Here is a 56237-nt window from a genome sequence, read left to right on the forward strand (position 1 = left end):
GTTCCAGCTTTGTTTCGGAAATTATGTAGTAAAATCAAATGGCTGGGGAACCTGGATTCGAACCAAGACTAACGGAGTCAGAGTCCGTTGTTCTACCCTTAAACTATTCCCCAGCAAGGATTGCAAATCATGCTCTTATCGAGCGTTTGCAATTGCGACAGAAGCGTGAAGCTCGTTCGCGACGGCTTCCATCTAGCGAACTCAAACCCCGAACGCAACCCCTTTCTTTGAAAAAAGAATAGCAAATTTCGCCATCCCCAATTTGTCGCGCCGCAATCGCCGCAAACAACCGCCAAGCATGGTCTTTTGCCAGAAGGCGGGTTGTTTGCGCGACGCCGGAATAAAAAGGCCCGGCCAGCGGAGGAGCGGGCCGGGCAAAGGGCAGGCTGGCCGAGAGGGGACCCGGCTTGTGAAGGTGGCGCCTGCCAGATGTTCCGTGGGCAGTTCGGCGAAGGGGTTTCGTGCGAACTGCTTGAGATTCAAAAGGCTGCTGAGGCCGTGGCCTCAGCAGATGTGGCGTGTCGCCTCGATACGGCGCTGCGCATCAGCCAGCGAGCGCAGAACACGTGTCGGATTTTCGCGGCCGCGATAGTGGGTCGCCGTATAGACGTCACCACGATGCAGGCCGATGTCACGCAGGAGATAATCGTCAAGCTCGGAAATTCGCATCAGCTGCCGTCGATTGCGGGACATCATCCAGCGACGCAGAGCCGACATAAACACAGCTTTCACCGTTTGCGCGAACGTGGAGGTCTCTGCGCGCGTTGCCGGTAAATAGGTCGTCGTTGTCTTGCTTATCGCTGTCATGTCCGCTCTCCTTTAAATCAGCGGTGCTAAGGGGTTCTCATCGTCAGGGTCATGCGCTTTCGCAGCTCCTTTCCTTTACGACGGCTGCTTTATCCAACAATCAAATTGATTGTTCCAACGAATGTTTCTAATGTCATTCTTCAAAAATAGTGATGGATAGCGCCCATGAGCACGCCTCTGGATCTCGATCAGTTACAAACCTTCATCGCGATAGCCGATACGGGCAGTTTCACACGCGCTGCCGATGCGATTTTCAAGACGCAATCGGCGGTTTCCATGCAGATGCGGCGGCTTGAGGAACGGATCGGAAAGCCGCTCTTCGAGCGGGACGGGCGCTCCAATCGCCTGACCGAGGATGGCGACCGGCTGCTTCTCTATGCGCGGCGGATGATGCAGCTGAATGGGGAGACCATTGCGGCCTTTGACGATACGCAACTGGAGGGCCATGTGCGTATCGGGACGCCTGATGATTATGCCGACCGCTTCCTGCCGGAAATCATGGCGCGTTTTGCGCGCTCCAATCCGCGTGTTGAGCTTTCCGTCGTCTGCGAGCCGACCGTCAATCTGGACGAAATGATTCGTCGCGGCACGCTGGATATTGCGCTGGTCACCCAGTGCGACGACAAGCGCCGCTCGGAAGTGGTGCGCACCGAGCCGCTTCTCTGGGTCACGTCGGCCAATCATGCTGTGCATGAGGAAGCCGTGCTGCCGCTTGCGGTGGGGCGACCGACTTGCATCTGGCGTCATGCGGCAATCGAAGTGCTGGAAGCGGCGAAACGCGATTATCGCATCATCATCACGAGCTGGTCGGCGACGGTTTCTGCCGCTGCGGTTCTCTCCGGGCTTGCCGTTTCGGTGCTGCCGGAATGTGCGTTGCGCCCTGGCATGCGGGTGCTGGGTGAGGCCGATGGTTTCGGGCGGTTGCCGGAATTTGGCATTGGCATCATGCGCGGCCACAACAAGCAGAATGCGGTGGTGGATGCGCTGGCGCAGCACATCATCGAAAGTCTTGACAATATTTCATCGCCCCAGCCGGGAGGCATTGTTGGCGCGATGAGTTCGCCGGAAATCTCGCCTTTTCCGGCGGTCCGCACGCGCAGGGTGCGGGCCAATGAGTTGTTGCCGGGCTGGTGAGGCCCGTTGATAAGCATGAGATGATTTTCTACGCGACTTCTTGACCAGCCGTATCGGCTGATGGCCTATGATGGGATGAGCATGGGTTCCGATTCGAGTTTTACCGGCGCATCGTCGAATGTCGCCGAGTATAGCGTTTCCGAGATTTCCGGCGCTTTGAAGCGCACGGTCGAGGATGTGTTCGGCCATGTGCGCGTGCGGGGAGAAATCTCCGGTTATCGCGGACCGCATTCGTCCGGTCATGCCTATTTCGCCTTGAAGGACGACCGCTCGCGGCTGGAAGCCGTGATCTGGCGCGGTTCCATGGGCCGCCTGCGTTTTCGTCCCGAAGAAGGCATGGAGGTTATCGCCACCGGCAAGCTGACCACCTATCCGGGATCGTCAAAATATCAGATCGTCATCGAGCAGATGGAACCGGCGGGCGCCGGTGCGCTGATGGCGCTTCTGGAAGAACGCAAGCGCCGCCTTGCGGCGGAAGGCCTGTTCGATCCGGCGGTCAAGCAGCTCCTGCCCTTCATGCCGCGTGTGATCGGCGTGGTGACATCGCCGACAGGCGCCGTCATCCGCGATATTATTCACCGCATTTCAGATCGCTACCCGCTGCATGTCATCGTCTGGCCGGTGCGCGTGCAGGGCGAGACGAGCGGTCTGGAAGTGGCCACTGCCGTGGACGGCTTCAATGCCTTGCCGGAAGATGGCGCGATTCCGCGTCCCGATGTGCTGATCGTGGCGCGTGGCGGCGGTAGTCTGGAAGATCTCTGGGGCTTCAATGACGAAGTTGTCGTGCGCGCCGTGGCGGCGTCGCATATTCCGGTGATTTCTGCGGTCGGCCACGAAACCGACTGGACGCTGATCGATCTTGCCGCTGATGTGCGCGCACCGACCCCGACAGGCGCTGCCGAAATGGCCGTGCCGGTCAGGGCCGATTTGCAGGCAACGCTTGCCGGACAATCGGCGCGGTTGGCCTCGGCCATGTCGCGCTTCATCGACCTCAAGCGGCAGGCGCATCGCGCGGCTGCGCGCGCTCTGCCTTCCGCCGATCAGTTGCTGGCCTTGCCCCGCCGGCGTTTTGACGAATCCGCCTCGCGCCTGACGCGGGCGCTGTTCGTCAACACGCAGAAGAAGAGGGTGCATTTCGAAGGGCGCGCCCGTCAATTGTCGCCGCGCCTGTTGCAGCGCCGTTTCGTGGAACAGCAACGCACCATGTCGCTGCTCGGTCAGCGACTGCCGCGTGCGCTGGAAGCCTTTTTGCGGGAACGCCGCACGGCGCTCTCGCATCGTGGCGACCGGCTGGTCCCGGAACCGATCTTGCGGCGCACCCGCCTTGCCACATCGACCGTCGAGCAACTGGATCGCAGGCGCGATCAGGCGGTGCGCCTTTTGATCGAGCGCGCCAAACGGCGCGGACAGGAACTGGAACGCCTGATGCGCACCCTGTCTTACGAAAGTGTGCTGGACCGTGGCTTTGCCATCGTGTTCGATGCGGACGGTCATCCGGTCAAGCAGGCGGCAGGCGTGGCGGCGGGCGATGCGCTGTCGGTTCGTTTCCGTGACGGTGAAGTGGCGGTGGTTGCTGATGGCGGTGCAGAGGACGAATCGGCAGCCAAACCGGGCGCACCGAAAAAGCCTGCATCGGCTCGCTCCGGCGGGCAGGGATCGCTATTTTAGCAACACTCGCAATGTCTTGAACGCCGAATTGGGAAGCCGAGTGCAAGCTCCGCTGTTCTCTTAAGGCTGGCTTAAGCTTGGCCTTTTCTTTCTCGCACATCCGAAATGATGAGCACAATTCGGGCAGGGCGAACCGCGTTTCTGCCGTGATGCGTGTCAAACGAAGAGTTCAAGGATGTCGCGTAAAAACTCCCAGGACGCCGCATTTTCCGGCTTGAAGGCGGCGGTGTTCAACCGCCGAAGCTTTCTGATTGGTGCAAGCGCTGTTGCGCTGTCAGGCTGTGTTTCGACTGCCCAGCCGCCGCTGCCGGCAAAGCCGGTCAATAAGCCCGTTGCGCCGTCGCAGCCCGTGCCGCTCATGTATCAGGCCATGCCGGAAGAGCAGTTTCCACTGCCTGCCGTCGATATCAGTAAGGTCGATCAGAAATTCTGGCGGCAGGAAGTTGATTATCCGACGAGCGAGACTAAGGGCACCGTCATCGTCGATACGCCGAACAAATATCTCTATCACGTGCTCGGCAATGGGCGGGCGATGCGCTATGGCATCGGCGTCGGTCGTGACGGCTTTGCCTGGGCGGGCCGTGCCGTCATCGCTTACAAGCGCCAGTGGCCGCGCTGGACGCCGCCGGATGAGATGGTTGCCCGCCAGCCAGCACTCCAGCCCTACAGCATTGCCAATGGCGGTATGCCCCCCGGCCTCAAGAACCCGCTGGGCGCGCGCGCCATGTATATCCATAAGGATGGCCGCGATACACTATATCGTATCCACGGGTCGCCCGAAGCATGGAGCATCGGCAAGGCCGTCTCTTCCGGCTGTATCCGTATGCTCAATCAGGATGTAATCGACCTTTATAACAATGTGCGCGATGGCAGCACGATTGTCGTGATCCCCGATCCGACAAAGGGTCAGCAGGTCACGAGCTAACCTCGGAGCACATCCCGAAAATGAAAAGGGCGCGAAAAACGCGCCCTTTTTCATGTGTGGTTTTCTGCCGGACTGAAGCTCAATAAGCATATTCCAGGAAGATCGGCTCGACGGAACCGGCCCAGATGCTGTTATAGGCTTTCAGCATACGCTCGGCATCGGTAATGCCAGCGGCGACGATTTCTTCCAGTGGCGCCAGGAAGTGGGTTTCGTCAAAACCGTCCGAGTTGAGCTTGTTGCGGTTCTTCAGGCCAAGACGCGAAATCTTCAGCGTTTCGCGGGCGATGCCTTCCAGCGGCTTGCCACGGAATGTTGCGGTGAGCGCCTTGGTGGGCACTTCGTTGCGCAGCGCCAGAACCTCTTCATAGGTCCAGTCCTTGGTCAGCATTTCCGCTGCCGTCAGCGCTTCTTCGTCATAGAGCAGGCCGACCCAATAGGCGGGCAGGGCGCAGATACGTCGCCATGGGCCGCCGTCCGCACCGCGCATTTCGAGGAAGCGCTTGAGGCGAACTTCCGGGAACAGCGTCGAGAGATGGTTGGTCCAGTCGCCCATATTCGGCACCGGATCGCTGACTTCACCCTTCAACGCGCCGTTCATGAACTGGCGGAACGTGACATGGGTGCAATCGTGATAACGGCCATCGCGCAGGATGAAATACATCGGAATATCGAGCGCCCAGTCGACATAATCGGCAAAGCCGAAATTTTCCGAGAAGACAAAGGGTAGCACACCGGCGCGCTGGTTGTCGGTATCACGCCAGATGTTCGAGCGCCATGACAGGAGACCGTTCGGTTTGCCCTCGGTGAAGGGCGAACTGGAAAACAGCGCCGTGGCGACCGATTGCAGTTTCATCGAAACCTGCATCTTGCGGCGCATGTCGCGTTCGGAGCTGAAATCGAGATTAACCTGAATGGTTGAGGTCCGGTACATCATGTCCAGACCTTCCTTGCCAACCTTCGGCATGTAGTTGGTCATGATCTTGTAGCGCGACTTCGGCATGACCGGCGTTTCGGCCAGCGTCCATTTCGGGCTGCCGCCGACGCCGAGAAAACGAATGCCCAGAGGCTCGGCGATTTCACGCACCTGGCTCAGATGCGCGTTCATTTCGCGGCAGGTCTGGTGAATGGTCGTAAGCGGTGCGCCGGAAAGCTCGAACTGGCCGCCCGGCTCCAGCGAAATTGCGCCCTGTCCGGTCGGCTCGACAAGGCCGATAATGTTGCCTTCGTCCATGATCGGCTCCCAGCCGAGCATGGCCTGCATGCCTTCCAGAATGGCCTTGATGCCGCGCGGTCCCGCATAGGGAACAGGGCTGTTGTCAGCGGTATAGAAAGGGAATTTTTCGTGCTCGGTGCCGATGCGCCAGGCATCCTTGGGTTTGTTGCCCCCGGCAAGATAGATCGCGAGTTCTTCAACGCCCGTCAGTGCCGTTTCGTCAGTCGTATCGCGCGCCATACAGTCTATCCCTGGTCGTATTTCAGCTTGTCAGCGTGATTGGACAAATTTGTCAAATCACGCAAGTCAATTTCATTGAACGATCGATTTAGAGAACATCATGCCGCATTTCTCCAGTCGCCGAGAACGGCCTGTACCAGAGCCATGGCGGCAACGGCTGCGGTATCCGCCCGCAAAATGCGAGGGCCGAGCGGAATGGCCGTCACGAAGGGCAGACGGTGCAGCACTTGCCGCTCTTCTTCCGAAAATCCGCCTTCCGGGCCGATCAGAAGCCCCGTTGGTCCGGTCTTCAAACCTTGCAGAATGCTCAACGGATCGTCCGATTCGTGACCCTCATCACAAAAGATCAGACGGCGCGACGGGGCCCACTGGTCGATAAAGCGGTCGAAGTGCACCGCGTCGCGGCATTCGGGTATGGCAAGCACACCGCATTGCTCGGCAGCCTCAATGGCATTGGCCTTTATCTTGTCGGTGCTGAGTTTCGGCACTTGCGTGTGCTGGGTGACGACCGGCTGCAAGACGCCAGCGCCCATTTCAACGGCCTTCTGCACCATATAATCAAGGCGGCCCTGTTTCAGCGGCGCGAAACAATAGACGAGATCGCTTGGCGCTGGCTGCGGGCGGGTCTCCTCAACAGGTACGAGCAGAACACGCTTCTTGCCTTCCGGCTTTAGCCAGGCCTTCCATTCACCGTCGCGCCCGTTGAAGACGAGAACTTCATCGCCTTCTTTCAGGCGCAGCACGTGAATGAGATAATGGGCAGCCTGCGGCGCAGCCTCCACCGGCGTTTCCGGGGCGAGGTCGTCCTCGATGTAAAGTCGTTGCATTCTGTAATTTGCGCGCATGATCGCATCGATGGCAGAGGGCAAGCCTGCCGGTCAAGCGCTTTGTGTGGCAGTTCTGCCAGCCTGCCGATTGAAAACCGCTCTCACATAACAAATGGCTTACACAAACAATTGATGGGAAATGGCTGGCGGTTGAATCTAATTAGATTGTATCCATATAGGTATGAAGCTATCTATTTGAATGGAATTGAAGTGATGAAACAAGCTTGGGTCGAATTCGCGCCGCTTCTTGCAAGCACCGCCAGAGGATGGCGGAAAGCCTTTGATGCGGCCATGGCGGAGCATGGACTTTCCGATGCGAAAGCTGTTCCTCTGATGACCCTCTTGCGGCATGGCGATCTGATCCCCCAGGGGGTGCTGGCCGAACGGGTCGGCATCGAGGGGGCGACGATCGTTCGTGTCGTCGATGAGCTGGAGAAGGATGGCCTGATCCTGCGCGTCGCCGACGATGCCGACCGTCGCGTCAAACTCATCCAGTTGACCGAAGACGGCCGCGCCCTTGCCACCAAAGTGGAAAAGTCTGCGGCCCGTCTTCGGACGCAGTTCTTAAGCGATTTCGACGCCGAACAGGTCGATGTCGCCATGGAAGTGTTGCGCAGGCTGAACGAGAAATTCCTGAACATCTGAACCAACCACACTGCCTTCGAAAAACAATGACCAAGCTTGCCGAAACAACCCCGAAATTCTGGGACGTCGTCTTTTCCCTAAAGACGTTCGCCGCCGGTATGCTTGCCTTGTGGATTGCGCTGATGGCCAATCTGCCAAATCCATACTGGTCGATTGCCGCCGTTTATATCGTCGCGCATCCGCTTTCGGGGGCCACCACATCCAAGGGCATCTATCGTCTGATCGGCACGATCATCGGCGGTGCGGTGACGATTCTTTTCGTGCCACATCTGATCAATTCGCCGGAAATCCTGACCGTCGCCATCGGCGTGTGGATGGGCGTCTGTCTGGCGATCAGCCTGCTTGACGGCACGCCGCGCAGCTATCTCTTCATGCTCGCCGGTTATACGGTGGCGATTGCAAGTTTTGCCGTGGTTACCGTTCCTGAAACCACCTTTGATTATGCGCTTGGCCGCGTCGAGGAAATTGCCATTGGCATTGTCTGCGCGGCGCTGGTCAATCGCCTCGTCTTTCCGCGCCACAGCGGGCCGGTTCTGGTCGGTCGCATCGACAACTGGCTGCGTGAGGGGTCACGGCTTGCCGTCGCCACCATGCGCGGCGAGGGCGCCAGCCCGCAATTTCTGCGCGACCGTCAGCGTCTGGCATCCGACGCGCTGGAACTGCGCAACCTGACCACCCATGTGGCCTATGACACCTCGTCCATTCGTGGCGTTGGAACCATGCTGCATGTGCTGCAACAGCGCATGGTGGCCGTGCTGCCGATCATATCCAGCCTGCACGATGTCATCGTGCTGAAGCCGGGTGAAGGCGAAAAGCCTTGGCATCCGGCTGTCCAGCAGCTTCTTGATGAAGCTTGCAACTGGCTCGAAAGCGGCGAAAATCTCAGCGAAGAGCGCCGCGCCGTTCTGTTGAAGCTGATCGACGAGATCGAGCGTCACGGCAAGGACGCCTCCAGCTGGGGTGAGCTTCTGCCGTTCAACGTGGCTGCGCGTGTCCGCGATCTGGTCCAGATCTGGAGCGATTGCATAACGCTGCGTCAGGATATCGTATCCGGTGCGAAGCGCGGCCATGCGCTGCGCTGGCGCCGTTACGACGCCCATCTAAAAGGGCGTCCCGCGCACCGCGATTATGGCATGGCGTTTCTGTCGGGCTTCTCGGCCTTTCTCGCAACCAGTGTTGCAACGGCCTTCTGGATCGCCACCGGCTGGTCACAGGGCAGTGCAGCCGCAATGATGGCAGGCATCTTCTGCTGTATCTTTGCGACGATGGACGACCCCGTGCCGGTGATGCGAAAGTTCAACTGGCTGTTGATGATCGTGATCGCAGCCGCTTTCATCTTCGAATTCGCGCTGCTGCCGCTGGTGGACGGTTTCTTCCCGCTGGCTTTGGTGCTGGGTCTGTTTCTGGTGCCTGCCGGTGTGCTTCTGGCAATTCCGTCGCAGTTTCTGCTGGGCATGGTGCTCTGTGTGAACCTGCCCAACATGCTCATGCTGCAAAGCCACGCCACGTCGGATTTCGTCACTTTTGCCAATGCCAATCTGGCAACGGTTGTCGGTATCGTCATTGCTGCGGTGATCACGTCTATCGTGCGCTCGGTCGGTGCCGAATGGAGCGTGCGGCGTCTGGTCGAGGCTGGCTGGCGCGATATTGTGGCGGCAACCGAACGCGGACCAAGCCGTCATCGCCGCCAGCATATGAACCGCCTGTTGCTGCGCATGATTGACCGCATCGGCATGATGACGCCGCGTCTGGCGCTGATCCCATCGGCGGATGTCGCCAAGGTCGATCTGCTGCGCGACCTGCGCAACGGGATGAATACCATCGACCTGCAACAATATCGCGCCAAGTTGCCCGAGCCCTGCCGCGAGGCGGTGGATGCGGTGCTGGACGGTGTCGGCGCGCATTATCGGGCTTTGTCCAAAGGCGGGCCGAACGGCCTGTCGCGTCAGGGCATCGACGAACAATTGCTCACCGCCATCGACAAGGCGATAGCGGTGATCATCGAAAGCGGCTCGCCAGCCGTTGCCCGCCGTCCGCGGCTCGCACTGGTGGCGCTGCGTTTCAACCTGTTTCCCAAGGCGCCGCCTTTTGCTTTGCCACCGCGCCCGCAATTGGAGCTGCCGCAAGCCGCCTGACCAACAGCAGCTTGAAGACTGAATGTGAACGATCATGAGACCTGAACTCGATATATACGGGATTTATATCCCGACCCTGGGCGTGCTGGCGCTTGGCGCCTATGTCCTCAATACGATCATGCAACGCCTTTTGGCGCGCGTGCGTTTCTACCGTTTTGTGTGGCACCGGCCCTTGTTCGATGCCGCCATGTATTTCTGCATTCTTGGCGCTGCCGCCATTATCTTGAACGGAATAGACTGATGAAAAAGCTCTTCGCACATACTGGCCGGGTTTTTCTCACCCTCGTCATGGTCACAATGGCGGGGCTGCTGGGCTGGCATCTCTGGGATTATTACATGAATGCGCCGTGGACACGCGATGGCAAGATCCTTGCCGATGTGGTGCGCGTTGCACCGGACGTGTCGGGTCTGGTGAGCGAAGTTCTCGTTCGCGACAACCAGACCGTCAAAAAAGGCGATGTGATTTTCCGCATCGATCAGGCGCGTTACAAGCTGGCGCTGCAAACGGCGGAGGCCAAGGTCGACAGCAGCAAGGCTGCGCTCGACATGGCCAATCGCGATCTCGTCCGTTATCGCCAGCTCAACGACACGACTGTGACCCGCCAGAAGCTGGAACAGGTTGAAACGACAGCCATGCAGGCCGAGGCGGCTTACCGTCAGGCCGGTCTGGACCGTGATCTGGCCGCGCTCAATCTGGATCGGTCTTCGGTCAAGGCGACGGTCAATGGCGTCATCACCAACTTTTCGCTGCAGCCGGGCGACTATGTCACCGCAGGTTCTGCCGTAACGGCGCTGGTGGATACGGATTCCTATTATGTCTCGGGCTATTTCGAAGAAAACAAGCTTGAGCGTATCAAGCTCGGCGATCCGGTGGTGGTCGATATCATGGGCAGCCACGTGCAGCTCAAGGGCAAGGTCGAAGGCATTGCCGGTGGCATCGAGGATCGCGAGCGCACCGCAACGACAAGCCTGCTTGCCAATGTCACGCCGACTTTCAACTGGGTGCGTCTTGCGCAGCGTGTGCCGGTGCGCGTCAAGCTTGAGGACGTGCCGGATGGCGTGCACCTCGTGGCGGGCCGGACCGTCAGCGTGTCGGTCGTCGAATAATCGACGTCCAATCGATCAAAGGCCCGGCTGTTGTCCGGGCCTTTTTCGTGTTAGCCAATGGCAAAGAATTTTCGAGGCTTGGTTATGCGGGTATTGGTCGTCCAGAATTATGATGGTGCGGGGCTCGGACAGATTGAGCCCGTCCTGAAAGAAGCCGGTTATGCGATTGATTTGCGCCTTCCCTACAATGGCGATGCGCTGCCCGCTGATGATACCGACCACAAGGCGCTTATTGTGCTGGGCGGCGAGCAGAATGCGCTGGCCGATGCCGAATTTGCCTATTTCCCGCATCTGCTCGATCTCATTCGTGGCTTTGGTGACAGGGACAAGGCGGTGCTTGGCATCTGCCTCGGCAGCCAGCTTGTGGCGCGCGCCTATGGCGGCGACAATATCCTCGACCGTCCGATGGAGTTCGGCTGGCAGGAAGTGCGCCTGACCGAAGAGGGCCTGAACGATCCGGTCTTATCGACGGCAGGCAGAGCGTTTCCGATCTTCCATTGGCACCGCGATACGTTCACGCTGCCAAAAGGTGCCGTGCATATGGCGCAAAGCGACATGACGCAGAATCAGGCCTACCGGATCGGACGGGCGGTCTATGGAACCCAGTTCCATTTCGAAGCCGATACCGCGCTCGTCAAACAGTGGAATGCCCAACTCGCCCACGAAATCGAAGATTTTGCGCCGGGCTGGGACAAGGCGTTTGCGCAACTTGCCGAGAGCGTTGGCCGCTCCTCAGACAGAGCGGGCGCGGCACTCGCCAAAGCCTGGATCGACCAGATTTAAACCCAACATTAACCTTGCGGATAGACTTCGCGTTGCTGCTTTGCCACATGCTGTGAGCAATGCGTTGTTTTGTGAAAAAAGCGCGGTGAACGACGCCGCCGTTCAGTTGCAGGTAACTTTTATCGGGTGTAACTGAACGCCGTCTCCCGGGCAATGATCGGTCGGGCAGGGCTTCACGCCATGCTCGCAACGGCGGCTCGTTTTATCGAATTTCATCCGGCAACCGTCGAAAGAGTTCCCGAATATGACCGCCAAGCATGCCGCCCTTCTTACCGTCCTGATGGTCTCCGCGATCGTGTTCATGGCTGTCGGCATCTTCACCGTCGATGCCGGTAACACCATGGTTTCGAGCGATGGTTACGGAATTTCCAGCGCTCATTAATTCGCTTCGATGAAGCGCTTTTCCGCGCCATCGATTGCGATTGCCGAGAGCAGGCCGCTCTTCCAGGCATAGGTGTCGAGATTGACGCGGTTGGGCTGAACATCGACCGCGCCTTGCGGCGTATGCCCATGGATGATCACCTTTGCGAGGGGACCGGTCCATTTCAAAAACAAAGTGCGTATCCAGATGAGGTCGTCCGGGTCCTGCTCTTCAAGCGGGACAACGGGGTTGACGCCTGCGTGGCAGAAAAAGAAGTCCCCGAACGACAGCCAGCGCGGCATCGAGCGTATGAAATCGACATGCGCTTGCGGTACGGCTTTCACCAGAGCCTCGTGTCCGCGCCGGGCTTTGTCCGGATCGGAAAAATCGAGTTCCACGCCATAGGAGCGCCCGGTCTCCACGCCGCCATGCAGAGCGAAGATGCCTGCCGTGTCGCCGGTGGCGAGATAATTGAGAAAGCCTTCGTCGTGATTGCCGAGAAGAGACAGGATGCGCGGATCGTGCGCAGCCGCCTCGATGAGAAAATCGAGCACTTCCTTGGATTGCGGTCCCCGGTCGATGTAATCGCCGAGATGGATGATGCGCCAGTCATGGACGGGGCGATGGTCGAGATCGGCGCGGATTAATCCGTGCATATCCTGCAACAGATCGAAGCGCCCATGCACGTCGCCAATGGCATAAAGGCGAATGTTCTGCGGGCCGCATGCATCCTTGAAAACCACACCAGTCATTCGCCGTCGTCCTTCACTTCCTTCACCGCATTGGTGCCCGCCCGCTGGCGGAAGCGCAGCTGCGACACGCGCTCGCGTTCTTCGTTCAGTTCGCGGTCATGGGTGGCCTGCTCGACGAAGCGGATATGCTTCTGCACCGCTTCACGGGCGGCCTGCGGGTTGCCAGCCATCACCGCGTCATAGATAGCGCGATGCTGCGAAAGGAACATGTCGGCGACGCCCGGATAGCTGTAGATGAGGCTGCGGTTGTAAAACACGCCATCCTTCAACAGCTGGTAGCAGGAGCGCAAAGTGTGCAACAGCACGATGTTGTGCGCGGCTTCGCCGACCGCATTGTGCAGCTCGACATCAAGCCGCGCTTCGGTGTCGAAATCGCTCGCGCCATGGGCCGTCTCCATCGCATGCATGATTTCCGTCAAAAGCGCCTTGTCGGCGGGTGTGGCACGCAACGCCGCATATTCGGCGGCGATGCTTTCGATCTCGCGGCGATATTCGAGATAGTCTGCGGTCGCCTTGCGGTGGTCGGCAAAAAGCTTGACTACGGGCGCGCTGAAGACCTGCCCGATCACATCGGCGACAAATGTTCCGCCACCATGGCGGGAGGTCAAAAGGCCAGCCGTTTCAAGGCGCTTCAAGGCATCGCGCAGGATGGGCCGGGAAATGTCGAACTGGCGTGCCAGTTCGCGTTCGCCTGGCAGACGGTCGCCGCCGCGCAGAACGCCCTCCAGAATGAGCGTCTCGATCTGGTATACGACGTCGTCCGCTGTGCGGCTCGCCTGTATGCGGGAAAAAATCGTTTCGGCCATGCCGTTCAAGCCCTCTGCGTATCGGCGGCAAGGTAGCCGCAAGGGACGGACCCGGCAACGGAATATAGAGCTTTTCCAGCAAAAGTGCGAAGCGGTTTGCGTCTGGAAATGCGTAAAAATAAATACTTAGAGCGGTTCCGACGATTCCGTCAAAACAGGAACCGCTCTATTGAAAATAAAGCCCGACTGGTGATCCAGCCGGGCTTTATGATGCTGGAAAAAAGGGGTTTTAAGCCTTTTTGCGCTTGCGCGTCGCAACCAGCACAAACAGACCGGCGACAACGCCATACATCGCCCATTTGAACGGCAACGCATCAGCCGTTTCGCTGCGGATCGGCAGCACGGTCACAGTGCCGGGGCGGCTTTCGACGCCGGATTTACCTTCGGCCTTGGCCTGTTCGATCTGTTGCGGGGACACGACCCATTCCGCACCGCGGGACTTGTCGTAGAACATGAAGCCGCAGCCGACGACAACGGCAACGATGATAGCGAGAATGAAGCGGATCGGAGTGTTCATTATCTTTCCTCAAAAGTCGGAACGATACGGCCAGCATGATGGGAGTTCATGCCGCACCGTATTTATATGCACGCTTTCTAATGCGCAGCGTTTCATAGTCGGCAAAAGACTTGATGTCTATTTTTGAGATGCGCCCTGTGGAGAACTGCCGCTCTCCCAATAGGGAACGGGCCCGTAAAGGTCGGCAAGATAGTCGATGAACAGGCGCACCTTGGCAGGCAGGAACTGTTTCGACGGATAGACCGCGTGAATGGCCACGTTGCGCGATGCGGTATAGTCGGGCAGCACCTGCACAAGCTTGCCCGCGGCCAGTTCAGGGCCGATATCCCAGGTGGAGCGCTGGGCAATGCCGAGACCGGCCAGCACGGCCTCGCGCACCATTTCGCTGGAATTGGTCTGGAGTGGTCCGACCGGGCGAATGACAATCGGGCCTTTCGGCCCTTCCAGCCGCCAAGGATCATTGTTGTGCGGCGCAAGGCAGATATGGGCCTGCAAATCTTCGATGGTCTCAGGCGTGCCGCGTTCCGCGATATAACCGGGCGATGCGACAAGCAATCGGCGGACCGGCGCCAGCCTGCGGGCCACAAGGGTCGAATCCGACAATTCACCGATGCGGATGGCGAGATCATAACCGTCGCCGACAATATCGACCATTTCGTCGGTCAATTGCATATTGACGGTCAGGTCGGCATTGGCGCGCATGAAAGGCACCAGATAGGGGGCGATATGCATGCGCCCGAAGGTCGTGGGAGCCGAGATTTTCAGCGTGCCGCGCGCATCCGCCGAGCGGCGCGCGACGAAAGCTTCCGCTTCCTCGATATTGGAAAGAATGGCCAGCACGCGCTCATGATAGCCCTGACCAGCCTCGGTCAGCGCGATTTGCCGCGTGGTGCGTTGCAGGAGCCGGGTGCCGAGGCGCTCTTCCAGACGACCGAGACGCTTGGAAACCACGGCAGGCGACAGGCCGAGATCGCGAGCCGCCGCCGACATGCTGCCGGTTGCGACCACGCGGGCAAAGATTTCCATATCGGCCAGACTGCTGCTCATCATGATCGTCTGATCCCCCGAATTGCCCTGCGCTTCAATTGCATCTAGCCCAGCGTTGCAAGGCTCCGCAAGCAATTATGCCACAGCGTGAAAACTGTTATGCGAAAGGTGCAAGTGGTAAAAATGATTTACCACTTGACGAATGCGGCGCAGGGTGCACTGTGCATGTTAGAGCTATTCCAGAAAAGATCGGGTCTGTCCATCTCGGTTGGCGTGGCGTTAAAACAGCGCGTTACGACCGTTCCGGTTCTCAAGCGAGGATGAAAACCGGGGCGGCATTTGAAGGCTGGCGGCACCTTGACGAAGAGGGTCTGCCCAGCGGCGGAGGAGCAAATGAGCGGATTGATTATGCCGGAGCCGGATGCGTCCGTCATGCAGCGGCGCGGGCAGATCGTGGATGATCTGCGCGATATCGTACCGGGCGAGGGCGTGGTCGATACGGTCAATGCGATGCGTGTGTTCGAGAGCGACGGCCTGACGGCGCATCGTTCGCTGCCGCTGGTGGTTGTGCTGCCGGAAACGGTCGATCAGGTCTCACAAGTTCTGCGTTATTGCCACGAGAATGGCATTCGCGTCGTGCCGCGCGGTGCGGGCACATCGCTGTCGGGCGGTTCCATGCCCTTGCAGGATGCGGTGCTGCTCGGCATGTCGCGCTTCAACCGCATTCTCGAAATCGATTATCCCAACCGTGTCGCCGTGGTGCAGCCGGGCGTGACCAATCTCGGCATTACCAAAGCCGTTGAGCATGAGGGCTTTTATTATGCGCCCGATCCGTCGTCGCAGATTGCCTGCTCGATTGGCGGCAACGTGGCGGAAAACGCCGGTGGCGTGCATTGCCTGAAATATGGCCTGACAGCGAATAATGTTCTGGGCATCGAGATGGTGCTGATCACCGGCGAGGTGTTGCGCCTCGGCGGCAAGCATCTCGACAGCGAGGGCTATGATCTTTTGGGTCTGATGACCGGCTCGGAAGGACTGCTGGGCGTGGTGACGGAAATCACCGTGCGTATCCTGCAAAAGCCGGAAACGGCGCGCGCCGTCATGGTCGGCTTTCCATCCAGCGAGCAGGCCGGCCAGTGTGTGGCCGATATTATCGGCGCAGGCATAATTCCCGGCGGCATGGAAATGATGGACCGACCCGCCATCAAGGCGGCGGAGGATTTTGTGCGCGTTGGCTATCCGCTCGACGTGGAAGCGCTGTTGATCGTCGAACTCGACGGCCCGCCGGTCGAGGTCGATCACCTGATCGGACGGGTTGAGGCGCTCGCACTGCGCAATGGTTCCACGACCTGCATTCTGTCGCAGTCGGAAGAGCAGCGTCTGGCTTTCTGGGCCGGGCGCAAGGCAGCTTTCCCGGCGGTGGGGCGCATTTCGCCCGACTATCTATGCATGGATGGAACCATTCCGCGCAAGGAACTGCCGCGTGTCCTGTCGGGCATGCGCGACTTGTCCGAGAAATACGGATTGCGGGTGGCCAATGTGTTCCACGCAGGCGACGGCAATCTGCATCCGCTGATCCTCTATGATGCGAATATCCCCGGTGAACTGGAAGCAGCCGAAAATTTCGGCGCAGATATTTTGCGGCTCTGCGTGAAAGTTGGCGGTGTTCTCACCGGCGAACATGGCGTCGGCATTGAAAAACGCGATCTGATGCCGGAAATGTTCAATGACATCGATCTCGACCAGCAGATGCGCGTCAAATGTGCTTTCGACGCCAAGCATCTGCTCAATCCGGGCAAGGTGTTTCCGCAATTGCGCCGCTGCGCCGAGCTTGGTCGCATGCATGTGCATCGCGGCGAGCTGGCCTTCCCGGATGTTCCCCGATTCTGAGTTGTGGTTTTGATCATGAGCGATGCAAATATTCTAAAGCCGCAGGATGAGGCGGGCGTTCTGGATGCGGTGCAGGACGCGCTGGCCAGCTCCACCCCGCTGGAAATTATCGGCCATGGCTCCAAGCGCGGCATTGGACACAGGGTCGATGCGGGCCGCGTGCTCGACGTGTCGCAGCTTACGGGCGTGACCCTGTACGAGCCGGACGAACTGGTGCTCTCGGCAAAGGCCGGAACGCCGATGGTCGAGATTGAAAAGCTTCTGGCCGACAACAATCAGTGCTTCCATTTTGAACCGATGGATTACGGTCCTTTGCTGTCGGGCGAGCGCGGTCGCGGCACGATCGGCGGCGCGCTGGCTGCCAATCTGTCTGGTCCGCGCCGTCTCAAGGCGGGTGCTGCGCGCGATCATGTGCTTGGCGTGCGCGTTGTGTCGGGACGGGGCGAATTGTTCAAGTCCGGCGGTCGCGTGGTCAAGAATGTGACGGGTTATGATCTGTCCAAGGGCATGGCCAATTCCTGGGGCACGCTGGGCGTCGCCACCGAGGTGACGTTCAAGGTTCTGCCGAAGCCGGAAACGGCGGCCACGCTTGTCGTGCGCGGGCTGACCGACGAACAGGCGGCGCGTGTCATGGCCATGGCTATGGGATCGCGCGAGGAGGTCGCTTCGGCAGCACATTTGCCGCCGACGGTTGCCAATCGCTTCCTTGATGGAAAGCTCGGCTGGGAAGCGGCGACCGTGTTGCGGCTTGAGGGCTTTGCGCCTTCGGTCGAGCATCGCAGCCGCCAATTGCAGGCATTGCTCCGCCAGTCCGGCATGGTGGAAGCGCTCGACGGGGCGCAATCGCAGCAGCTCTGGCGCGAAGTGCGCGATGTCCTGCCTTATGCCAATGCGGGCGACAATCGTGCTGTATGGCGTGTTTCGATGACGCCGATGCAGGGCTGGCAGATGGTGGACGAGTTCCGTCGTCATGCAGGCGTCGATGCCTATTATGACTGGCAAGGCGGCTTGATCTGGATGCGGATGGAGGCCGACCCGGAAGCGCAGATCTTGCGCAAGCTGATCGCCAGACATGGCGGCGGGCATGCGACGCTGGTGCGCGCGCCGGAGGCGATCCGCGCCGGTGTTGACGTTTTCGAACCGCAGCCAACAGCACTTGCGGCCTTGTCGCAGCGGTTGAAGCAGCAATTCGATCCGGAAAATATTCTCAATCCGGGCCGCATGCATTCTCATCAGGTTGGAGCGTGACACGATGCAAACCCATTTCAGCCCCGACCAGCTGCTCGACGCGAGCGTTCAGGAATCGGAAAAAATCCTGCGCAAATGCGTGCATTGCGGCTTCTGCACGGCCACATGCCCGACCTATGTGACGCTGGGCAATGAACTCGACAGCCCACGAGGGCGCATTTATCTGATCAAGGACATGCTGGAAAACGGGCGTCCTGCGGATGAGGAAGTCGTGCGCCATGTCGACCGCTGCCTGTCGTGCCTTTCCTGCATGACGACCTGTCCTTCAGGCGTCAATTATATGCATCTGGTCGATCATGCCCGCGCGCATATCGAGAAAACCTTCAAGCGCCCGTTCATGAACCGCTTTCTGCGTGGTGTTCTGGCGCAGGTTCTGCCTTATCCGGGCCGGTTCCGCGCAGCGCTGAAACTGGCAAAGCTCGGCAAGCCGTTTGCGCCGCTTTTGCGCAAGAGCGACGCCCTGAAACCCATGGCGGCGATGCTTGATCTCGCGCCGCAAAGCCTGCCAGCGGCGGTTCCCGTCGAAACCATCAGCGCCGCCAAGGGCGAAAAGCGCGGTCGGGTGGCAATTCTCAACGGCTGTGCGCAGCCTGTGCTCAATCCGGGTATCAATGCCGCCACCTTGCGACTTCTCAACCGCTTCGGCATCGAAGTGGTGACACCGAAGGGCGAAGGGTGCTGCGGTTCGCTGGTTCACCATATGGGCCGCGAGGAGCAGGCGCTGGAACAGGCGCGGCACAATGTCGATGTCTGGATGCGCGAGATCGAGGCGGGCGGTCTCGACGCGATCATCGTCACGGCGTCCGGCTGCGGCACGACGATCAAGGATTATGGGTACATGTTGCGGCTCGATCCGGCCTATCAGGACAAGGCTGCGCGGGTTTCGGCGCTGGCAAAGGATATCACCGAATATCTGACCGTCATCGACCTGCCGGAACCCGATGCGCCGCAGCCACTGACGGTCGCCTATCACTCGGCCTGCTCGATGCAGCATGGGCAGAAAATTGTGCGGCAGCCTAAAGACCTGCTCTCAAAAGCGGGCTTTACGGTGAAGGAACCGCTGGAAGGGCATCTGTGCTGCGGATCGGCTGGCACCTACAACATCATGCAGCCGGAGATTGCCGCCAAGCTGCGCGACCGCAAGGTGAAGAATATCGAGGCAACGGGTGCGGCTCTGATCGCAACCGGCAATATCGGCTGCATGACCCAGATCGCCACCGGCAGCAAGTTGCCGATTGTCCACACGGTGGAGCTGATCGACTGGGCCTATGGCGGGCCGAAGCCGGTCGCTCTCTCAGGCTCCCGTCTTCACTGACGCGGCATAGTGCAACGGAAAGCCCTTGAAGCTTTTCGTTTCTTTCAGAACGAAGGTCGTCTGCATTTCCTTGATACGCGGCAGGCGGCGGAGTGTGGACATGGCGAAATCGGCATAGGTGTCGAGATCGCGTGAGACCACCTGCAGCAGAAAGTCGGCATCGCCAGCGATGCTGTAGCAGGTGATCACGTCGTCGAGGTCCATCAGCTCGGCGGCGAACTGTTCCGCCTCCAACTCGCTGTGACTGTCGATCTTGATCCGCACGAAGGCCATGACGCCAAGACCGATTGCCTTGCGATTGAGATTGGCGCGATAGCCGTCGATCACGCCATCGTCTTCCAGCTTGCGCATCTTGCGCCAACTGGGGGAGGTGGACATGCCGACCTGATCGGCCAGCGCCTGATTGGTCAGGCGACCGTCTTCCTGCAAAGCTTCGAGAATGCGAATATCGGACGGTTCCAGCATGCTCATAAAATCTACCTGAATTATAGTAAGTTTGGGTAGAAGCTACCTTATCATGATCATAATCAGGTAAGAAAGGCAGGATCGCCCCGGAGATGCGGTGTATTTCTCAGACAGAAACACCAAAATTCTGGAGCCATCATGCAGGAAGATCTGCGTCTCGCCGTTATCGTCAACCCTGATCTGGCGCAGGGCCTTTTAGCAAATACGGTCGCGGCCATCTCAATCGGACTTGGTGCGCAGCTGCCGCAAGTTGCGGCGCGGCAACTGGTTGATCGCTCAGGCGTCGCCATCGACATCAGCTCCGACCGTCCTGTGCCGATCCTGCAAGCGGACGCGGAAACGATCCGGTCGATCCTGTTGAAAGCGGCTGCACATGAAGACAGGGAAGCGGTTGTGGCCTTTCCAGCCTTCGCGCGGGCAATGCATGTCTATGCGGAATATGAAACCACGTTTCCGAACCGCGATCTTGCCGCCGAGGTCATTGATGGGGTGGGGATCGCCGGTCCCGCCAAATGGGTCCGCTCACTGACCGGTAGTCTGAAATTATTGCGATAGAAAAAGCCGGGCAGGTGCCCGGCTTTTTGTTCGAATGCTTTGGATCAGCCCGCAGAGAACGTGGCCGGGTTCGGGCCGATACGGCCATCGGTCTTGTCCAGCTTGGTGATGGCATCGTGATCGGTGCCATTGAGGCTGAAATCGAAGACCTCGAAATTTTCCTTGATGCGCGCGGGCGTGACCGACTTCGGAATGACGATATTGCCGGTCTCGATATGCCAGCGCAGGATAACCTGCGCGACAGACTTGCCGTGTTTCGCGGCAATCGCCTTCAGCTTTTCGTCCTCCAGAATCTTGCCCTGCCCAAGCGGGCTCCAGGCTTCCGTGGCGATGTTGTGCTTGCCATGGAACAGGCGCAGCTCGTCCTGCTGGAACTGCGGATGCAGCTCGATCTGGTTGAGAACCGGCGTGACGCCGCTTTCCTTGAGAATGCGTTCAAGATCGGCGGTGCGGAAGTTCGACACGCCAATGGACTTCACGAGGCCCTCTTCCTTCAGCTTGATGAAGGCGCGCCATGTTTCCATGAACAGGTCTTTGGAAGGCATCGGCCAATGGATCAGATAGAGATCCACATAATCGGTGCCGAGCTTTTTCAGGCTGGTCGCAAACGCTTTCAGCGTCGACTCATAGCCCTGCTCGCTGTTCCAGAGTTTGGTCGTCAGGAAGATGTCGCCGCGTGCAATGCCCGAAGTGTTGATGGCTTTGCCAACGCCTTCTTCATTGCCATAGATCGCGGCAGTGTCGATGTGCCGGTAGCCCGCTTTCAGTGCTTCGCTGACCGCTGTAACCGCTTCATCATTGCCCACCTGCCAGACACCGTAACCGAGCTGCGGAATATGGTTGCCGTCATTCAGTTTTACGGTCGGTACGGTCATGAACTATCCTTTCCCTCCATCAAAATACGGCACCGGCTCATATCCGGTACAACCGCATTTCTGGCCGCCCTCTGGCGGCTCCGTCCATATTTTCTCAAATCATCACTGGCAGCATATGGGTGTTCGCGGGAAAAGCAAAAGCCTTTTCAGGTCGTTTTGCGACTTGTTGCAGGCTCTTTTCCTCAAATAATCCAACGTTTCAGAATTATGAATGGAAAAAGCCGCCCTGCGGACAGGGCGGCTTTGTTCAACTGTAAAACTGTTCCGCAACGGGTCAGCGAACCACGACGCGGGCGCCGATGGGAACCCGTTCGTAGAGATCGGTCACATCCTCGTTGCGCATGCGGATGCAGCCGGAAGACATGGCCTTGCCGATGGTCCATGGCTGGTTGGTGCCGTGAATACGGTAAAGCGTGGAACCGAGATAAAGGGCGCGTGCGCCAAGCGGATTGTTGACACCGCCATCCATGCGCGCAGGCAGGATGCGGCCCTTCTTGCGCTCGCGGGCGATCATTTCCTTCGGCGGCGTCCAGCTTGGCCATTCGGCCTTGCGGCTGATGCGCTGCGAACCTTTCCAGCTAAAGCCCTGCTTGCCGACGCCGACGCCATAACGCATCGCCGTGCCGCCGGATTCGACCAGATAGAGAAAGCGCTTGCCTGTATCGATGACGATGGTGCCGGGCTTTTCCTTGCCGGAATAGGAAACGCTCTGCGGCAGATAGGCCGGGTCGATCTGGCGCTTGGCCGGTGCCGTGGCCGGGTTTTGCGCCGGGCGCTGGTACGAAACCTGACGATAGCTCGATTTCTGCTTCTGGCGTTGCTTGACCGTTGTGCGGCGCACGGGCTGCTGGACGGTGCCGTCTGGCATCTGGCGCACGCGAGCAGGCTGGCCGTGCAGCTGCGCTACCCAAGGCGCGGACAGATCGGGACTGACTGCGACCGGCGGCAGGGTTGCATAACGTTCACTGGCGAAGGCCATGCCGGTGCTGACGACGGAAACGGCAATCGCCGCGAGCGATCCGATCAAAAGAAGATGACGTGGTTTCATGGTCCAGATCCGTCCCTCTTTGCGCCATCATCCGGGTTTCTTCACCTGTCTGGGTTCATTGGCGCGGTTGCCTGGCTGCACCTCCTGACATGCCCTGTCAGGAGAACAACGTTCAATTTCATGACGGGATTGTGCGCCCCAATGGAATCGTAAAGGTAAATTTCGGTCGCGTGTTCTGCCTGCCTGAAGCTCTAAGTAGAGTTGTGGTTAGCGTCGGGTTGCGTCACATGTTTAATGATCGATGAAGCTTTGCGCATGTCCCCGAAAAGTGGGAAACAGTTTTCGGATAGTGTCGTGAGCTAAGAAAATGGAGGCGGGAAAATGAGTGATGTTGCCGAGGTCAAGACAGGTTTGATCGTCAGCGAGGATGGCAAGACCCGCTGCTTCTGGCCGGGCGTCTTGCCGGATTATCTCGCCTATCATGATAATGAATGGGGCGTGCCGGTCTCCGACGATTTCCGGTTGTTCGAGAAGATATGCCTTGAAGGTTTCCAGTCGGGGCTGTCGTGGCTGACGATTTTGCGCAAGCGCGAAAATTTCCGCACGGCATTCGACGGCTTCGATTTCCACCGCGTTGCACAATATGACGAAAAAGACGTGGAACGCCTGCTCGCCGACAAGGGTATCGTGCGCCATCGCGGCAAGATCGAATCGACCATCAACAATGCAAACCGCGCCATTGAACTGGTCGCGGAAAAGGGCTCGCTAGCGGCCTATTTCTGGTCGTTCGAGCCGGGTGCGGCGGACCGCCCCGCCGTGGTCGATTATCCGACGCTGGTGGCCAATCCGAAAACCGATACATCCATCCGCATCTCCAAGGATTTGAAAAAGCGCGGCTGGTCCTTCGTCGGGCCGACAACGGTTTATGCCTTCATGCAGGCCATGGGTCTGGTCAACGACCACATCGAAGGCTGCCACTGCCGTGCCCAAATAGAAAAACTGCGGCAGGCATTCAAGCGGCCCCAATAAGCTACGCGCCAAGAAACAGGGATTGCTAAGGAGCAGTCTTTCTGCCAGAAAAACGCGCTTGTTCGGAGATTGGCTATGGATTTGACATCGCTCATTGCTTTCGCGGGTATTCTGGTCGTTGCTGCGGGCACGCCGGGGCCGAATGTCGGCGCATTGGTTGCGCGTGTCATCAGCCGTGGGCATAAGGGCGTCTTTCCATTCATGTTTGGCCTCTGGCTCGGCGATGCCGTGTGGCTGTCGCTTGCCGTCTGGGGCCTGTCCGCTCTCGCCAACAGCTTCCACACCGCGTTTCTGGTGCTGAAATATGCGGGCGTGGCCTATCTGATCTATCTGTCGTGGAAAATGTGGACCGCCCCGGTCAATGAAGAAGCGGATGAAAACGCCATTCCGCGCGAGGGTGAAGGGCGCAAGCTTTTTCTCAGTGCACTTGCCGTCACGCTCGGCAATCCGAAGATCATGGTCTTTTACATCGCCATTCTGCCGACGGTCGTGAATATCAACCACGTTTCGCTTGTCGGCTGGGCAGAACTGCTGGCTGTCATGTTTGTCGTGCTGGCGGCAGTAGACACCGCATGGGTGGTGCTGGCCGCGCAGGCCCGGCGCGTTTTGCGCAGCCCGCGCATGATGCGCATTGCCAATAGAACCAGCGCTGGCGTGATGGCGGGCGCTGCCGTCGCCATTGCCGCACGCTGAACACGCTTCCCGCACTTGCCGCAACGGACTTGATCGGTTAGGAAACCGGCAACGGGTTTGCTGCCGGTTTTTCCGGCATGTATTGTATATATTTAGCGATCAGGCAGGAAAAATGGCCGATAAAGCGGACAAGATGAAGGCGCGGCTGCCGCGCGGGTTTGTCGATCGGGTTCCGGACGACTTGCGCGCCGCCGAAAAGATGATGGCGACGATCCGCGAAGTCTATGACCTCTATGGCTTTGAGCCGGTGGAAACGCCGCTGGTGGAATATACCGACGCGCTCGGAAAGTTCCTACCGGATCAGGACCGTCCGAATGAAGGTGTGTTTTCCTTTCAGGATGACGATGAGCAGTGGCTGTCGCTGCGCTACGATCTGACCGCGCCGCTGGCGCGCTATGTCGCCGAAAATTTCGAGCAGCTGCCGAAGCCTTATCGCAGCTATCGCAATGGCTGGGTGTTCCGCAATGAGAAGCCGGGCCCGGGCCGCTTCCGTCAGTTCATGCAGTTCGACGCCGACACGGTTGGCGCGCCGAACGTCTCTGCCGATGCCGAAATGTGCATGATGATGGCCGACACACTGGAGCGCCTTGGCATTCGTCGTGGCGACTATGCGATCCGCGTCAACAACCGCAAGGTTCTGGACGGTGTGCTGGATGCCATCGGCCTTGAAGGCGAGGGCAATGCTGCCAAGCGCCTGAACGTGCTGCGCGCCATAGACAAGCTCGACAAGTTCGGCCCGGAGGGCGTGCGCCTTCTGCTCGGCAAGGGTCGCCTCGACGAAAGCGGCGATTTTACCAAGGGTGCTGAACTTAGCCCTGCTGCAATTGAAAAGGTGCTGGCCTTTACCGCCGCCGGTGGTACGACCGGAGCCGATACGATTGCCAATCTGCGCGCCGTCGTTGCAGGCAATGCCAAGGGCGAAGAAGGTGTCACCGAACTCTCCGACATGCAGGCGCTGTTCTCGGCAGGCGGCTATGATGGCCGCGTGAAGATCGACCCGTCCGTGGTGCGCGGTCTTGAATATTACACCGGCCCGGTTTTCGAAGCCGAACTTCTGTTCGACGTGACCAATGAAGACGGCCAGAAGGTCGTGTTCGGTTCGGTTGGCGGCGGTGGTCGTTATGACGGCCTCGTGTCGCGTTTCCGTGGCGAGCCGGTTCCGGCGACGGGCTTCTCCATCGGCGTTTCGCGCCTGATGACGGCGCTGAAAAACCTCGGCAAGCTGGATGTGTCGGATGTCGTCGGCCCGGTCGTCGTGCTGGTGATGGACAAGGACACGGAAAGCCTCGGTCGTTATCAGAAGATGGTCTCCGATCTGCGGCAGCAGGGCATCCGCGCTGAAATGTATGTCGGCGGTTCCGGCATGAAGGCGCAGATGAAATATGCCGACCGTCGCGATGCGCCATGCGTGATCATTCAGGGCTCGCAGGAGCGCGAAGCCGGTGAAGTGCAGATCAAGGATCTGGTCGAGGGCAAGCGCCTTTCCGCCGAGATTGAGGACAATGTGACCTGGCGCGAGAGCCGTCCGGCGCAGATCACCGTCAAGGAAGACGGACTGGTCGAAGCGGTTCGGGAAATTCTCAGCAGTCAGGCGCAGGACCGCGCTCAAGCCGCAAAGTGATCGGAATCATGGTTGCAACGCGCACATCGCCGGTTTTCAACGCGCTTCGCACTGAGCTTGATGCGCGCGATGCCGATCTGGTGGAAATACCGCTGATCCAGCCTGCCGATCCATTTCTGGATATGGCGGGCGAGGATCTGCGCCGTCGCATTTTCCTCACCGAAAACGAGAATGGCGACAGCCTGTGCCTGCGGCCGGAATTCACCATTCCGGTCTGCCGCAACCATATTGCGCTCAATGCCGCAACGCCGAAGCGTTACGCTTATCTCGGCGAAGTGTTTCGCCAGCGCCGTGACGGCGCGGCTGAGTTTCTTCAGGCAGGCATCGAGGATCTGGGTGCTGCCGATGAAGCGGCTTCGGATGCGCGCTCGATTGCCGATGCGCTGTCCTGTGTGCGTTCCGTTGTCCCTCAAGCCAAGCTCGAAATCGTGCTGGGTGACCAGTCGGTTTTCGCAGGCATGCTGAAAGCGCTTGGTTTGCCGCAGGGCTGGCGCAAGAAGCTGCTGCGTTCCTTCGGTGATGCGCATTCCATGCAACTGGCTCTGGCCGAACTGACGGGCGACAAGCTGCGCGATTCGCTGCCGGAAACGCTGGCCGTTCTCGTTGCAGAAGGTGACGAAACCGGCCTTGCGCGCACGCTGGAAGCAGAAATGCTGGAAGCTGGCATTTCGCCGGGCGCTGGCCGTTCGCCTGCGGAAATCGCCCGCCGCCTGATCGAAAAGGAAGATCTGGCCGCCACGCGGTTCCCCGCTTCGGCGCTCGATCTGCTCAAGCAGTTTCTGGAAACCCATGTCACGCTCGATTCCGCGGCGGTGACATTGCGGGCCTTCGCATCCGAAAATGCGCTCGATCTTGGCGCTGTGCTTCAGAAATTCGAAGCCCGTGCCGAAGCGATTGCCGCGGCTGGCATCAAGACCAGCGATATCGTCTATGACGCGTCGTTCGGGCGTCCGCTCGATTATTATACCGGCCTCGTTTACGAAATCCGCGCCGCGGCCGTAGAAAAGGATGCGGTTCTGGCGGGCGGCGGTCGTTACGACCGGCTTTTGACCATGCTCGGCGCTTCCGAAAACATTCCCGGCGTCGGCTTCTCGATCTGGCTGGACCGGCTGCAAGTGCTGGCGGGAGCAACGAAATGAGCGTCACATTGGCATTGCCGTCCAAGGGGCGGCTGAAGGAACAGACGCTCGCCGTTCTCGAAAAGGCCGGTTACAAGGTGATCCTGCCGGATGACGACCGTAATTATCGTGCGCGCGTCGAAGGCGAAGACGATCTCGATATCCTGTTCCTGTCGGCTTCCGAGATTGCCCGCGAGCTGGGTTATGGCAGCGTTGATATGGGCGTGACAGGCGAAGACCTCGTGCGCGAAACACTGGCCCATGCCGATGAGCGCGTGGCCATCGAGGCGGAACTGGGTTTCGGTCACGCCGATGTTGTTGTCGCCGTGCCCGAAGTCTGGCGCGATGTGACCAGCATGGCCGACCTTGATGACGTGGCTGCCGATTTTCGCCAGCGTCATGGTCGCCGTTTGCGCATCGCCACTAAATATTGGCGTCTGACGCAGCAGTTCTTCTCGCAAAAGCATGGCATTCAGGTCTATCGCATCGTGGAAAGCCTCGGCGCGACCGAAGGCGCTCCGGCGGCAGGGTCCGCCGACATGATTGTCGATATTACGTCCACCGGCTCCACCTTGCGCGCCAATCGTCTCAAGGTGTTGGAAGATGGCATCATCCTGCGCTCGCAGGCCTGCCTCGTCTCGGCGCGCCGCAGCCATGGCAATGCCCGTGTCGCGGAAATTGCCGAGCGTATCCGCAAGGGTCTCGTGGCCTGACGCTTTCGTTATGCTATGACGTTCAATGAAAAGCCGGTCTGAGTTCAGACCGGCTTTTGTGTTTTGGATTAGCGTTTCGGTCTGCTGCCAACGAGGCCATAAAAGGCGATATAGACATAGCAGATGATCGGCATCAGGAAGGCGTAATGAAGGCCGACCGTATCCGCCAGCGCGCCCTGGATCAGCGGAATGATCGCGCCGCCGACAATGGCGAGATTGAGAATTGCTGAACCCTGGCTGGTATGTTTGCCAAGTCCATGCAGCGCCAGGCTGAAGATGGTCGGGAACATGATCGAGTTGAACAGGCCAATGGCCAGAACCGCCCACATGGAGACATTGCCGATTGTCGCGACCGTGAGGAGCAGCAACAGAATGGCCACGACGGCATTAAAGGCCAGCGCCTTGCCGTCATCGATATAGCGCATGGCTGCCGAACCGATGAAGCGGCCAACCATGGCGCCACCCCAGAAATAGGCGACGTGATGCGCAGCTTCGGTTTCGGACAGTCCGACCACGCTCGGGTCACTCAGGAAATTGACGAGGAAGCTGCCGACGCTGACTTCCGCGCCCACATAGACGAAAATGCCGATGGCGCCCAGCACCAGATGCCGGTACTGCCAGGCAGAACCTTCGTCCGCGACCGCGCTTTCTTCCGCTTCCACATCCGGCAGTTTCAGGATGGCGAAGACGATGGCGAGGACGACGAAGGCCAGTGCCAGCAGGAGATAGGGAAATTTGACTGCATCCGCTTCGGACGCGACGGTAGCGTCGGTGGTTGCAGCAGACAGGATCAGCAATGCGCCGAAAAGCGGTGCAATCGTAGTGCCGAGCGAGTTGAACGCCTGTGTCAGCGTCAGGCGGCTGGCGGCTGTTTCCGGCTTGCCGAGGATCGTCACATAGGGGTTTGCCGATACTTGCAGGATCGTCACGCCGGAAGCCAGCACGAAAAGCGCACCGAGAAACAGCCCATAGACCCGGTATGACGCCGCCGGGATGAACAGCGCGCAGCCAATCGCAGCGACCACAAGGCCGACGACGATGGCGCGTTTATAGGAGATGCGTTTGACCAATGCTCCGGCGGGCAGGGATACGATGAAGTATGCGCCGAAGAAGCAGAACTGGATCAGCATCGACTGGGTATAGTTGAGCTGGAAGACGTTCTTCAGATGCGGGATCAGAATGTCGTTGAGGCTGGTGATGAAGCCCCACATGAAGAACAGAACGGTCAGGCTGGTCAGCGCGAAACCGAAATTTCCAACAGGGGTTGAGCCAGTGGGAGACTGACTGCGGGTTGCGGTGGAAACAGACATTTTTCTCTACAATCTATGCTTGGGGAGGAATTTGGGCATGCAATGGATCGTTTGCGGAGCGGTGGTCATTAAATGCTGAAATGGGAGGCTTAATTATCGGGGTGCTCTGCCCGCACAAACTATATCGGAAGAAGATTCTGAAAAGGTTGTTTCGATAAAAATTGCGTGTTCGCGCTGGCGGTGCGAAAGCGGTCGAGAGCAGAACAAAAAAGCCGCGCCCGATGTTTCATGCGGACGCGGCTTTATTCATTTCATGCGCACCGCCCAATAGTATCGAAGGCGGTGCGTTGTGATTCAGGCTTTGATCAGCCGCGCTTGGCGTCGATCGACAGCGAGCCTGCGCCATGCAGAGCGAGCAGGAAGAGACCGCCAGCGATGGCAAGGTTCTTCTGCGCCATCAGGGCGTTCATGCCTTGAGAAAAGTCCATGTGCGCAACGAGCGTTGCACCAATGGTGAACAGGCCGACGATGGCGGCTGCGATACGGGTCTGGAAGCCAACGAGAATGGCGATGCCGCCCACGAACTCAACGAGGCCGACGACCACAGCCGTAACCGTTGGAAGCGGGAGGCCGATGCTGGAGAAATAACCAGCCGTGCCGGAAATAGCCGTCAGCTTGCCGAAACCGGCAATGATGAAGAGGATCGAAAGAAACACGCGGGCGATGAGTGTTACAGCGCCGTTGGACTGTGGGGTAATCGAGGACATGGGGGAGCTATCTCCTGTTGAACTAAGCCACCAATTATCGACTAACTACTGTCAAGAAAAGACGTATAATTCTCGACAGTTCGTTCACTGCATGTAGACGATCATTTGCCCCTGATTATTCAGGCGCAATCATGCGCTCCGCCCGGACGAGCCGGTCGTAGTCTTCGGCGCTCACAAGCCCACTCGCCAGCGCTTCCTCGCGCAGGGTCGTGCCGTTCTTGTGTGCGGTTTTGGCGATCTTCGCTGCACCGTCATAGCCGATGGCGGGCGCCAGCGCGGTCACCAGCATCAGCGACCGGTCCAGCAATTCCTTGATGCGGGTTTCATTGGCTTCGATGCCGTCCACGCAATGATCGGCGAAAGAGACCATCGCATCGCTGAGCAGGCGGATCGATTGCAGGACGTTATAGGCGATGACCGGCTTGAAGACGTTCAGTTCGAAATGGCCCTGGCTCGCGGCGACAGTCACGGCGGTCTGGTTGCCAAAGACCTGCGTTGCCACCATGGTCATGGCCTCCGCCTGTGTCGGGTTCACCTTGCCGGGCATGATGGACGAGCCCGGCTCGTTTTCCGGCAAGGACAATTCGCCAAGGCCGGAGCGCGGGCCGGAACCCAGGAAGCGGATATCATTGGCGATCTTGAACAGATCAGCCGCCAGCGCGTTCAGGCTGCCATGGAAGTTGAGAACCGCGCCATGGCTCGCCAGCGCTTCAAACTTGTTCGGCGCGGTCTTGAAGGAGAGGCCGGTGATTTCGCTGACCGCATCGGCAAAACCGGTGTCGAAGCCAATCGGCGCATTGAGACCGGTGCCCACCGCCGTACCGCCCTGCGCAAGCAGGAAAACATCGGCCAGCGATTGCTCGATACGATGACGCGCATATTCAAGCGCTGCGCGATAGCCGGAAAATTCCTGCCCAAGCGTGACGGGCGTTGCATCCTGCGTATGGGTGCGTCCGATTTTGATGATGTCCCGGAAGGCGTCTTCCTTGACCTTGAGCGCCTTGGTCAGATGCTCCAGCGCCGGGTAAAGGCGATTGACGGCTTCAACCGCCGTGGCGATGTGGATCGCTGTCGGGAAGCTGTCATTGGACGACTGGCTCATATTGACGTGGTCGTTCGGATGAACCGGCTTCTTGGAACCTTTTTCGCCGCCAAGCAGTTCGATGGCGCGATTGGAGATCACTTCATTGGCGTTCATGTTCGACTGCGTGCCGGAACCGGTCTGCCAGACGACGAGCGGAAAATGATCGTCAAGCTTGCCTTCAATCACTTCGGAAGCTGCAACCGCGATGACCTGACCGAGAACCGGATCAAGCTTGCCGAGCGCAATATTGGTTTCCGCTGCGGCGCGTTTCACAACGCCCAGAGCATGGACGAGCGGCAGGGGCATGCGCTCGCCGCCGATCTTGAAATTCTGCAAGGAGCGCTGCGTCTGCGCGCCCCAATAGCGGTCGGCGGGAACATCGATCGGTCCGAAAGTATCTGTTTCGGTACGCGTGGCGGTCATTTCATGTCTCCGGCTAGCTTTCAGCCCGCAACCGGGCGTCATGGCAATGAATATAGCACTACCGAGGGATTGGTAGCTCCGTATTTTCCTTACGTCGCTATTTGACAAAATATGATTATAAAATTCAACTTTATTTGAGCGGAAAATTTCCGCGTTCTTCAGTTGTCTTCATTATCGTCGTCGCCGCCCTCGGTTTCGGAGATCCACGCGGTCGGTTCGATCTTGCGCTGGGTCTTGCTGTCGGTGAAGGTCCACCAGCCGGTGTCGGTCTCGTCCCACTGCCCCCCGCCAGCGTTCAATTGCGCCAGCGAACGATATTGCGCGATGGATTCATTCCGCTGGTCGTCTTCGTCGGTCCAGACGACCGTAATCTTGCGACCATCCTTGGGGGCAGTGTCGATAGGCAATTCTTTGCGCATGAGATTTTCCGTCCTCTTTCCGTTGCGATAACGATAGGGCAAAATCGGCGGGAGGCAAGTTGAAGCGCGTCGGGCAAAAGCACGAACGGGCCTGCATTCGCAAATACGCACAAAAATGTGGTCGCCGGAAATCTGTGAAAGAAGCGTCTGAAAGTGGAAAGGCAGGCCGAAGCCTGCCTTTCCTGTCGCCTGAGACAGGACTTCCGGGGTGCGGGGGCAAACTGGAAGTCCATCTCATTTCAACCGGATTGACCACGAATGGTTGCCTCAAGTCAATGAGAACTTGCTAAAATAGAATTTTATCTTGGGCAAAGGGGGCGAAGGGTAAATTTTTTATAAATCACAGATGGTTACGCTGCGTAACAGAAAGGCGCCCAGTGGTCGCGATCCCGCATCGGAGCGGGTGCATAATTGGGCGTTGCATCAGTCCTTTAGGCATAAAAAAACCTCCGGTCGAAACCGGAGGTTCTCTTTAAAGTAGTGCTTTATGGACTTGCTTGAAGTCCATGCCGCCACCCGCGCCGCTTTGCGGCGCAGGCTTATCCACTCATGGGCGTGCTTTATGGATTTCTTAGAAATCCATGCCGCCCATGCCGCCCATGCCGCCAGGCATGCCAGCCGGAGCTGCATCCTTCTTCGGCAGTTCAGCGATCATGGCTTCCGTGGTGATCAGCAGGCCAGCAACCGAAGCTGCATTCTGCAGGGCCGTACGGACAACCTTGACCGGGTCAACGATGCCGAGAGCGATCAGATCGCCATATTCGCCGTTGGCCGTGTTGTAGCCAAAGGTGTCGGAGCCGTTTTCGAGGATCTTGCCGACGATGACCGAAGCTTCTTCACCAGCGTTGGTCGTGATCTGACGGGCCGGAGCCTGGATCGCACGACGAACGATGTTGATGCCAGCTTCCTGGTCAGCATTGATGCCCTTGGCCTTGATCTGAACCGAAGCGCGGAGCAGAGCGGTGCCGCCGCCAGCAACGATACCTTCTTCAACCGCAGCGCGGGTTGCGTTCAGGGCGTCGTCAACGCGGTCCTTCTTTTCCTTCACTTCAACTTCCGTTGCACCGCCGACGCGGATCACGGCAACGCCGCCAGCGAGCTTGGCAAGGCGTTCCTGAAGCTTTTCACGGTCGTAGTCCGAAGAGGTTTCGTCGATCTGCTGCTTGATCTGGCCAACGCGCGCGTCGATTTCGGCCTTCTGGCCTGCACCGTCAACGATCGTGGTGTTTTCCTTGGAGATCGACACCTTCTTGGCGCGGCCGAGCATGTCGAGCGTAACGCTTTCGAGCTTGATGCCGAGATCTTCGGAGATAACCTGACCACCGGTGAGGATCGCGATGTCTTCGAGCATGGCCTTGCGGCGATCGCCGAAGCCAGGAGCCTTGACGGCAGCAATCTTCAGGCCGCCACGCAGCTTGTTGACGACGAGGGTAGCAAGAGCTTCGCCTTCAACGTCTTCAGCGATGATGAGGAGCGGCTTGGAGGTCTGAACGACAGCTTCGAGAACCGGCAGAAGAGCCTGGAGGTTCGAGAGCTTCTTTTCGTGCAGAAGGATGTAGGCGTCTTCGAGGTCAGCAACCATCTTTTCAGGGTTGGTGACGAAGTACGGCGACAGGTAGCCGCGGTCGAACTGCATGCCTTCAACGACTTCGAGTTCGGTTTCGGCAGTCTTGGCTTCTTCAACCGTGATGACGCCTTCGTTGCCGACTTTCTGCATCGCTTCAGCGATCATCTTGCCGATTTCGGCTTCGCCGTTAGCGGAGATCGTGCCAACCTGTGCAACTTCTTCCGAGGTGTTGATCTTCTTGGCCTTGCCGAGAAGGTTTGCAACAACTTCCGAAACTGCGAGGTCGATACCGCGCTTCAGGTCCATCGGGTTCATGCCAGCGGCAACAGCCTTGGCGCCTTCCTGAACGATGGCCTGACCGAGAACGGTCGCGGTGGTGGTGCCGTCACCGGCAGTGTCGTTGGTCTTGGAAGCCACTTCGCGCAGCATCTGTGCGCCCATGTTTTCGAACTTGTCTTCCAGTTCGACTTCCTTGGCGACCGAAACGCCGTCCTTGGTGATGCGCGGAGCGCCGAAGGACTTGTCGATCACGACGTTGCGGCCTTTCGGGCCGAGCGTGACCTTAACAGCGTCAGCGAGGATATCGACGCCGCGCAGCATCTTTTCGCGCGCAGTGCGACCGAATTTTACGTCTTTTGCAGCCATTTTACTCTCCTGGGAATATCCCGGTCAGGTATGGTGAATTGGTTTTGAGGCAGGAGCGAAACCGCTCTGTCTCTTTGTTTTTAAGCATTATCCTACGCAAAACCGCTTAGCACTTTTGCTGGAAATGCTCCGGGCTAAATGAATTAGCCGACGATACCCAAAATGTCGGATTCCTTCATGATCAGCAGGTCTTCGCCCCCAATCTTGACTTCCGTGCCCGACCACTTGCCGAACAGAACGCGGTCGCCAGCCTTGACGTCCAGCGGAACGAGCTTGCCAGCTTCGTCACGAGCGCCGGCGCCAGCAGCGACGACTTCGCCTTCCTGCGGCTTTTCCTTAGCGGAATCAGGGATAATGATCCCGCCAGCGGTCTTTGCTTCCGATTCAACGCGACGAACGACGACGCGGTCATGAAGCGGGCGGAACTTGATATCAGCCATGGTATAACCCTTGGTGTTATAGACGTTGAACCCTGTTATGCGGATCAAGCCGATCCGCGCTGTTAGCACTCTCTCTTCCAGAGTGCTAACGTGCCTTTGAGATAGAGGCCGTATCTTTTCTTGTCAAGATTGCCTGAAAAATTTGACAGGCGAATGATGGTTAATTTGCACCGTTCGCGAAGGGATCGGGCGGCCCAACATGCGGAGGGCCGGGTGGCCCGCTCCGCATATGGTGGTTCGGTTTGCAGGATCAACCCGCGATGCGCAGGTTTGACAGCTCATCGCCGATCTGACGGAAGGTTTCGGCCAGTTCGCCGCCCGTGGTGTTCCAGAACAGTTTCGCTGGCTTGCCGCCGTCGAGGCGAACACGGGAATCGGACGAGCAGGTTTTTAGAAGCTCCATCTGGGCTTTTTCGTCCGTTTTGCTGCTGTTCAGGTCCACCGCGACGGTCATAATGATGATGTTGGCATTTTTCGCGTTGTTGCAAAGCGTAGCAAAGCGGGCATTCATCGCTTTGGTGTAGACGCCGTTATCTTGCGAAACGGAGACGCCGCTTTCCTGAAACAGCCGGGTCTGGCTGTAGCCCTTCGTGGTGCGGCTCGTATAGCCATGCGCCGAATAGTAGGACAGATTGCTGGCCTTATCCCTGTTCGATCCTGCTAGCGAATTATAGGTGTAGTAGGTATTAGCGCCGTCGGTGAGCACGATGACGACCTTGTCGTTGCCGCGGTCGGTCGACGGGCGACCCTCCGTAAAGGGTGCACCCTGGACGAGCGTGCGCCAGCCCCAAGCCATGCCTTCGGGCACATTCGTACCGCCATTCGGTTGCATGGCCTTGATGGCCGTCTTGATCGTGGCCTTACCCGCATCGTTGGTGATATCAGTCAGGCGCGTGATGGCTGTAGTAGTACAGCTGTAATTCGGGCCACCGCCATCAGAACGCTTCGACAGCACGTTGTTCAGATAATATTTCTTGAGGTCCTTCTGGCGGGCCGCGCCGCTCAATTTCAAATCGTCCGTCCACCAGCTGTTCAGCGTAAGATTCGTCGGGTTGTTTTTCGAATCGACATCGTAATACTCCGCCGGACCAAACATCGGCACAAACAGAGTTTCCGGTTTGCTCTCGGTTGGGGGCGTCACGTCCAGCGCCAATGCTCCGGGACGCGCCTCGACACATCCCGCCCATGGAATCCAGGAGGCGGACGAACGCTTTGCAAGATCGGCATAGAGCGCGGCGCGGGAAAATGCCTTGTTGTTGTCCGTGCCCCAGCCGCTGCCCGATTTGAAGTAAAGGCCGCTGCCTTTCGGGTTTTCGATGATGCTGCGCGTATTATCGATCTCAACAGGCAGGGTGAAGTTTTCGAGGTTGACCGGGGAGGTCCCGCTTGGGTCCATCCATGTTTCTTTAAGATAGTTCGGCCCGACATTGACCGATCCGGCAAAAGGTACGAGCGAAAACTGTATCGGCTTTTCAACACGCGTAATCAGCGCCGATTGTGCAGCCATGGTGTCGACAAGCTGCGTTGCGGCATCTTTAAGCAACTGCAGACGTTGCTTGTTCGAACCTGCGCCGGTGTCATTCATCGAGCCTGAATTATCGAGCACAAGCGCCACTTCGACGGTGTTCTTCAACCGGACGAAGGAACTCATCGCATATTGCTTGTTGTCCCAATCGTCAGCCGAATTGGTCAGCTGGGCTGCGATGGAACCAAACAGCGATGGATATCGGAAGCTTGCGGTGGCCTCGATCTGCTGGTCATCGTTCGATGTTCGAGGAAAGTTGATGGCAAAGGCGACGCGGTCTGCGGCAAGGGCGGTCAGGTTCACATTGAAGACCTTGCCGCCATAGGCCTGCATGTCGGCCTCGCTCGCGCCGGTCGAAAAGCGCTTGCCGACCGCCAGCGCCGCAGCGTCAAGCGCGGCCTGCACGTTGTTGCGGGTGCGCATGAGATTGGTCGCATCGATCGCGACCATACCGACAAGGAGCAGCGGCACCAGCAATATGGCGGTGATCATCGCGAAATTGCCACGTTCATCCCCGCGAAACCGGTTTGCTCTTTCGGCAAGGCGTCCGAAATTGGCCTTGCGTGCAAAGCCGGTCACACAGGCAGCGCATAGCCGCCTTGCTGGTCCGCTCCAGTTATTCAAATCCACGCCCGCCCGAAAGGTTGTGTTGCTTTTGGTTGAACCGAAAGGTTGTGCGCTGTTCCTAGCAGCATCTTTCTAACAGTCGGTCACGAAGCGCGGTAAATGATCGGTGAATCTGCCAGTAAGCTTATTAAGTCTTTCCTGATGGGGTGTTTAGACGCGGCGCTTTCTCGGCTTATTGGCGGTAAAGCTCGTGACAGTTTTGATCGGCTGCGTTAGATGGAGCCCATGCAGCGCAGATAAGCGGGCATTGCTCGCCTCAGAAATGGAATATCAAGAGGAAGACTATGAAGCAGCTTGAAAGCCTCGATGACCTGGCCGGCCAGTATGACGTGTTCTTCTGCGACGTCTGGGGCGTGGTGCATAATGGCGTTGCTGCACATCCGGCTGCTGTCGATGCGCTGAAGCGCGCCCGCGCCAGAGGCGTCACGGTCATTCTCGTCACCAATTCTCCGCGCCCGCATCCGGGTGTCGAAGCGCAGCTGGAAATGCTGGGCGTGCCTGCGGATACCTATGACCGTGTCGTCACCTCCGGCGACGTGACCCGCGATCTGATCGCCGAAGGTCCGCGCAAAGTTCTGCATATCGGTCGTGAGAACGAATTGTCGATCTATGACGGGCTGGATGTGGAGCTGGTGGAAGAATTCGAGGCCGATGGTGTCGTTTGCACCGGTCTTGCCGATGACGATGTGGAAACGCCTGCCGATTACGCCGATCTGCTGCAGCGTCTGCGTTCGCGCAATCTGCCTTTCATCTGCGCCAATCCCGACATCATGGTTGAGCGCGGTCCGCGTCTTGTCTGGTGTGCGGGCGCTCTTGCGCGCGATTACGGCCAGCTGGGCGGGCGCACGTTGATCGCCGGCAAGCCGCATCGCCCGATCTACGAGGCGGCGCTCCATGCGGCGGAAGAAATTCGCGGCGGCGTCGTCGACAAAAGCCGTATTCTCGGCATTGGCGACGGTGTGCTGACCGATGTGAAGGGCGCTGCCGGTTTCGGTCTCGATGTGCTCTATATTTCGGGCGGCGTACACGCCGCCGATTATGCGGATAACGGGGCTGTCGATCTTGAGAAGATGGAAGCGTTTCTGGAGAAACACGGCCATCGCCCGGTCGCCTCGCTTTATGCACTCGTCTGATCAGCAAGCCCCGATATAAGCCAGTCAAGACTCAGGCACACCATGACGAACTCTGATTTCCAACGCCTTTCGGGAACCGACACCCTGCCGGAGCGCCTGCGCAATTGCGTGGTGGCCATCGGCAATTTCGATGGCGTTCATCGCGGACATCAGGCCGTGCTCGAGCGGGCGCTGGAAATCGCGGCCAAGGAAAATCTGCCTGCGGTCGTGCTGACATTCGAGCCGCATCCGCGCAGCTTCTTCAAGCCGGACGAGCCGATCGACCGCCTCACCGATGCGCGTGAAAAGGCATCAATCCTGCGGCATATGGGCTTCCATGCGGTGGTGGAACAGCCTTTTACCGCTGAATTCTCCAGCCAGTCGGCGGAGGATTTCGTGCAGCATATACTGGTCGAAAAGCTTCATGCCAGCCGTGTCGTGACTGGCTATGATTTCCATTTCGGAAAAGGTCGGCGCGGCACGCCGGAATTTCTCCTGCAGGCAGGCGAGGGCGCTGGTTTCCACGTCACGCTGGTCGATGCATTTACCGATGAGGGCGACAATCTCGTTTCGTCCACGCGGGTTCGCAATCTGCTTTGCGACGGCGATGTTGCCGGAGCGGCAGGTTTGCTCGGCTATCGCTATGCCGTTTGTGGCGAAGTCATCCACGGCAAGAAGCTTGGACGCACGCTGGGCTTCCCCACGGCCAATATGCAGGTCAGCGCCCAGACCAGCTTGAAACATGGCATCTATGCCGTCCGCTTCCGCAGGCAGGATGGCAGTCTGCATGACGGCGTCGCCAGTTTTGGTCGCCGCCCGACGGTGGATAGCGACGGTAAACCGCTTCTTGAAACATTCCTGTTCGACTTCTCCGGCGATCTCTACGGCGAAGACGCCTGCGTTTCGTTCTTCGGCTTTTTGCGGGGTGAAGTGAAGTTCGACGGGCTGGACGCGCTGATCGTGCAGATGAAGCGCGATGAAGAAGAGGCCCGCGCCTTGCTGGCCGGCGCGCGCCCGCTTTCAGAGCTGGATCGCGCTCTTTCTTTCAGGTGAATTGTAAAGAGCTATTTTTCCACCTAAGATTTAAGTTAAATTTTACGTATTTCGGTCAGAGAGTGTTAAACACCTTGCGCACTTTCGAGGTGCTGTTTGTCGGAGATTTGTTTTGCGTATTCTCTCACTGGCCCTCGTTGCAGGCACTCTCATTCCCTTCGGTTCCATCGCTTATGCCGCCGATGTGCAGCAGACCGATATCTATGCCGCGGAGACGGTTCAGCCGACCCGCAAGCATTTCTGGTCTGGTGACTGGTATCTCAAGGTCGGCGCCGCCGGGCTGGTTGCGCCCAAGTTTGAAGGCTCGAACAAATATCGCTTTTCCGCGCAGCCGCTGATTTCGCTCGGCCGTCAGGGCGAGTCGACGCGGTTTTCCTCGCGCAACGACAATGTCTCTTTCGCACTGATCGACAACAACCGCATCCGCGCCGGTCTGGCAGGCAAGCTGCTGTTCGAACGCGACGACGACATTCACGGACTGAAAGACACCAAGTTCGGCGGTGAAGTGGGCGGCTTTGCCGAAGTCTATCCGACCGACTGGATGCGCGTGCGCGGCGAGGTGCGCCAGGGCATTCGCGCCCATAAGGGCGTGGTTGCCGACATTTCCGCTGACGCCTTTTATGATGTCACGCCAGTCATCCGCGTTTCTGCGGGTCCGCGCGCGACCTTCGCGTCGAAGGACTATTTCAAGACCTATTACGGCGTCGATGCCGAGGAATCTGCTGCTTCCGGCCTGTCGGAATATAATCCCGGCGGGGGTTTCAAATCGGCCGGTTTCGGCGGCGCCATCAACTGGAAGGCGACCGACAAGATCGATACCAGCCTGTTCGGTGAGTATACCCGCCTGCAGGGCCCGGCGAAGGATTCGAGCATCGTCAAGGAGCGCGGCTCGCGCGACCAGTTCATGGTTGGCGTGTCGGCGACCTATCGCTTCGACTTCTCGCTTGACTAAGACCATTCGGCAGCCAATGCCGATGCTACTGTGAAGATATTCAGGGGCAGAGATGCAGTTTTATTGCGTCTTTGTTCCCCTGGCCTCTTTATTCCTGCAAAGCTCATTGCTAAAAGCGTGCCCATGATGACGGATTTTCGGCTTATCATGACGGCCATACGAATTATTGGCCCGGCCTCCCGCTTTGCCTGAATGGCTGTTTTGCCAGGCAATAACTGGTGCGGAGGTCCGGGAACGACCGGCTGTGCTCTTACAGTCCCCCTGTTATCGTTGATCCACATGCCCGCCATTTCTGGCCGAGGCTCCACAGGCGAATACCCATCATGACCGAGACGACCAAGATCGATTACTCAAAAACCCTCAATCTGCCGCAGACAGAATTTCCGATGCGCGCGGGCCTGCCGCAGCGCGAACCGCCGTTCGTCGAGCGCTGGGAGGGGATGAACCTTTACAAGAAGCTGCGCGAGCAGGCGAAAGACCGCCCGCTCTATGTGCTGCACGATGGCCCGCCCTATGCCAACGGCAATATCCATATCGGCCATGCGCTGAACAAGATCCTTAAGGACGTCATCACCCGCTCGTTCCAGATGCGCGGCTTCAACTCGAACTATGTTCCGGGCTGGGATTGCCACGGCTTGCCGATCGAGTGGAAGATCGAGGAAAAATATCGCGCCGAAGGCAAGAACAAGGACGAAGTACCGATCAACGAATTCCGCAGGGAATGCCGGGAATTCGCCGCCAACTGGATCAAGGTCCAGACGGATGAGTTCAAGCGCCTTGCTATCCTCGGAGATTTCGAAAACCCCTATACCACGATGAACTTCCATGCTGAATCGCGTATCGCTGGCGAGCTTCTCAAGTTCGCGGCTTCCGGTCAGCTTTATCGCGGTTCCAAGCCGGTGATGTGGTCGGTTGTCGAACGCACCGCGCTCGCCGAGGCCGAAGTCGAATATCATGATGTCGAGTCGGATATGATCTGGGTCAAGTTCCCGGTCGCTGGTCAGAACGAACTTTCTGGCAGCGATGTGGTGATCTGGACGACCACCCCATGGACCATCCCCGGCAACCGCGCCGTGTCCTATTCGTCGCGTATCGCATACGGGCTTTATGAAGTCACGGAAGCCGAGAATGATTTTGGCCCGCGTCCTGGCGAAAAGCTCATCTTCGCCGACAAGCTGGCCGAAGAAAGCTTCGCCAAGGCAAAGCTTCAGTTCAAGCGCCTGCGCAGTGTTTCGTCCGATGAGCTTGGCAAGGTCGTGCTCGATCATCCGCTGAAGGGCTTTGGCGGCGGCTATGAGTTCGCAGTTCCGATGCTCGACGGTGACCATGTGACCGACGATGCGGGCACGGGCTTCGTCCACACCGCGCCAAGCCATGGCCGCGAAGACTTTGAAGCCTGGATGAACAATGTTCGCGAGCTGGAAGCGCGCGGTATCGATCCGAGCATCCCGTTCCCGGTCGATGATGGCGGCTACTATACCAAGGACGCACCGGGCTTTGGCCCGGACCGTGAAGGCGGCCCCGCGCGCGTCATCGACGACAACGGCAAGAAGGGCGACGCCAACAAGTCGGTGATGGATCAGCTCATTGCTCGTGACAAGCTCTTCGCCCGTGGTCGCCTGAAGCACTCCTATCCGCATTCCTGGCGTTCTAAGAAGCAGGTCATCTTCCGCAACACGCCGCAATGGTTCGTCTATATGGACAAGAACCTTGGCGACGGCACCACACTGCGTTCGCGCGCGCTGAAGGCCATCGACGATACGCGTTTCGTCCCGGCTGCCGGTCAGACGCGCCTGCGTTCGATGATCGAAGGTCGCCCGGACTGGGTGCTTTCGCGTCAGCGCGCTTGGGGCGTGCCGATCTGCGTTTTCGTGGATGAGGAAGGCAACATCCTTCAGGATGATGCGGTCAACAAGCGTGTTCTCGATGCATTTGAAGCGGAAGGTGCCGATGCATGGTTTGCCGAAGGCGCACGCGAGCGTTTCCTCGGCAACCGCGCCGATGAGCCTTGGGTGCAGGTGCGCGACATTCTGGACGTTTGGTTCGATTCCGGTTCGACCCACACCTTCACGCTGGAAGACCGCCCGGACATGAAGTGGCCCGCAGACGTCTATCTCGAAGGCTCGGACCAGCATCGCGGCTGGTTCCATTCGTCGCTTCTCGAAAGCTGCGGCACGCGCGGTCGCGCGCCATATAATGCCGTCGTGACCCATGGCTTCACCATGGACGAGCACGGCAAGAAGATGTCGAAGTCGCTCGGCAATACGGTTACGCCGCAGGACGTCATCAAGGAATCCGGTGCGGATATCCTGCGTCTCTGGGTCATGACGACCGATTATTGGGAAGATCAGCGTCTCGGCAAGAGCATCATCCAGACCAATATCGACGCCTATCGCAAGCTGCGCAACACCATCCGGTGGATGCTGGGCACGCTGGCGCATGATAAAGGCGAAAACGTCGCTTATGCCGATCTGCCGGAACTTGAACGCCTGATGCTGCATCGTCTGACCGAACTGGATGAAGTCGTCCGCTCCGGCTATGATGCGTTCGATTTCAAACGCATTGCGCGCTCGCTGATCGATTTCATGAATGTCGAGCTTTCGGCCTTCTATTTCGATATCCGCAAGGACGCGCTTTACTGCGATGCGCCGTCTAGCGTGCGCCGCAAGGCCGCATTGCAGACCGTGCGCGAAATCTTCGACCGCCTGACGACCTGGCTGGCGCCCATGCTGCCTTTCACCATGGAAGAAGCATGGCTCGACCGTTATCCGCAGTCGGTTTCGGTTCATGCCGAGCAGTTCCGCCCGACGCTGGCCGAATGGCGCGACGACGTGCTGGCTGAAAAGTGGCGCAAGGTGCGCGCGGTTCGCCGCGTCGTGACCGGCGCTCTCGAACTGGAACGCGCCGACAAGCGCATCGGTTCGTCGCTGGAAGCTTCGCCGGTGGTCCATATCTCCGACAAGAGCCTGAGCGATTCGCTCGATGGTCTCGATTTTGCGGAGATCTGCATCACCAGCGGCATCTCGTTCAGCGATGCAGCGGCACCGGAAGGCGCTTTCATGCTTGGCGATGTGAAGGGCGTGGCCGTTGTGCCAGCGCGTGCCGAAGGCGAAAAATGCGCGCGGTCGTGGCGCTACACCACCGATGTGGGTTCCGACCCGGAATTCCCGGAAGTGTCGGCGCGCGATGCCGAGGCACTGCGCGAATTGAAGGCGCTCGGCAAGCTCGACGCCTGATTGCAGAGATCGCAATCCGCTCCGGTTTCATCCGGGGCGGATTGTTTGTTTGCGTGACAGGGGTTGCAGCCTTGCGCGTGAACATGGTGAAATAGCGGTTAATGCCGGATTGCCGCATGGGTTGCTCTCATGTACAAGGCAGTCCTCGGAAAATTTACGATCTGCCTTGGAGTTGCCGGTTTTTTGAGGCAAGGCACGCTGGAGCAAGCCTCGCGAACAAAGAATCGACAGGCGTAAAAGAAGTGGCGCTAATGAAGATTGACGGACGAGTTCTGATACTTATGACGGCTGTAGCGGGTCTTTCGCTGTCAGGCTGCATGTCATCGCCAACCTACGGAACGGACAAGACGTCGGGCGCACAGCTCCTTGACGACGTTTCCATTATGGCGAGCTTCGGTCAGGGCAAGAACAAGAAAGAACGCATCGACTACAAGCCGCGTCCCGATCTTGTACGTCCGGCTCCGGGCGACAAGGGTCAGCTTCCTGCGCCGCAGGACAATGTTGCAAGTGCGGGTGGTGCAAACTGGCCAGAATCGCCGGAACAGCGCCGTAAGCGCCTGCGCGATGAAATCACGGCCAACCGTGACAATCCAAACTTCGTCTCTCCGATCGAAGCTGACGGCCCGGTTGCAAGCAATTTGCAGACGGCGCTGCCGGGCGGCAACAGCCGCCGCGAAGAATATGATTCCCGTTTACCGAACGCCGATCCCAAGAAGATCGCCGCGCTGAAGGCAGAGCGTGCGGCGCAGACGCAGGGGTCGGCTACCAACCGCAAATATCTGAGCGAGCCGCCGCTTGCCTATCGCCAACCGGCGTCCACCGCCGCTACCGGCGAACTGGGTCAGGATGAGGCGCAAAAGGAACGCGAGCGCAAGAAGGCCGCTGGCAAATCCAAGGGCTGGCGCGATTATCTTCCCTGGAACTAATTCCGGAATTATTCTGTAACAGTTTGAGCAGCCATGGCGCGAATATCCGCCGTGGCTGTTTTGTTTAGGACATAATAGAGACATACTCTTTCAAGATGAATAAAGGTATTGTTTCGTAATAAATTTATTTTTTTAATATTGTTCGAGATGACATCTATTTGATTTCAATCAAAGACATCATCGCTGGCATAAGGCACCGTGCCACTTTCAGTTATAGGATACAGTTCAATGGCCAACGCAAACACGATCTGGGACAGCCGCAATGGTTATGGCGTTGTCTCCCGAAGCTTTCACTGGTTGATGGCCCTCTTGTTTCTCTGGCAGTTCATGTCGGCCATTCTGCGCGTCTTCGCCAAGGACAGCGCGATATATAGTTTCTTCTGGTCGATGCATCACCAGCTTGGTTTCGCATTGCTGGTGCTGGTTTTGTTGCGTGGCGTCTGGGGTATTTTGAATCTCGGTCGCCGTCCGCAGACAGACGGTCTTGTGGGCAAGATGGCATCGCTTGGGCATCTGGCGATTTATGGGCTGATGTTTGCCGTCCCGGCGCTCGGCTTGTTGCGTTCTTATGGCAATGGGCATGGCTTTTCGTTTCTCGGTCTGCAAATTTTCGCGGAGACAGGCGTAAAAAATGACGCGTTGACATCTCCGGGCAATGCTTTGCACGGCTTGCTCGGCTGGGTTCTGCTGGCGGTCATCGGCTGCCATGTCTTCATGGCGCTTTTCCACCATTTCGCGCTGCGTGACGACACACTGCGCCATATGACGGGGCATAAGGCTCGCGGCTGATAAGCCCCCGTGCCTTACGGGAATTTGAGGATAAAGAACCCCGGAAGAAGACATAAGGCGGCGCAGAGGCAATAGGTATAGCCAAAGCAATCGCGCCAGATTCTGGCCACTTCGGCTTGATCCTTATGGTCCGGTTCGGACGCCGCCGTTTTTGCGCGAATGCGTGTGATGATCTTTGCAAGACCTGCTGCGACGCCAATGACCAGCAAAGCCCCCGCCAGAAATAGCAGTTCAATAAGATATATGGACCGGGTCACCAGCCCTGTTCCATAGGCCCAGCTGTATATTTGCCTCTGAAAAGATAATGGCCCGAACGCCAGCAGCAGGGAGAAAGCGGCGATACAATAGAGACCAAAGCGTTTGCACCTAATGCTGACGGGCGCTGGTGGCTGGCTTTCAAACTCTGCCAACTGGCGGCGAAAGCTTCGCGCCTGAATCCAGGGCATGTAAAAAATCGCAATGACGCCGACCAGAATATAATTCAGCACATCTTCCGCCGAGATTGCCAGTGCGGGAAAATATCGATTGATAACAATGACCGCGCCCAGCCAGCTGAGAAGCAGGACAGCGATCAGCGGCATGAGAAGCGCAAATACCAGAATATTCTGTCGGCGGCTGATAGTGGGGTCGGACATGCCGGTCAGCGTTTCTCGCGAAAAAAATCCTTGAGGATTTTCTGCGCTTCGCCTTCCGAAAACCCTGCATAGATTTCCGGTACATGATGACAGGTGGGCTGGGTGTAGAAGCGTGGGCCGTGTTCGACGCCGCCGCCTTTGGGGTCGGATGCGCCGTAATAGAGGCGGCGGATGCGCGCAAAGGAAATCGCAGCCGCGCACATGGCGCAGGGTTCCAGCGTCACGTAGAGGTCGCAATCGACAAGCCGCTCCGATTGCAGGGCCCTACCGGCCTGACGAATGACCAGCACTTCGGCATGGGCGGTCACGTCGTTCAGCTCCCGCGTGCGGTTTCCCGCGCGGGCGATGATCTGCCCTTCATGAACAACAACAGCGCCAATCGGCACTTCGCCGCGCGCGCCTGCAGCACGTGCTTCATCCAGCGCGGCGCCCATCGGTGTTGCCATGTCGGTAACGGTTGCGGGTGCCCGCTCTTTCATGCGCACTCCATTTCGTGCATTGATCGGGAAATTTCGCTCGCAAGCACTGGAGCGATTTGTTACTGCATAATTCTCGAAATCGAAACCGATTTGCGAACAGATTTATACGGCGTTTTCGTTCCAGACATTCCTTTGCCTGCTTTCGACGGTGCAAGGTGATACGGAAACGCTGCTGAGAGGCCAATACCAGATGACTAAAGACGACGATAACAAGGGCGGCAAGCCGCCTCATGGCCGTAGTGGACGCCCCGAGGGTCGTTCGGGCGGACGCCCGGCTGGACGCGGCGGCGACCGCCCCGGTCGTGACAGCCGACCGCGCCGCGATGAAGGCGACCGGGATGACGCGCGCCGCGCCGGTCCGCGCCGGGGTGCCCCGCGCGATGTGGAAACCGAAGAAGATACCAGCGAACGCATCGCCAAGCGTCTGGCGCGTGTTGGCATCGCTTCGCGCCGCGAAGCCGAAACGATGATCGCCGCCGGGCGGATCGCGGTCAACGGCAAGGTGCTGGACAGTCCTGCGGTCAATGTGAAGCGCACCGACGTGATCACGGTTGACGGCAAGCCGCTGAAACAGGCCGAGCGCACCCGCCTGTGGCTCTACCACAAGCCTGCGGGTCTCGTGACCACCAATCGCGATCCGGAAGGTCGCCCGACCGTGTTCGACGCACTGCCAGCTGAAATGCCGCGCGTGCTGTCGGTTGGCCGTCTCGACATCAACACTGAAGGGCTTCTGCTGCTCACCAATGATGGCGGGTTGTCGCGGGTTCTGGAATTGCCGTCTACCGGCTGGCTGCGCCGCTATCGCGTGCGCGCCCATGGCAAGGTCACGCAGCCGCAGCTCGATGAATTGAAGAACGGTATCGCTGTCGATGGCGTGTTCTATGGCAGCATCGAAGCCGAGCTTGAGCGTGTTCAGGGCGCGAATGTCTGGATCAATATTGGTCTGCGCGAAGGCAAGAACCGGGAAGTGAAGAACATTCTGGGCGCGCTTGGTCTGACGGTCGGTCGCCTGATCCGCGTGTCCTTCGGCCCGTTCCAGCTTGGCGATCTTGAAGAAGGCGCTGTGCGCGAAATCAAGGGCCGCACGCTGCGCGACCAGCTGGGCGACAAGCTGGTTGAAGATTCCGGTGCCGATTTCGACGCGCCCATCTTCAACGAGTTCTCCAATGCCGCTGTGCAGGGCCGCACCCGTCGCGAGATGGAAGAAGCTCAACCGGAACAGGAAGGCGAAACCCGTCGCGCGCCGCGTGAGCGCGAATGGATTTCCAGCCGCCCGGAACGCCGTCGTGGACGCGAAGACAAGACAGAAAAGGTCGAGCCGCGCCGTCGCGGCAATGCCAATGTGTGGATGGCGCCCGGCGCACGTCCAAAGGGCGAGAAGGCCGCTACCAAGCCTGCTCGCGTCGAACATCAGATGCCGCATCGCGGCGCGAAGTTCAGCGGCGACATGCAGGTGCGTCCGCGCCGTTCGGACGATGCGGAGCAAGGTCGCGAAGAGGGCGGCGAACGCCGTTACAACAAGCGTCCGGAAGGCCAGCGTTCAAGCGGTCCGCGCGCTGGCGGCAAGCCGGGAGCGGAAGGTCGCTCTTACGGCCCTCGCGCCGAAGGCTCTCGTTTTGAAGGTGGTCGTTCGGAAACGCGCGAAAAGCGCGAGGATGGGCACAAGGAGCGTCGCCCCGGCAAGCGTGAGCGCGCCGAACTGCGCGATGCAGCTTCCGGCGAGCGCTCGCAGGGCGGTTTTGAGGGTCGCAAGACGTTCAAGTCTGACAAGCCATATAAGTCCGACAAGCCGGGCGGTGCGCGCGGCGAGGGCCGTTTCGGCGGTTCCGATCGCGACACGCGTTCAGGCGCGCGCAGCGGTGGCGCTCCACGCGGTTTCAGCGACGGCCCGCGTCGCGGTCCTGAAGGTGGAAAGCCAGCTGGCAAATCGGGCGGCAAGCCTGGTGGACGCCCGGGTGGAAAGCCGACCGGTGGCAAGCCCACCGGCGGAAAACCAGGCGGCGGTGGCAGATCGGGAGGCGGCGGTGCGGATCGTCGGCGGTAAGTTTCGCGGTCGCCCGCTGGTAACACCGTCCACCAACGCCATTCGCCCCACTACGGACCGCACGCGCGAGAGCCTGTTCAATGTTCTCGCGCACAGCTTTCCCGACAAGGTGGAAGGCGCGCGTGTGCTTGATCTCTTCGCAGGCACCGGCGCGCTTGGTCTTGAAGCCCTTTCGCGCGGCGCGCGATACGCGACCTTCGTGGAGGAATCCGCGGAGGGCCGGGGGCTGTTGCGCCAAAATGTCGAGGCGCTCGGCTTGCAGGGCCACACGAAGATTCTCCGCCGTGACGCCTGCCAGCTTGGCATTGTCGGCACGATGGAACCGTTCGATCTGATCTTCGCAGATCCACCCTATGGGCGGCGCATGGGCGAAAAAGCATTTTTATCGGCACTTCAGGGCGGCTGGCTTAATCCTGACGCACTTTTGGTGCTTGAAGAGGCTGCCGAAGCTTCGCTCGAGCTTGACGAACAATTTGTTGTGCTTGACGAGCGGAACTATGGCGGCACAATCATTCGGCTCATCCAAATCAAAGCCGATTGAGATGATTTGCAGCGGTGTTTGCCGTCGCGTTCTTTTTGTGCGGCGACGGTGTCGCCGATATTGATTTGAAGCATGCCGCCCGGAAAGGCCGGGCGGAAATGAAACCGATTGGAGATGTCGCTTGGTGAATAACACCTCCCTCCGACGCCTGTTTTTATCGACCGCTCTTGGTTTCGCGCTGGCTTTGCCGCTCGCAACCGGCTCCGTTGAAGCTCAAAATCAACCCCCTGCCCAAACCGATGCCGCCGAGCCAGCGCCCGCGCCACAGGCGCAAGGCGATCAGGCTGATCAGGCGGCTCTGCCGGAAATCACCCAGTCGGATGGCGTCAGCAATTTCACCTTGCCCAATGGCCTGAAAGTCGTGGTCATTCCCGATCATCGCGCGCCGGTGGTGACGCAGATGATCTGGTATCATGTGGGCTCGGCAGACGAAGTGCCGGGCGTTTCCGGCATTGCGCATTTTCTCGAACATCTGATGTTCAAGGGTACGAAAACCCATCCGGCAGGGGAATTTTCGGCCAAGGTCGCGTCGATCGGCGGCGAAGAAAACGCGTTCACCTCCTATGATTACACAGCCTATTATCAGCGGGTTTCGCCGGAAGCGCTGGAAATGATCATGGATTTCGAGTCGGACCGGATGGAAAATCTGGTGCTGAACGATGAAGCCGTGACGACCGAGCGCGAAGTCATTCTGGAAGAACGCCGCATGCGCGTCGATTCCACCCCGGCGGCCATGCTCAATGAAAACACCGATGCGGTGCTGTTCTATAACCACCCCTACCGCAAGCCGGTGATCGGCTGGCGGCAGGAAATGGAAAAGCTGAGCCTCAAGAACGCCATCGATTTCTATCAGCAATATTACACGCCGAACAATGCCACGCTGGTCATCGCCGGTGACGTGACGCCGGAACGCGTGCGTGAATTGACGCTCAAGACCTGGGCCCGCGTACCGAAGCGCGCTGAAGTTCTGCCGCGCGACCGCCCGCAGGAGCCTGAAAAACATGCCGCACGCGTGGTGACGCTGCATGATGCGCGCATTAGCACGCCTTCCTTCCGCATGTCATGGCTGGTTCCGTCCTATGCCAACGAAAAGCGCTTTCCCGGTGTGAAGCCAGGTGATGCGCCGGCGCTCGATCTCTTGAGCGAAATTCTCGGCGGCTCGACCCGTTCGCGCCTTTATCAGACGCTGATCGTCAAAAACGGCATCGCGGCCAACACGGGCGCAGCCTATGGCGGTGATGCGCTGGATGACGGCACGTTCTCGGTCTATGGCTCACCGCGCGACGGCGCAACGCTGGGCGATGTCGAGAAGGCGGTGGAAGCCGAGCTTGCGCGCATCGTCAAGGACGGCGTGACCCAGACCGAACTGGATCAGGCACGCAATCGCTTCCTGAAGGCGGTTATTTTCGCGCGTGACAGTCAGGCCGGTATGGCGCGGATTTATGGTTCGACGCTTTCTGTTGGCCAGTCCGTGGAAGATATCCAGAAATGGCCAGACCTTATCAAATCCGTGACGGTGGATCAGATTCGTGATGTGGCCGAGCGGTATCTCGTCAAGGACCAGTCGGTGACCAGCTACCTCCTGCCACCCGATGCCGAACCGGAAAATGCCCGTGAGAACCCCAACGCGCCCGCAAGCGGTGCCAGCGGCAATGGTGCAGAGGGAGCGATCCAGTGAAGACCATAATCATGCTGAACTTCAAACGCGTCTTTGCTTCTCGCGCTCGCTCGTTCGCAAGCGTTCTGGTCGCATCCATGACGCTTCTCGTGATTTGCGCATTGCCTGCGCGCGCCATCGAAATTCAGGAAGTTGTCTCGCCGAAGGGCATTCATGCCTGGCTGGTGGAGGACAGTTCGGTGCCACTGGTATCCATGCGCTTCTCGTTCAAGGGCGGCACGTCGCAGGACCCCGCAGGCAAGGAAGGCCTCGCCAATCTGATGACTGGCCTGTTCGATGAAGGCGCTGGCGATCTCGATTCCGATGCGTTTCAGGAACGGATCGATAATCTGGGCGCCGAAATGAGCTTCACCGCCACGCAGGACGCCGTTTCCGGCGGCGTTCGCATGCTGGCGGAAAATCGCGATGCGGTGATGGACCTCGTGGCGCTGGCGGTCAACAAGCCGCGCTTCGACCAGCCCGCCATTGATCGCATTCGCAGTCAGGTCGTGGCCAGCATCGAGGCTTCACAGCGCAGCCCCGGCACCATTGCCGCTCGCCGTTTCGCGGAAGTGCTTTATGGCAACCATCCCTATGCGCGTCCCGACGAAGGTACGGCGAAATCGCTCCAGACGATCACCCGCGACGATCTGGTGACGTTCCATCGCAAGAATTTCGCCCGCGACCGGCTGACCATCGGTGTGGTCGGCGCGATCAATGCCAAGGACCTTGGCGTGATGCTCGACAAGGTGTTCGGCGATCTGCCCGCAGCGGCTGAGCTTGTGCCGGTGCCTGACGTCAAGCTGGCGCTCGGCACCACTACCAGCCTCTCCTTCGATGTGCCGCAGACGTCGATCCGGTTTGTCTATCCGGCAATCCCGCGCAAAGACCCGGACTTCTTCGCGGCCTATCTGATGAACCACATTCTGGGCGGCGGCTTCACCTCGCGGCTTTATGCCGAAGTGCGAGAAAAGCGCGGTCTCGCCTATTCGGTTTCGTCGCAGCTGGTGTTGCATGACCATGTCACGGCCTTGGTGATCTCCACCGCGACACGCCCGGAAAAGGCACAGGATTCGCTCAAGATCATTCGCGAGCAGGTGGCAGCCATGGCGAGCGACGGTCCGACGGAAGCCGAACTTGCCGCCGCGAAAAGCTTCCTCAAGGGGTCTTACGCGGTGAACAATCTTGATTCTTCGGGCGCGATTGCCGAAACACTGGTCAGCTTGCAGGATGCGGGACTGCCGCGCGATTATATCGACAAGCGCTCGGCGCTTATCGAGGCGGTGACGCTCGATCAGATCAAGGCTATTGCCAAGAAGCTGCTCGATGCCGAACCGGCGATATTGATTTACGGACCCGCTAAGAGTTGAGGCTCTGCGATATTCGGGCAATGGCGGCCTGCAAATGGCGTGGTTTGAGTTTATGCGCATGATCTCATCCGAAAAGTCTGCAACTTTTCGGGATCATACGACTTCCGGTGCTCATGTACTTTAAGTACACTCCGCTCCGGTTCTCAAACCCCACCATTTTCGGCTCCCCATAGCCCGAATCTCATCAGAGCCTTGGGCGCCTAAAAACCGAAGATTCCTCTCAAGGGGATAGAGTGTTGGATAACGCCATGCCGTCATCGCCCCGCATTGCCGTCGCTTTCGGCGGCGGCGGCGCGCGCGGCATTGCGCATCTGCATATCATCGAAACGCTGGACGAACTGGGCATCAGGCCCGTGGCCATCGCTGGCTCATCCATCGGATCGATTGTCGGCGCGGGCATGGCGAACGGCATGCGCGGCACAGAAATACACGACTATATGGCGGCGATCTTCAATCGCCGTTCGGAAGTTGCGCGCCGCATGTGGCAGACGCGTCCATCCCGCTGGGTTGAACTGCTGAAAGGCGGCTTTCGCGTCAGCCAGTTCAACATCGAGAAAATTATCGATGCCTTTCTTCCGGCATCGCTGCCCGCCAATGTGGAAGATCTCAAGATTCCCATGAGCATCACGGCGGCGGACTTCCACGCCGCCAAGGAAGTTCAGATTGTCGATGGGGATTTGCGTTCCGCTATTGCGGCTTCCTGCGCCATTCCTCCGGTTTTCGCGCCGGTGCGCCGCAATGGCCGCATTCTTGTCGATGGCGGTCTCTTCAATCCGGTGCCGTTCGATCTTCTGTTCGACAAGGCCGATATCGTCATCGGCATCGATGTCGTTGGGGCACCGCCCGGTGATGACGACTATATGCCCACGACATTCGAAGCGGTCATCGGCGGTAATCAGCTGACCATGTGTTCGATCATCGAGAACAAATTCCGCATTCGCCCCCCGCATATTTTTCTGCGACCGGATGTCGGCCGCATCGGGCTGCTCGATTTCCTGAAATTCGATCAGATTCTCGACCAGAGCGCCGGGGTTCGCGAAGAACTGAAACAGGCCCTCGACCGCATTATCGAGGGCGATAATCTTCCGACGCTGTCCTAGCTCCCGCTTTATTCGGCGGGAATTGCATCTTCCATCGTATCGTCATTGGCGGCAGGCGAAGGCGCATCCACCGTCTTGTCGATGCGCTGGCCTTCACGCGTCGGCTTGACCAGAGGTTCAGGCGTAACGGGCTTGTTGAACAGCAAATGCCGCCCGGCCATGATGCCTTCCGACGCCTGAACATGCAGCCGGTCCTCGTCGCGCTGGCGTACATCCTCGCGGATGGCATAGGCGTTGTTCTCGGCCATGCCGAGACCTTCCAGCGTGCGCTGCCCGAAAAGCAGACCGGATTCGAAAGTTTCGCGCAACTCGTATTCCACGCCCTGCGCCCGCAACTGCAACGTATGCTCGCGGTCATAGGAGCGTACGAACAGGCGCACATCCGGATAATCCGACTGGATCAGGCTGACGATATGGTTGGTCGTTTCCTTATTGTGTGTGCACACCGCGACGATCTTGGCCTTGCGGATACCGGAAGCTTCCAGCACATCCTTGCGGGTGCCATCGCCGAAATAGATGCGGAAACCGAACTTGCCTGCTGCGCGTACGCGGTTGGGCGATTTGTCGATCACCGTCACGTCGATACCGCCAGCCAGCAGGATCTGCGATGCGATCTGGCCATAACGCGAGAAGCCGATCATCAACACGTCGGAACCGGCGCCTTCGAAATCCTCTTCGATTTCATCGACGGGCTTGTCCTTGATGAGAAGCTTCGAACCGATGGCCACCGAAAGCGGGGTCAGCGCCATGGATACGGTGACAGCCGCCACCAGTTCAGAGCCAAGCGCGCTGGAGATGATCGCCGCAGCCGAAGCAGCGGAGAACAAAACGAAGGCAAACTCGCCGCCCTGCGGCAGCAGGAAAGCGATGCGCACGGCGTCGTTATGGCTGGAGCGGAAGATGCGGCACAGAACATAGATGACGGCGATCTTCGCGACCATGAACACCGGCACGGCCAGAAGGATCGTCTTCCAATATTCCAGAATTACGCTGAGATTGAGCGACAGGCCCACCGCAACGAAGAACAGGCCGAGGAAAATACCGCGGAACGGTTCGATGTCGGCTTCCAGTTCGTGACGATAGGAGGATTCCGCCAGCAATACGCCAGCGATGAATGCGCCCATCGCCATCGACAGACCGGCGGCCTGCAACAATCCTGCCGATCCCAGCACGACGAAGAGGGCGGCGGCAATCATAACCTCGCGCGCGCCGGTATTGGCGATGATCCGGAACATCGGGTTGATCAGATAGCGCCCGGCAATGACGAGCGCGGCGATGGCCGCAACCGCCGTTGCCAGATGAAAGCCCGCGCTTGCCTGCGAGGGTTCATTCGGCGAGAGGGCCGGAATGATCGCCAGAATTGGAACGATGGCGAGGTCCTGAAACAACAGGATCGCGAAAGCGCGCTGCCCATGCTTCTGGTTGGTCTCGGCGCGATCCTCCAGCACCTGCATGGCGAAGGCCGTCGAGGAAAGTGCAAGACCGAAGCCGATGATGATCGCGGCCTCCGGGTTGAGGCCAGCCAGATAAATCCCGAGCGCGGTGAGAACCGCGCCACATAGCAGAACCTGTGCCGCGCCAAGCCCGAAGATGGCGTGGCGCAGCGCCCAGAGCCGCGACGGCTTCAGTTCGAGGCCGATGATGAACAGCAGGAAAACCACGCCAAGCTCGGAAAAGTGCAGGAATTCCTCGCCATCGGCGATGAGGCGCGCGACGGGGCCAATCGTGATGCCAGCGGCCAGATAGCCCAGCACTGTGCCAAGCCCCAGACGCTTGAACAGCGGTGCGGCGATGATGGCGCCGCCAAGGATCATCAGGGCCTGTAGGTAGAGATTTCCACCGGTCGGAATCATGCTGTGCGCTCTTGTGGTTCGGAGACGGACGGGTCTCGCGACGTGAGGATTTGGAGAAATGTGGACGGGCTTGCCTTGATGCCCCCCGATTTCGGCAATATAGAAACAAGATATGGCTGCAATCAGCCCAATGTCGACCAAATTGACGATATTTTTTTAGCAAGTCCCGGTCACGACCCGTTGCACAATGCAATGTCCGGTCAGGCGGAGGCGAGCTTGCCAAAGCGGGATTATGCAATGATTTCAGATAATTCAGCGGAAAAGCTGGTCGAGCGCGCGGCCCAGTTGGTGAAGGCTGCCCAACGTGCTGGCGCCGATCATGCCGATGCCGTGGTGATGCGTGCCCGCTCCGTCAGCGTCTCGGTGAGGCTTGGCAAGGTTGAGGGAACCGAATCGTCGGAGAGCGACGATTTTGCGCTGCGCGTCTTTGTCGGTCGGCGGATCGCCAGCGTTTCGGCCAATGCGGGCGCTGATCCGGACCGTCTGGCGGAGCGCGCCGTCGCCATGGCGCGCGTTGCGCCGGAAGATCCCTATGAAGCGCTTGTCGATCCGGCGCTGCTGGTAAAGTCGCCGCGCGATCTCGATCTTTACGACACGACCGAAATCGACACCGACCGTCTGACGCAGGATGCGCTGGCGACGGAAGCAGCAGCGCTTGAAGTCAAAGGCGTGACCAATTCCGGCGGCGCGGGCGCATCGCGCAGCCTCGGCGGGCTGGTGCTTGTCACCTCCACCGGCTTTGCTGGCCACTATGCCGCCACGCGCTTCGGTCGCTCGGTTTCGGCCATTGCGGGCGAAGGCACCAGGATGGAGCGCGATTATGATTTCAGTTCGCGGCTGCATTTCGCCGATCTCGATACGCCGGACGCCATCGGGCGCAGCGCCGGTGAACGCGCTGTGCGCAGGCTTGGCGCGCGACAGGCGAAGACCGGCCCGGTCACGGTGGTCTTTGATCCGCGCCTCGCACGCGGTATTGCCGGGCATTTGGCCAGCGCCATTAATGGCGCGTCGGTTGCGCGCAAGACGAGCTTTCTGCGCGACAGCCTGGGTAAGCAGATATTGAAGCAGGGCATCAACGTCACCGATAATCCGCTGCGCATGCGCGGCTCGTCGTCCCGTCCGTTCGACGGTGAAGGCATTGAGGGCCAGCCGCTGACCATGATTGAGGATGGCGTGCTGCAACACTGGCTGCTGTCCGGTTCCAGCGCCCGCGAACTGGGCCAGACGGGCAACGGACGCGGCGTGCGCTCGGGGTCCGGTGTTTCACCTGCCTCGACCAATTTTGCCATCGAGCCGGGCGCGCAGTCGCCGGAAGACCTTATCCGCGCTGTCGGCACGGGCTTTTATGTGACGGAAGTGTTCGGGCAGGGCGTCGATATGATCACCGGCCAATATAGTCGTGGCGCTTCCGGTTTCTGGATCGAAAATGGCGAGCTGGCCTATCCGGTCAGCGAAGTCACCATCGCGTCGAACCTCAAGGACATGTTCCTCAATCTGACACCTGCATCGGATATCGACCGCAATTTCGGGATGACCGCGCCTACCCTCGTGATCGAAGGCATGACCCTTGCCGGAAACTGACAAACAGAGCGAAGCCCGTGCAGAACTGGCGCTGTTGCGCGATGCCGCCCGCGAGGCCGGACGCATCGCCATGCGTTATTTCGGGCGCTCGCCGGAAGTCTGGTTGAAGGACGGTCACTCGCCGGTGAGCGAGGCCGACCTTGCGGTGGACCGCTATCTGAAAGACGTGCTTTTGACGGCGCGCCCCGATTATGGCTGGATTTCCGAAGAAACCACCGATGACCGCGCCAAGGCAAAGCGGCGGCGCGCTTTCGTCGTCGATCCCATCGACGGCACCCGTGCCTATATTGCCGGTCAGGACCAGTGGTGCGTGAGCATCGCGATTGTGGAGGACGGCAGGCCGATTGCCGGGGTTTTGGAATGTCCGGTTCGCAAAGAACTGATCGAGGCCGGGCAGGGACTTGGCGCGGTGCAAAACGATGCGCCGATCCATGTCAAACTGCCGCCGGAGGGCGGGACGCTCACCATCGCTTCGGCGCGTAGCGCAACGACCATATTTCCGGAAACATGGCGCGACAGGGTCAAGCTGCATGCCTATGTGCCGTCGCTTGCCTATCGTATTGCGATGGTGGCACGGGGCGATATTGCGGGCACCTTCATTCGGCCAAATTCGCATGATTGGGATCTGGCTGCAGCCGATCTCATCTTGAGTGAGTCGGGCGGGGCTATTCTGACAAACGATGCTCTTCCGCTCATTTATGGCGGTCCGACGCGGAGCCACGGCGCTCTTGTCGCGGCCAGCGGG

51 protein-coding genes and 1 tRNA gene (1 of these 52 running past the window's edge) are annotated in these 56237 nt (G+C 58.9%); 31 read left to right on the plus strand and 21 right to left on the minus strand.

What is annotated here, in order from left to right; all coding sequences use genetic code 11:
- Positions 1-39: 39 nt before the first annotated feature.
- A tRNA-Gln gene (locus ABWW11_RS15415) sits at positions 40-113 on the minus strand.
- Positions 114-504: 391 nt separating this feature from the next.
- Entirely contained in the window at positions 505-807 is a 303-nt protein-coding gene (locus tag ABWW11_RS15420; protein WP_121538902.1) for a DUF1127 domain-containing protein, read from the minus strand.
- A gap of 165 nt (positions 808-972) precedes the next feature.
- Here ABWW11_RS15420 and ABWW11_RS15425 point away from each other — a divergent pair, with 165 nt between their 5' ends.
- The 3 genes from ABWW11_RS15425 (at position 973) to ABWW11_RS15435 (ending at position 4534) form a co-directional block, all read left to right on the plus strand.
- Complete coding sequence (locus ABWW11_RS15425; protein ID WP_109367828.1) at positions 973-1941, plus strand: LysR substrate-binding domain-containing protein; 969 nt, start codon at positions 973-975, stop codon at positions 1939-1941.
- A gap of 81 nt (positions 1942-2022) precedes the next feature.
- Entirely contained in the window at positions 2023-3609 is a 1587-nt protein-coding gene (xseA, locus tag ABWW11_RS15430; protein ID WP_121538903.1) for an exodeoxyribonuclease VII large subunit, read from the plus strand.
- A 175-nt stretch (positions 3610-3784) separates the two neighbouring features.
- The gene (locus tag ABWW11_RS15435) at positions 3785-4534 is read left to right on the plus strand and encodes a L,D-transpeptidase (RefSeq protein WP_109367826.1); all 750 of its coding nucleotides are present in this window, start codon (positions 3785-3787) and stop codon (positions 4532-4534) included.
- 79 nt (positions 4535-4613) lie between these two features.
- Here ABWW11_RS15435 and ABWW11_RS15440 read toward each other — a convergent pair whose 3' ends face one another.
- Both ABWW11_RS15440 and ABWW11_RS15445 read right to left on the minus strand, forming a co-directional pair.
- Positions 4614-5987 carry a glutamate--cysteine ligase gene (locus ABWW11_RS15440; RefSeq protein WP_109367825.1) on the minus strand — a complete coding sequence of 458 codons (1374 nt, stop codon included), beginning with the start codon at positions 5985-5987 and terminating at the stop codon, positions 4614-4616.
- A gap of 98 nt (positions 5988-6085) precedes the next feature.
- Positions 6086-6832 carry a 16S rRNA (uracil(1498)-N(3))-methyltransferase gene (locus tag ABWW11_RS15445; RefSeq protein WP_109368039.1) on the minus strand — a complete coding sequence of 249 codons (747 nt, stop codon included), beginning with the start codon at positions 6830-6832 and terminating at the stop codon, positions 6086-6088.
- Positions 6833-7027: 195 nt separating this feature from the next.
- Here ABWW11_RS15445 and ABWW11_RS15450 point away from each other — a divergent pair, with 195 nt between their 5' ends.
- From ABWW11_RS15450 to ABWW11_RS15475, 6 genes are all read left to right on the plus strand, one after another.
- Positions 7028-7459, plus strand: coding sequence for a MarR family winged helix-turn-helix transcriptional regulator (locus tag ABWW11_RS15450; protein WP_109367824.1), 432 nt, complete (start codon positions 7028-7030; stop codon positions 7457-7459).
- A 26-nt stretch (positions 7460-7485) separates the two neighbouring features.
- The gene (locus tag ABWW11_RS15455) at positions 7486-9594 is read left to right on the plus strand and encodes an FUSC family protein (RefSeq protein ID WP_109367823.1); all 2109 of its coding nucleotides are present in this window, start codon (positions 7486-7488) and stop codon (positions 9592-9594) included.
- Between the two features lie 34 nt (positions 9595-9628).
- Positions 9629-9835 carry a DUF1656 domain-containing protein gene (locus tag ABWW11_RS15460; protein WP_078338977.1) on the plus strand — a complete coding sequence of 69 codons (207 nt, stop codon included), beginning with the start codon at positions 9629-9631 and terminating at the stop codon, positions 9833-9835.
- A complete protein-coding gene (locus tag ABWW11_RS15465; RefSeq protein WP_109367822.1) occupies positions 9835-10701 on the plus strand; it encodes an efflux RND transporter periplasmic adaptor subunit in 867 nt (288 codons plus the stop codon). The genes ABWW11_RS15460 and ABWW11_RS15465 overlap by 1 nt, the downstream gene beginning before the upstream one ends.
- Before the next feature lie 84 nt (positions 10702-10785).
- Positions 10786-11484 (plus strand): type 1 glutamine amidotransferase, encoded by a 699-nt coding sequence (locus tag ABWW11_RS15470; protein ID WP_109367821.1) that lies wholly within the window; start codon positions 10786-10788, stop codon positions 11482-11484.
- 244 nt (positions 11485-11728) lie between these two features.
- Positions 11729-11866 carry a hypothetical protein gene (locus ABWW11_RS15475; RefSeq protein ID WP_167836115.1) on the plus strand — a complete coding sequence of 46 codons (138 nt, stop codon included), beginning with the start codon at positions 11729-11731 and terminating at the stop codon, positions 11864-11866.
- Here ABWW11_RS15475 and ABWW11_RS15480 read toward each other — a convergent pair.
- The 4 genes from ABWW11_RS15480 to ABWW11_RS15495 all read right to left on the minus strand — a co-directional run bounded on the left by ABWW11_RS15480 (position 11863) and on the right by ABWW11_RS15495 (position 14967).
- Entirely contained in the window at positions 11863-12597 is a 735-nt protein-coding gene (locus ABWW11_RS15480; RefSeq protein ID WP_109367820.1) for a metallophosphoesterase, read from the minus strand. The genes ABWW11_RS15475 and ABWW11_RS15480 overlap by 4 nt on opposite strands.
- Positions 12594-13403: an FCD domain-containing protein gene (locus ABWW11_RS15485; protein WP_109367819.1), complete on the minus strand. Its 810-nt coding sequence runs from the start codon at positions 13401-13403 to the stop codon at positions 12594-12596. The genes ABWW11_RS15480 and ABWW11_RS15485 overlap by 4 nt, the downstream gene beginning before the upstream one ends.
- A gap of 229 nt (positions 13404-13632) precedes the next feature.
- Complete coding sequence (locus ABWW11_RS15490; protein WP_109367818.1) at positions 13633-13920, minus strand: hypothetical protein; 288 nt, start codon at positions 13918-13920, stop codon at positions 13633-13635.
- A 117-nt stretch (positions 13921-14037) separates the two neighbouring features.
- Positions 14038-14967, minus strand: coding sequence for a LysR family transcriptional regulator (locus tag ABWW11_RS15495; protein WP_109368038.1), 930 nt, complete (start codon positions 14965-14967; stop codon positions 14038-14040).
- 333 nt (positions 14968-15300) lie between these two features.
- Here ABWW11_RS15495 and ABWW11_RS15500 point away from each other — a divergent pair, with 333 nt between their 5' ends.
- From ABWW11_RS15500 to glcF, 3 genes are read left to right on the plus strand one after another with little or no spacing between them, the layout of a single operon-like run.
- Positions 15301-16797: an FAD-linked oxidase C-terminal domain-containing protein gene (locus tag ABWW11_RS15500; protein WP_109367817.1), complete on the plus strand. Its 1497-nt coding sequence runs from the start codon at positions 15301-15303 to the stop codon at positions 16795-16797.
- 15 nt (positions 16798-16812) lie between these two features.
- On the plus strand, positions 16813-18045 hold the full coding sequence (gene glcE, locus ABWW11_RS15505) for a glycolate oxidase subunit GlcE (RefSeq protein ID WP_109367816.1): 1233 nt from the start codon (positions 16813-16815) through the stop codon (positions 18043-18045).
- 4 nt (positions 18046-18049) lie between these two features.
- A complete protein-coding gene (gene glcF / locus ABWW11_RS15510; protein ID WP_109367815.1) occupies positions 18050-19360 on the plus strand; it encodes a glycolate oxidase subunit GlcF in 1311 nt (436 codons plus the stop codon).
- Here the strand turns inward: glcF and ABWW11_RS15515 are convergent.
- On the minus strand, positions 19340-19831 hold the full coding sequence (locus ABWW11_RS15515; protein ID WP_109367814.1) for an Lrp/AsnC family transcriptional regulator: 492 nt from the start codon (positions 19829-19831) through the stop codon (positions 19340-19342). The genes glcF and ABWW11_RS15515 overlap by 21 nt on opposite strands.
- Before the next feature lie 132 nt (positions 19832-19963).
- On the opposite strand from ABWW11_RS15515, the gene ABWW11_RS15520 reads away from it, so the two are divergent.
- Complete coding sequence (locus ABWW11_RS15520; protein ID WP_109367813.1) at positions 19964-20380, plus strand: DUF2000 domain-containing protein; 417 nt, start codon at positions 19964-19966, stop codon at positions 20378-20380.
- 44 nt (positions 20381-20424) lie between these two features.
- Here ABWW11_RS15520 and ABWW11_RS15525 read toward each other — a convergent pair whose 3' ends face one another.
- Both ABWW11_RS15525 and ABWW11_RS15530 read right to left on the minus strand, forming a co-directional pair.
- Positions 20425-21255, minus strand: a complete 831-nt coding sequence (locus tag ABWW11_RS15525) for an aldo/keto reductase (RefSeq protein ID WP_109367812.1) — start codon at positions 21253-21255, stop codon at positions 20425-20427.
- Positions 21256-21529: 274 nt separating this feature from the next.
- Complete coding sequence (locus ABWW11_RS15530; RefSeq protein ID WP_121538905.1) at positions 21530-22303, minus strand: L,D-transpeptidase; 774 nt, start codon at positions 22301-22303, stop codon at positions 21530-21532.
- A gap of 321 nt (positions 22304-22624) precedes the next feature.
- On the opposite strand from ABWW11_RS15530, the gene ABWW11_RS15535 reads away from it, so the two are divergent.
- The 5 genes from ABWW11_RS15535 (at position 22625) to hisG (ending at position 27417) form a co-directional block, all read left to right on the plus strand.
- Positions 22625-23272 carry a DNA-3-methyladenine glycosylase I gene (locus ABWW11_RS15535; protein ID WP_109367810.1) on the plus strand — a complete coding sequence of 216 codons (648 nt, stop codon included), beginning with the start codon at positions 22625-22627 and terminating at the stop codon, positions 23270-23272.
- A 75-nt stretch (positions 23273-23347) separates the two neighbouring features.
- Complete coding sequence (locus ABWW11_RS15540; protein WP_109367809.1) at positions 23348-23965, plus strand: LysE family translocator; 618 nt, start codon at positions 23348-23350, stop codon at positions 23963-23965.
- A gap of 112 nt (positions 23966-24077) precedes the next feature.
- Positions 24078-25586 (plus strand): histidine--tRNA ligase, encoded by a 1509-nt coding sequence (gene hisS / locus ABWW11_RS15545; RefSeq protein WP_109367808.1) that lies wholly within the window; start codon positions 24078-24080, stop codon positions 25584-25586.
- An 8-nt stretch (positions 25587-25594) separates the two neighbouring features.
- A complete protein-coding gene (locus ABWW11_RS15550) occupies positions 25595-26725 on the plus strand; it encodes an ATP phosphoribosyltransferase regulatory subunit (RefSeq protein WP_109368037.1) in 1131 nt (376 codons plus the stop codon).
- Positions 26722-27417 (plus strand): ATP phosphoribosyltransferase, encoded by a 696-nt coding sequence (hisG, locus tag ABWW11_RS15555; protein ID WP_109367807.1) that lies wholly within the window; start codon positions 26722-26724, stop codon positions 27415-27417. Before ABWW11_RS15550 ends, hisG begins: the two co-directional genes overlap by 4 nt.
- A gap of 68 nt (positions 27418-27485) precedes the next feature.
- On the opposite strand, the gene ABWW11_RS15560 is transcribed toward hisG, so the two are convergent.
- The 7 genes from ABWW11_RS15560 to ABWW11_RS15590 all read right to left on the minus strand — a co-directional run bounded on the left by ABWW11_RS15560 (position 27486) and on the right by ABWW11_RS15590 (position 36116).
- Positions 27486-28727 carry a sugar MFS transporter gene (locus tag ABWW11_RS15560; RefSeq protein WP_109367806.1) on the minus strand — a complete coding sequence of 414 codons (1242 nt, stop codon included), beginning with the start codon at positions 28725-28727 and terminating at the stop codon, positions 27486-27488.
- A gap of 305 nt (positions 28728-29032) precedes the next feature.
- Positions 29033-29434 carry a DoxX family protein gene (locus ABWW11_RS15565; RefSeq protein WP_109367805.1) on the minus strand — a complete coding sequence of 134 codons (402 nt, stop codon included), beginning with the start codon at positions 29432-29434 and terminating at the stop codon, positions 29033-29035.
- A gap of 115 nt (positions 29435-29549) precedes the next feature.
- The gene (gene fumC, locus ABWW11_RS15570) at positions 29550-30941 is read right to left on the minus strand and encodes a class II fumarate hydratase (protein WP_109367804.1); all 1392 of its coding nucleotides are present in this window, start codon (positions 30939-30941) and stop codon (positions 29550-29552) included.
- A gap of 158 nt (positions 30942-31099) precedes the next feature.
- Positions 31100-31360, minus strand: a complete 261-nt coding sequence (locus ABWW11_RS15575) for a hypothetical protein (RefSeq protein WP_109367803.1) — start codon at positions 31358-31360, stop codon at positions 31100-31102.
- Between the two features lie 571 nt (positions 31361-31931).
- On the minus strand, positions 31932-33572 hold the full coding sequence (gene groL / locus ABWW11_RS15580) for a chaperonin GroEL (protein ID WP_109367802.1): 1641 nt from the start codon (positions 33570-33572) through the stop codon (positions 31932-31934).
- 143 nt (positions 33573-33715) lie between these two features.
- Entirely contained in the window at positions 33716-34012 is a 297-nt protein-coding gene (gene groES / locus ABWW11_RS15585; RefSeq protein ID WP_109368036.1) for a co-chaperone GroES, read from the minus strand.
- A 250-nt stretch (positions 34013-34262) separates the two neighbouring features.
- Positions 34263-36116 (minus strand): TadE/TadG family type IV pilus assembly protein, encoded by a 1854-nt coding sequence (locus ABWW11_RS15590; protein ID WP_319080559.1) that lies wholly within the window; start codon positions 36114-36116, stop codon positions 34263-34265.
- Positions 36117-36448: 332 nt separating this feature from the next.
- On the opposite strand from ABWW11_RS15590, the gene ABWW11_RS15595 reads away from it, so the two are divergent.
- From ABWW11_RS15595 to ABWW11_RS15620, 6 genes are all read left to right on the plus strand, one after another.
- Complete coding sequence (locus ABWW11_RS15595) at positions 36449-37297, plus strand: TIGR01459 family HAD-type hydrolase (protein ID WP_109367801.1); 849 nt, start codon at positions 36449-36451, stop codon at positions 37295-37297.
- A 42-nt stretch (positions 37298-37339) separates the two neighbouring features.
- Positions 37340-38329 (plus strand): bifunctional riboflavin kinase/FAD synthetase, encoded by a 990-nt coding sequence (locus tag ABWW11_RS15600; protein WP_109367800.1) that lies wholly within the window; start codon positions 37340-37342, stop codon positions 38327-38329.
- A 112-nt stretch (positions 38330-38441) separates the two neighbouring features.
- Positions 38442-39281, plus strand: coding sequence for a MipA/OmpV family protein (locus ABWW11_RS15605; protein ID WP_109367799.1), 840 nt, complete (start codon positions 38442-38444; stop codon positions 39279-39281).
- Positions 39282-39604: 323 nt separating this feature from the next.
- The gene (gene ileS, locus ABWW11_RS15610) at positions 39605-42517 is read left to right on the plus strand and encodes an isoleucine--tRNA ligase (protein ID WP_319080560.1); all 2913 of its coding nucleotides are present in this window, start codon (positions 39605-39607) and stop codon (positions 42515-42517) included.
- Between the two features lie 251 nt (positions 42518-42768).
- Positions 42769-43443, plus strand: a complete 675-nt coding sequence (locus tag ABWW11_RS15615; protein ID WP_319080561.1) for a hypothetical protein — start codon at positions 42769-42771, stop codon at positions 43441-43443.
- Positions 43444-43671: 228 nt separating this feature from the next.
- The gene (locus ABWW11_RS15620; RefSeq protein WP_109367795.1) at positions 43672-44232 is read left to right on the plus strand and encodes a cytochrome b; all 561 of its coding nucleotides are present in this window, start codon (positions 43672-43674) and stop codon (positions 44230-44232) included.
- A gap of 14 nt (positions 44233-44246) precedes the next feature.
- Here ABWW11_RS15620 and ABWW11_RS15625 read toward each other — a convergent pair whose 3' ends face one another.
- Both ABWW11_RS15625 and ABWW11_RS15630 read right to left on the minus strand, forming a co-directional pair.
- Positions 44247-44813, minus strand: coding sequence for a hypothetical protein (locus ABWW11_RS15625; RefSeq protein WP_124915960.1), 567 nt, complete (start codon positions 44811-44813; stop codon positions 44247-44249).
- Positions 44814-44872: 59 nt separating this feature from the next.
- On the minus strand, positions 44873-45346 hold the full coding sequence (locus ABWW11_RS15630) for a nucleoside deaminase (protein WP_109367793.1): 474 nt from the start codon (positions 45344-45346) through the stop codon (positions 44873-44875).
- A gap of 190 nt (positions 45347-45536) precedes the next feature.
- Here ABWW11_RS15630 and ABWW11_RS15635 point away from each other — a divergent pair, with 190 nt between their 5' ends.
- The 5 genes from ABWW11_RS15635 to ABWW11_RS15655 all read left to right on the plus strand — a co-directional run bounded on the left by ABWW11_RS15635 (position 45537) and on the right by ABWW11_RS15655 (position 52058).
- Complete coding sequence (locus ABWW11_RS15635; protein ID WP_109367792.1) at positions 45537-47390, plus strand: pseudouridine synthase; 1854 nt, start codon at positions 45537-45539, stop codon at positions 47388-47390.
- The gene (rsmD, locus tag ABWW11_RS15640) at positions 47371-47931 is read left to right on the plus strand and encodes a 16S rRNA (guanine(966)-N(2))-methyltransferase RsmD (RefSeq protein ID WP_109368034.1); all 561 of its coding nucleotides are present in this window, start codon (positions 47371-47373) and stop codon (positions 47929-47931) included. The genes ABWW11_RS15635 and rsmD overlap by 20 nt, the downstream gene beginning before the upstream one ends.
- Positions 47932-48055: 124 nt before the next feature.
- Positions 48056-49609 (plus strand): M16 family metallopeptidase, encoded by a 1554-nt coding sequence (locus ABWW11_RS15645; protein ID WP_109368033.1) that lies wholly within the window; start codon positions 48056-48058, stop codon positions 49607-49609.
- 11 nt (positions 49610-49620) lie between these two features.
- Positions 49621-50958: a M16 family metallopeptidase gene (locus ABWW11_RS15650; protein WP_171318674.1), complete on the plus strand. Its 1338-nt coding sequence runs from the start codon at positions 49621-49623 to the stop codon at positions 50956-50958.
- 236 nt (positions 50959-51194) lie between these two features.
- Positions 51195-52058 (plus strand): patatin-like phospholipase family protein, encoded by an 864-nt coding sequence (locus ABWW11_RS15655; protein WP_109367790.1) that lies wholly within the window; start codon positions 51195-51197, stop codon positions 52056-52058.
- 8 nt (positions 52059-52066) lie between these two features.
- Here ABWW11_RS15655 and ABWW11_RS15660 read toward each other — a convergent pair whose 3' ends face one another.
- Positions 52067-53911: a monovalent cation:proton antiporter-2 (CPA2) family protein gene (locus tag ABWW11_RS15660; RefSeq protein ID WP_109367789.1), complete on the minus strand. Its 1845-nt coding sequence runs from the start codon at positions 53909-53911 to the stop codon at positions 52067-52069.
- A 237-nt stretch (positions 53912-54148) separates the two neighbouring features.
- On the opposite strand from ABWW11_RS15660, the gene ABWW11_RS15665 reads away from it, so the two are divergent.
- Both ABWW11_RS15665 and ABWW11_RS15670 read left to right on the plus strand, forming a co-directional pair.
- Positions 54149-55492, plus strand: a complete 1344-nt coding sequence (locus ABWW11_RS15665; protein ID WP_109368032.1) for a TldD/PmbA family protein — start codon at positions 54149-54151, stop codon at positions 55490-55492.
- Positions 55479-56237 carry the 5' portion of a 3'(2'),5'-bisphosphate nucleotidase CysQ gene (locus ABWW11_RS15670; protein ID WP_109367788.1) on the plus strand. It continues 39 nt past the right edge of the window, so only the first 759 of its 798 coding nucleotides appear in the window; the start codon lies at positions 55479-55481; the stop codon falls past the right edge of the window. Before ABWW11_RS15665 ends, ABWW11_RS15670 begins: the two co-directional genes overlap by 14 nt.

It is taken from the genome of Brucella sp. NBRC 113783, assembly GCF_040372265.1.
In the GTDB taxonomy this organism is placed as follows: Bacteria; Pseudomonadota; Alphaproteobacteria; order Rhizobiales; family Rhizobiaceae; genus Brucella; species Brucella teleogrylli.

Excerpts from the sequence above, each read along its gene's own strand:
- ABWW11_RS15420 (WP_121538902.1), bottom strand. The coding sequence starts at position 807 with ATGACAGCGATAAGCAAGACAACGACGACCTATTTACCGGCAACGCGC.
- ABWW11_RS15425 (WP_109367828.1), top strand. The coding sequence starts at position 973 with ATGAGCACGCCTCTGGATCTCGATCAGTTACAAACCTTCATCGCGATA.
- xseA (WP_121538903.1), top strand. The coding sequence starts at position 2,023 with ATGGGTTCCGATTCGAGTTTTACCGGCGCATCGTCGAATGTCGCCGAG.
- ABWW11_RS15435 (WP_109367826.1), top strand. The coding sequence starts at position 3,785 with ATGTCGCGTAAAAACTCCCAGGACGCCGCATTTTCCGGCTTGAAGGCG.
- ABWW11_RS15440 (WP_109367825.1), bottom strand. The coding sequence starts at position 5,987 with ATGGCGCGCGATACGACTGACGAAACGGCACTGACGGGCGTTGAAGAA.
- ABWW11_RS15445 (WP_109368039.1), bottom strand. The coding sequence starts at position 6,832 with ATGCGCGCAAATTACAGAATGCAACGACTTTACATCGAGGACGACCTC.
- ABWW11_RS15450 (WP_109367824.1), top strand. The coding sequence starts at position 7,028 with ATGAAACAAGCTTGGGTCGAATTCGCGCCGCTTCTTGCAAGCACCGCC.
- ABWW11_RS15455 (WP_109367823.1), top strand. The coding sequence starts at position 7,486 with ATGACCAAGCTTGCCGAAACAACCCCGAAATTCTGGGACGTCGTCTTT.
- ABWW11_RS15460 (WP_078338977.1), top strand. The coding sequence starts at position 9,629 with ATGAGACCTGAACTCGATATATACGGGATTTATATCCCGACCCTGGGC.
- ABWW11_RS15465 (WP_109367822.1), top strand. The coding sequence starts at position 9,835 with ATGAAAAAGCTCTTCGCACATACTGGCCGGGTTTTTCTCACCCTCGTC.
- ABWW11_RS15470 (WP_109367821.1), top strand. The coding sequence starts at position 10,786 with ATGCGGGTATTGGTCGTCCAGAATTATGATGGTGCGGGGCTCGGACAG.
- ABWW11_RS15475 (WP_167836115.1), top strand. The coding sequence starts at position 11,729 with ATGACCGCCAAGCATGCCGCCCTTCTTACCGTCCTGATGGTCTCCGCG.
- ABWW11_RS15480 (WP_109367820.1), bottom strand. The coding sequence starts at position 12,597 with ATGACTGGTGTGGTTTTCAAGGATGCATGCGGCCCGCAGAACATTCGC.
- ABWW11_RS15485 (WP_109367819.1), bottom strand. The coding sequence starts at position 13,403 with ATGGCCGAAACGATTTTTTCCCGCATACAGGCGAGCCGCACAGCGGAC.
- ABWW11_RS15490 (WP_109367818.1), bottom strand. The coding sequence starts at position 13,920 with ATGAACACTCCGATCCGCTTCATTCTCGCTATCATCGTTGCCGTTGTC.
- ABWW11_RS15495 (WP_109368038.1), bottom strand. The coding sequence starts at position 14,967 with ATGAGCAGCAGTCTGGCCGATATGGAAATCTTTGCCCGCGTGGTCGCA.
- ABWW11_RS15500 (WP_109367817.1), top strand. The coding sequence starts at position 15,301 with ATGAGCGGATTGATTATGCCGGAGCCGGATGCGTCCGTCATGCAGCGG.
- glcE (WP_109367816.1), top strand. The coding sequence starts at position 16,813 with ATGAGCGATGCAAATATTCTAAAGCCGCAGGATGAGGCGGGCGTTCTG.
- glcF (WP_109367815.1), top strand. The coding sequence starts at position 18,050 with ATGCAAACCCATTTCAGCCCCGACCAGCTGCTCGACGCGAGCGTTCAG.
- ABWW11_RS15515 (WP_109367814.1), bottom strand. The coding sequence starts at position 19,831 with ATGAGCATGCTGGAACCGTCCGATATTCGCATTCTCGAAGCTTTGCAG.
- ABWW11_RS15520 (WP_109367813.1), top strand. The coding sequence starts at position 19,964 with ATGCAGGAAGATCTGCGTCTCGCCGTTATCGTCAACCCTGATCTGGCG.
- ABWW11_RS15525 (WP_109367812.1), bottom strand. The coding sequence starts at position 21,255 with ATGACCGTACCGACCGTAAAACTGAATGACGGCAACCATATTCCGCAG.
- ABWW11_RS15530 (WP_121538905.1), bottom strand. The coding sequence starts at position 22,303 with ATGAAACCACGTCATCTTCTTTTGATCGGATCGCTCGCGGCGATTGCC.
- ABWW11_RS15535 (WP_109367810.1), top strand. The coding sequence starts at position 22,625 with ATGAGTGATGTTGCCGAGGTCAAGACAGGTTTGATCGTCAGCGAGGAT.
- ABWW11_RS15540 (WP_109367809.1), top strand. The coding sequence starts at position 23,348 with ATGGATTTGACATCGCTCATTGCTTTCGCGGGTATTCTGGTCGTTGCT.
- hisS (WP_109367808.1), top strand. The coding sequence starts at position 24,078 with ATGGCCGATAAAGCGGACAAGATGAAGGCGCGGCTGCCGCGCGGGTTT.
- ABWW11_RS15550 (WP_109368037.1), top strand. The coding sequence starts at position 25,595 with ATGGTTGCAACGCGCACATCGCCGGTTTTCAACGCGCTTCGCACTGAG.
- hisG (WP_109367807.1), top strand. The coding sequence starts at position 26,722 with ATGAGCGTCACATTGGCATTGCCGTCCAAGGGGCGGCTGAAGGAACAG.
- ABWW11_RS15560 (WP_109367806.1), bottom strand. The coding sequence starts at position 28,727 with ATGTCTGTTTCCACCGCAACCCGCAGTCAGTCTCCCACTGGCTCAACC.
- ABWW11_RS15565 (WP_109367805.1), bottom strand. The coding sequence starts at position 29,434 with ATGTCCTCGATTACCCCACAGTCCAACGGCGCTGTAACACTCATCGCC.
- fumC (WP_109367804.1), bottom strand. The coding sequence starts at position 30,941 with ATGACCGCCACGCGTACCGAAACAGATACTTTCGGACCGATCGATGTT.
- ABWW11_RS15575 (WP_109367803.1), bottom strand. The coding sequence starts at position 31,360 with ATGCGCAAAGAATTGCCTATCGACACTGCCCCCAAGGATGGTCGCAAG.
- groL (WP_109367802.1), bottom strand. The coding sequence starts at position 33,572 with ATGGCTGCAAAAGACGTAAAATTCGGTCGCACTGCGCGCGAAAAGATG.
- groES (WP_109368036.1), bottom strand. The coding sequence starts at position 34,012 with ATGGCTGATATCAAGTTCCGCCCGCTTCATGACCGCGTCGTCGTTCGT.
- ABWW11_RS15595 (WP_109367801.1), top strand. The coding sequence starts at position 36,449 with ATGAAGCAGCTTGAAAGCCTCGATGACCTGGCCGGCCAGTATGACGTG.
- ABWW11_RS15600 (WP_109367800.1), top strand. The coding sequence starts at position 37,340 with ATGACGAACTCTGATTTCCAACGCCTTTCGGGAACCGACACCCTGCCG.
- ileS (WP_319080560.1), top strand. The coding sequence starts at position 39,605 with ATGACCGAGACGACCAAGATCGATTACTCAAAAACCCTCAATCTGCCG.
- ABWW11_RS15615 (WP_319080561.1), top strand. The coding sequence starts at position 42,769 with ATGAAGATTGACGGACGAGTTCTGATACTTATGACGGCTGTAGCGGGT.
- ABWW11_RS15620 (WP_109367795.1), top strand. The coding sequence starts at position 43,672 with ATGGCCAACGCAAACACGATCTGGGACAGCCGCAATGGTTATGGCGTT.
- ABWW11_RS15625 (WP_124915960.1), bottom strand. The coding sequence starts at position 44,813 with ATGCCGCTGATCGCTGTCCTGCTTCTCAGCTGGCTGGGCGCGGTCATT.
- ABWW11_RS15630 (WP_109367793.1), bottom strand. The coding sequence starts at position 45,346 with ATGAAAGAGCGGGCACCCGCAACCGTTACCGACATGGCAACACCGATG.
- ABWW11_RS15635 (WP_109367792.1), top strand. The coding sequence starts at position 45,537 with ATGACTAAAGACGACGATAACAAGGGCGGCAAGCCGCCTCATGGCCGT.
- ABWW11_RS15650 (WP_171318674.1), top strand. The coding sequence starts at position 49,621 with ATGCTGAACTTCAAACGCGTCTTTGCTTCTCGCGCTCGCTCGTTCGCA.
- ABWW11_RS15660 (WP_109367789.1), bottom strand. The coding sequence starts at position 53,911 with ATGATTCCGACCGGTGGAAATCTCTACCTACAGGCCCTGATGATCCTT.
- ABWW11_RS15665 (WP_109368032.1), top strand. The coding sequence starts at position 54,149 with ATGATTTCAGATAATTCAGCGGAAAAGCTGGTCGAGCGCGCGGCCCAG.